The following is a 46,229-nucleotide window of genomic DNA, read 5'->3' on the forward strand; positions in this document are numbered from 1 at the left end:
ATGTTAAGCTGCTACCGTTTTTATGACTTAATTTAGCTGACGGCAAGTCATTTGTTGTTAAGTTGTCAGTTACAGCCGTTTTCTTAATGAGTGTAGGTTTACTTTGCTCTCCATTGACGTTAGCCCATGTTGTCTTTATGATTAAACCATCTTTTTTCCCGATAGTATCTTGAAGCGTCACGCTTGTTTTTTCCTCAGATGTTAAGCTGCTACCGTTTTTATGACTTAATTTAGCTGACGGCAAGTCATTTGTTGTTAAGTTGTCAGTTACAGCCGTTTTCTTAATGAGTGTAGGTTTACTTTGCTCTCCATTGACGTTAGCCCAAGTCGTCTTGATGTTCAAACCGTCTTTCTTCTCGATAGTATCGTAAAGCGTCACGCTTGTTTTTTCTTCTGACGTTAGACCACTACCGTTTTTATGAGTAAGTTTAGCTGACGGCAAGTCATTTGTTGTTAGGTTGTCAGTTACGGCCGTTTTCTTAATGAGTGTAGGTTGACTTTCTCCATTGACGTAAGCCCGTGTTGTCTTTATGATTAAACCATCTTTTTTCTCGATAGTATCTTGAAGCATCACGCTTGGTTTTTCTTCTGACGTTAGGCTGCTACCATTTTGTTTGTGATCGACAGTCTTTGTCACGTAGGCATGGGTAACAACTTGCTGGGTTGCAGGAGTAGTGAGTTCCCACTCTTCCTTATCTGCATTCCAGTTGTAAACGGCCTCTTGTCCTGGGGTTGTGACTGTTTCAGATACCTTGGTGCTTGTTTCTGGGTTAGGCACTGTAGTTTGTTCTTGTCCATCAAGGGTATAGCGTGTTCTTGTGTCGAAGGCTGTGCTTGGTTTTGTCACAGGAGTGTAAGTAACGACAGTTACGGCATCAAGAGGTTGCTCAGTTTGAGTGACTGGTGCGATAGTGACTTGTTTCTTGTCTGCACGGAAGCCTTCTTGTTTCGGAGAAGTGATGGTTTCTCCTTGTGTTTGAGGGGTGTAGGTCTTGTCATGAGTGACAAGGTCAGTATCAACTGTCCAAGTTACTGTAACTACCTCATCTTTGAGAGCTTCAATGCCTTGATAAGTTACAGTATGTGTTGTAGCTACCTCGCTTGTCTCGTGCTTGTGGCGGAGATAGACAGTGATGGTTTGGCTAGGGTTTGTAGCGTCATCTATTCTGTCAAACTGAGTTACCTCAGCACTATTATCCCTAACAATTTCGTAGTTTTCAGGCACACGAGGTGAGAAGGTAACGGTTTGGTCAGAAGTACCCTCAATGGTATAACGATTGACTTCGGCATTATTTTTCTCGCTATCAAGGTAAATAACAGTAATAATTCCAGGGTTTGCAGTGTAGGTTACAGTGAATTTGCTGTCATTCAAGGCAAATTTCCCCGCGTTTGAAGCTTGGACAGCTTCTGCTAGTGTTTGGTGATTATTAACAGTGTAGGTATAGCCATTTCTTGTTAAGTCGCTATCTGATAAGTTAATTGTTTCACCCTCAATACCTTGGGAATGTTTGTCTTCTTTAGCAAGTGCTTCGTCCTTAGTTGTTGGTAACTGTTTATCTGGGTCATTGTTGGAGATGAGATAGGCTACAGTTTCTTTAGCGTAGGTTACGGTGATATCATCATTATTAATTGCTTTTTCAGGAACTTTCACTAAACTGTTGCTATCGTCAGTTGTTTCGACAACACGATAAGTGTTTATCTCTGGGTGTATCACTTCTTTAAAGTTAATCTGATCTTCACGAACCCATGTCACGCTATCTGAATTGATTGGTAACCCAGAATCCGCTAAGCGAATGGATGCATTAGTCTCGATTAGATTACCTTTACCGTCTGTTGCGTAGTAAGTTACTTGGATTGGCGTATTTTCTTTGTTAACATGGTTAAGAATATTTTCGCGATAGCCTAGGACACGCTTGTCAGTTGCCCCGATACCAGAAGTGGTATAAGAGAATTTTTGTTTTGGATCGACTTGCTCGATAATAGCTTTTGTCACTTTTTGAACATGGTCTTTAGCAACGCTTTCCTGCTGTTTATTGATATAGTGGATGGTTTGTGTTACATGTTCTTGGTGAGCGATTCTAACTCTTGGGATATAAAGTACAGTAGCAGATAATTTATCAAGTGTAATGGTGGGTTCGCCATTGATACTGCCAATCTTGTCATAAAGGTTTTTCGAATTACTAGTGACCACAAAAGCATTTGTAAAATCATTGCTATAATTAATGCGACCTCTTGAGATTTCGCTGCCATAGTAGTAGTTGCCAGGACCAAGTGTTAGGCTAGAGTTGTTATCTGATGAGGTGTTGTTGTTAAAGATAACAAGGTATTTATCGTCATTATCTTGTCTTAGCTCAAAGGTGATGATTCCTGAGTTTTCTTGAGCATTGGTGATGGTCATATGAGAGAAAATCTCTTTACCATATTCCGATAAGTGCCATAAAGGTTCATTTTGGCGCAAGCTGATTAAGGATTTGGTAAAGTTGACCGCGTCAGCATTTTCTGAAACAAGATTCCAGTTGATTTTGTTTTTCTCATCACCGGCATTATAGGTATTATGTGAGTTCATCTTGCTTCTTAAGAACTCTTGCCCATGTTGTGAGAAATGAATACCTTGAGAAAGTGCGCTCATTGCTGTTGCGAGTTCGACACGATTCAAATGTTCTTCAGGTGTATCGTTTGGATTGTAGTGTTTGAGAAGGTCGCTTAAAGTCATACCGTCATGTACTTCAACATAGTTTAATTGTTGAGAAGCATTAATCAAACTACGTCCATGCCCACCCATTAGGCTATCAATAAGGGTTTTTAATGCTTCACCGCTCTTATAGCTGCTGTTTCTATTGACAAAGCCTGGAGGGTTTTCATTGTCGTAATGAGAACCTGAGATAGCGTCGCGACCGATGCTATCAAAGAACCCTACTTCGGGTGTTTTTCCAGCGTTAGCAACACTTGATGGATGCTCACCATCTTTGTGTAGGTAATTTCCCATGCTGTTCCAGCCTTCGCCGTATGTTACGATACGTTTGTCAATTTTGTTGATCGCAGCACGGATGGCATTCATCGTATCAGTGTCAAGATCACTCATGGCATCAAAGCGGAAGCCATCCATTCCATATTCAAGAGCCCAGTAAGCAACAGAGTTGACAATATACTGGCGCATCATTTCGGAATTGGTGCGAACAGCGTTACCCACGCCGATATCGTTATTCATTTTACCATCGCCATTTACAGCATAGTAGTATCCTGGCACGGTATATTCAAATGGATTGTTTTGTCCATCATAGAGGTGGTTGTACACAACATCCATGATGATGTTGATTCCAGCGTCATGGAGTTTTTGAACCATTGTTTTGACTTCTTCGATACGATTGGTCGGATTGTCAGGATCAGTGGCATAGGAACCTTCTGGAACATTATAGTTTTTAGGGTCATAGCCCCAGTTTTGTTGATCATCTGCTGAAAATTCAGATGAGATAACATTATTTTTTGGATCTGTTTTTGGTAATTCAGGAACTGTTTGGAAATCGTAGATAGGCATCATTTGAATATACTTAGCCCCAAGGTATTTGAGGTAATCGATGCCTGTTTTTTTGCCGGTTTCAGGGTTGGTTGTCCCTGTTTCAACAAAGCCGAGATAGTTCCCTTTGTTAGTATCACTAACGCCTGAGCTAGGGTCAATTGAGAAATCACGGATATCAACTTCGACGACACTTAGCTCCGTTTTTGAATTGACACGGACATTGTTGGAATTAGTTACTTTACCACCGATTCGGTTAGGATTGACAATGACAGTTCGCTTGCCATTTTTTACTGTCGCTTGAGAATAGGGGTCCTGTATGGTAACAATTTGGTCGTCGCCAGCGTAAAGTTTTGCGATATCTGCGATTGAACTAGTAGAACTGAGTTCCTCTGATTGTCCTTTTGCTGCTGAAGCAGAATTCACGTACTTATCACCTCGTTTTTTCCAAACACCAGGTGATTCTTGGAACCAATCTTCGGTCTTTTGGATGAAGTAAGCTTTAGGGATGGTTAATTTATAATCATAAGCTATAGTTGAAAGATTTAACCCCTCAACTAAATCAGATGTCAATTTAATAGACCATAGTCCAACGGTATTTTTGGTATGATCTGAAGGAGTATAAGACATCCCTCGAGTCATTGCTAAGGTTTTTAAAAGGGGTGCATCTTCAGCTGTAGAGCGATAGATATTGACAGATACTTCCTTTGCAGTAGGGGCCCAAAGGTTAAGTGTTGCTGTTCCATCGTCGTGTAGTGTTGCCCCTAAGTTCCCTGCTGAACCAACGGTTTCAAATTCTCCGCTAGCATTGACGACTTTATCGGTATAGCCGAATTTACGGTCGAATTCATCGGTTTGTACATTTTGGAATTGAGAGTACCAGCCGTTGGCGTTATGGTAAATATCTGTTGCCGTAACGTTGTTAACCCCTGCTGTCATGTTGTCATTGCCGCTAACCTTGTTTGGGTTTTGATCCCAATTGTTACCGTTTGTGATAATGTAATTGAATTTACTGACATCTTTATCAGGGGTTACTGTTAGGGTATGTTTACCATCGTTGCCAGCAACAAGAGGTAAAAAGCGTCCGTTTTCTTTGTAATTGGCGTTATCCCCCCAAACCCAAGCATAGTAATTACTATTATCGCCTTGATTAGGTGTATAGTGGATACGGACATCTTGAGGGGCGTTAACCACTTGGTCAGCACTCAATTTGTCAACCTCTGCGAAGGTAGTATCAGAACTATCAGGACTTATTGTCGTTGTAGAAGGGGTTGCATCAGGTTGCGCATCTTGAGCAAACGTTTGCGATGTCATCATCAATGTGCTCATTGTTAGAACGCTAGCGCCAAATAACCATAGTTTCCCTGATTTCCAGGTTCTAAATCGTGAAACGCGTTGTTCTTTGTCTGGCTTGGGTTTGAACATACTGTTCTCCTTTTTGTTAAAAATATTATATTCATTATGCAACCGTTTTCAAAAAAAGTCAAGTTAAATGATGCGAATTTCTAGATTTTAATTGTCTTTGTTAGGTTAAATCAATTAGTGATTCTATGTTATAATAGCATTAAGTTAGTTGAGGAGGTCAATTGATGCAATTAAGAACATTAGGATTTTGGGGAGCTTATCCTTATAAAGATGCTGGAACAACTAGTTTTTTGTTAACAGGGCAAAATGGCTTTCAGCTATTGATTGATGCTGGTAGTCGTTCGGTTAATGAACTGGAAAAAGTCATATCGCCTTTGGATTTGGATGCTGTTATTATTAGTCATTATCATCCAGACCATGTTGCCGATCTTGGAGTACTCCGTCATTATTTTCAACTCTATCCAAAACACCTCTGGAATCCCAAAGTCTTACCGATTTATGCTCATGATGAAGATTTACTTGCTTTTGAACAGTTATCTATTCCTTCAGTAAGTAAAGGTATCGCCTACCAGACCGACGGTGTTGAAACAATTGGACCATTTGACATTACCTTTATCAAAACAGTTCATCCAGTGCCTTGTTATGCAATGAGAATCCTAGAGCGCGAGACAGGTCAGGTTCTTGTTTTTACGGGAGACACAGGTTACTTTGAAGCCTTTGAAGCATTTACGGAAGGAGCAGACTTGCTTTTGGCAGATGTGTATCTTTTTGAAGGCAATGAGAACCATTTTGCTCATTTAACAAGTAAAGAAGCAGGTATTATTGCCAAAAATGCGGGTGTAAAACGTTTGGTATTGACCCATTTGCCTCAATTTGCTCCTATCGGTTTAGAGACAGACGATCATTTAGAATACCTCAGGAAAGAAGCTGAGAGATATGCAGATAAGGTTCCTGTTGACCTAGCAAGACCTCATAAAAGTTGGGATTTGGGTGATTTATGAACGGTTTGAGTGAAGAAGATAAGTTTTTTTTCATGAGGGAAGCCCTCAAAGAAGCCGAAAAATCGTTGTTGAAAAACGAAATTCCAATTGGTTGCATCATTATAAAAAATGGTAAAATCATTGGTCGTGGTCACAATGCCCGTGAGGAACTTAATAAGGCGATTATGCATGCTGAGATAATGGCGATTGAAGAAGCCAATGCCCATGAAGAACATTGGCGTTTGTTGGACACGACCCTTTTTGTGACCATTGAACCCTGTGTTATGTGTAGTGGTGCCATAGGTTTAGCGCGTATTCCTCATGTGATTTACGGTGCCACCAATCAAAAATTTGGTGCAGCAGGAAGTCTTTATAATGTGTTAACTGATCAGCGTCTTAACCATCGTGTCCAAGTAGAAACCGGTATTTTGGCTGAGGAGTGTGTCACTATTATGCAAGATTTTTTCAGAACGCGCCGTCAACAAGCCAAGCAAAGTCAAGAAGGTGGTGACTAAGACTTGCATATTCTTAAGAATATGTTATAATAATTATCGGAGCAACAGTCTTGCGTGAAGTGGGTCAGGGGAGGAATCCAGCAGCCCTAAGCGAAGTAGCCTGTGTGCTCTTTTTGTTTCGCTAATGTTACCCTCTAGACTTGGGGAGCAGATGATCATAAGAAAATCATTTCAAAACGACTTACTAATGTTTTGTTGGAACCATTGAGGTTGGATTGATGAACCTCGGTGGTTTTTAGATGTTGCTCATTTTTTTACTGTCTAAAACAAGAGATTTGTTCGTCAATTAGTTATAAATAGGTTATAATATTTTAGGATAAGAATTTTGTAAGAGGTACCTAGAATAGATGTTGTTGTTTGCTTTTCCTGGGACAGGAAAAACCACTTTGTCACAAGAATGTGATAAGGTGGTTGATTTAGAGTTGGCAGAAATCAAGTACGATAATACTGGATTGGAGCATCTTAGTAAAGAGGAGCGAAAATCGTTAAAAAGGCCTATTAAGGATCGTCATTATAGAAGAACGTATGTTGAGGCTGCTTTATCTCATCATGATGAAGGCAAGTTAGTTTTAGTAGCCTTAGATTTTATTTTTCTGATTCTAGTGGAACTTTATAAAAGAGGCGATGATTCATTTCATGTCATTATTCCGAAACACCAACTGAGACGAGAATACAAAGAGCGTTATCGTTCCAGAGGTAATAACACGATTTTTATTAGAGAATTGATGTTCATTTGGACTCCAACTATATTGTTTTTTACCTTTTTTTCTTACCTCTTTCCCAGTAAAATCTCGCTTTTGTCCAGTGGTGAGACATTGAGTACATTTTTACATCGGTATTATCCCAATTGGCTAACAGATTAGGAATCGACGACAGCGAGCATATCTATATGTAAGCTAGCCAAAAACAGTTGAAAAAAATGCTATAAAAGAGTATTATGTTAAATGGATTTATTTTTATGGAGGAAAATAAAAAATATGTCACATATTAAGTTTGATTATTCAAAAGTATTAGAAAAGTTTGCTGGTCAGCATGAGCTTGATTACTTACAAGGTCAAGTGACAGAAGCAGACAAATTATTACGTGAAGGGACTGGTCCAGGTTCGGATTTCTTAGGCTGGATGGATCTTCCTGAAAATTATGATAAAGAAGAATTTGCTCGCATTCAAGCGGCAGCTAAGAAGATTCAAGAAACCAGTGAAGTTTTAGTTGTTATCGGTATCGGTGGTTCTTATCTTGGAGCACGTGCAGCTATTGACTTTTTAAGCAATAATTTTGTTAATCTTCTGTCAAAAGAAGATCGTAAAGCCCCACAAATTCTTTATGCAGGAAACTCAATCTCATCTAGCTATTTGGCAGATTTAGTGGATTATGTTGCCGATAAGGACTTCTCAGTGAATGTGATTTCAAAATCAGGAACAACGACTGAGCCAGCTATTGCGTTCCGTGTTTTCAAAGAATTACTTGTTAAGAAATATGGTCAAGAAGAAGCTAATAAACGTATCTATGCGACAACAGACCGTCAAAAAGGTGCTGTTAAGGTAGAAGCTGATGCAAATGGTTGGGAAACGTTTGTTGTGCCAGATGATATTGGTGGACGTTTTTCAGTTTTAACAGCTGTAGGTCTGCTTCCAATAGCGGCTTCTGGTGCAGATATCACAGCTCTTATGGAAGGTGCAGCAGCAGCACGTCAAGAGTATAGCTCAGATAAACTTGCTGAAAATGAAGCTTACCAATACGCAGCTGTACGTAATGTCCTTTACCGTAAAGGTTATACAACAGAAATCCTCGTGAACTACGAGCCATCATTGCAGTATTTCTCAGAATGGTGGAAACAATTGGCAGGTGAATCAGAGGGTAAAGATCAAAAAGGGATTTACCCATCATCAGCGAACTTCTCAGCAGATTTGCACTCACTTGGACAATATATCCAAGAGGGAGCTCGTATCATCTTTGAAACAGCTATTCGTGTTGATAAGCCACGTAAGAATATCATCATTCCAGAATTAGCTGAAGACTTAGATGGCCTTGGTTACTTGCAAGGTAAGGATGTTGACTTTGTTAATAAGAAAGCTACAGATGGTGTCCTTCTTGCTCATACTGATGGAGATGTGCCAAACATGTTTATCACCTTGCCACAACAAGATGAGTTTACACTTGGTTACATTATCTACTTCTTCGAGTTGGCTATTGCTTTATCAGGTTACCTTAACGCCGTTAACCCATTTGATCAGCCAGGTGTTGAAGCTTACAAGAAAAATATGTTTGCACTTCTTGGCAAACCAGGTTTTGAAGAGCTTTCAGCAGAGCTTAATGCTCGTCTATAATTTATCAAATTATCTAGCAGACCTGTCGATAAGGTCTGTTTTTTGCTATAATATCAGGAAATGGAGGAAGGACATGTCTTATTTTGTTGTTGGTGATGTACATGGAAAACATCAGCTTTTATTGGATATTTTAAAGAACTGGGAGAGCAAACAGCAGTTGATTTTTTTAGGGGATTTAATTGATAGAGGTGAAGATTCTAAAAGCTGTCTGGAGACTGTTAAGCAATTAGTAGAAGAAGAAAAGGCTATTTGTTTGACTGGTAATCATGAAAAAATGTTCTTATCCTATCTTGATGATCCAGAAAATCGGTATAACCATTATCATCGTAACGGTGGAGATTCGACCATTAATTCTTTATTAGGACGTTCTTTAGATGAAGCAGTAGATCCGCATGAAGATGCTAAGGCCATTTTAAAAGACCGTTCTGATTTGGTTGCATTTGTGAGAGCCTTACCCTATTATCATGAAACAGAGGATTATATTTTTGTACATGCGGGTATTAATTTAGAATTAGATGATTGGCATGATACGACAGAGCATGATATGGTTTGGATACGTGAGTCTTTTTATAAGGGAGTTAATAAAACGGGGAAAACGATTGTTTTTGGTCATACGCCGACGTATTATTTGTTCGAACAAGATGTACCAACGGCTCAGCTATGGTTTGGCGATGATGGAAAAATTGGTGCAGATGGAGGTGCTGTTTATGGAGGAGTTCTTCATGGTGTAGTTTTGGATGAAACAGGTTTAGTGAACGATTACACGGTTAGAGAAGGATAGTTTCGACTGAGATATTTCAAGTTTTAATAATTGTATCAATACCATTTTGCCGTGATTTAAACAATGTTGCTTATGTATGAGATCCTGATAAGTGATTTTCTCATCTATTTGCCATGTTTGATAATGCTCTTGCTTGTATTTTGAAAAGGCTTTCTGTATACTAGAAAGGGATGAAAAATTAAAAAATTTGGAGGATTTTAATGAAATATATTGTCAATACTAGTAATGATCCTGCTTATAACATTGCTCTTGAAGCTTATGCTTTCAAAGAGTTGACATCTCTTGATGAGATTTTTATTTTATGGATTAATGAACCCGCCATTATCATTGGTAAGCATCAGAATGCTATCCAAGAAATCAACAAGTCATATACTGATGAGCATGGTATCCATGTCGTTCGTCGCTTGTCTGGTGGCGGTGCTGTGTATCATGATTTGAACAACTTGAATTACACGATTATCTCAAACAAGGCTGATGAAGGAGCGTTTGATTTTAAAACCTTCTCAAAACCTGTGATTGATACCCTAGCAAAACTAGGTGTTGAAGCAAGTTTTACAGGGCGTAATGACTTGGAAATTGATGGTAAGAAGATTTGTGGCAACGCGCAAGCCTATTATAAAGGACGCATGATGCACCACGGTTGCCTTCTTTTTGATGTGGATATGACCGTCTTAGGTAGTGCCCTTAAAGTTAGCAAGGACAAAATAGAATCTAAAGGTGTCAAATCAGTTCGTGCTCGTGTGACAAATATCAATGATGAATTACCGCAAAAAATGACTGTCCTTGAGTTTAAAGAAGCGATTTTGAATCAAATGAAAGAAAACTATCCTGATATGGATGAGTATGTCTTGACTGATGCCGATTTGGCAAGGATTGAAGAGCTTCGTGACACGCAATTTGGTACATGGGATTGGACCTTTGGTCAGACACCTGATTACACTGTTGAGCGAAGTGTTCGCTATCCAGCAGGTAAAGTGACTACTTATGTCAAAACAGAAAAATCTGTCATTGAATCCATCAAAATTTACGGTGATTTCTTTGGTATTGGAGACGTATCAGATATTGAAAACTTATTGGTTGGCACACGCTACGAATATGAGGACATCTTGGCGAAATTGATGACCATTGATACTAGCTATTATTTCTCACGCATGACAACTGAAGAAGTGGCTAAGGCTATTGTAGATTAAGTAAAAACGCTGACCTGAATGAACAGGTCAGCATTTTTTGACTTATTGTTTTTGTAATGAGAAGTTAAACTCATGTGGTTGTGAGAAATCATAGTCTTGGTCAGGTGCGGCACTCCAAGTAGTAACCTTTAGGACGTTGTTTTCAATTTTTAGACCTTGAGCAGTTTTAAATCCGGCACCACCCAATCCTGTGATACCTGGCATAATTGCTTCAACATCTCCTTCAAAAGATAAGACATAATAGCTATTACCGAGGTCTTGGATTTGTGTCAGACGTGCGTTACTGAGACGCGGCCCTTCGTTACTATCAAAAGTGGCAGTGGTTGAAACAGTCCCGTCAGCTGATATGGTCATACTGACATCAGTAGCCTGTTGACTGGTTCCGCTCCAAGTCCCAACTAGAACATCTGGAATAGTTGTTGCGGCTTGTGGTTTAGTTACTTGTGATGTCTTATCAGAGCTTATTTGTGGACTTGATTCAGTATTGGCTTGCTCAGTAGAAGCTTCGGTTGTTGTCGATGGGGTATCATCGGTCTTTTGGTTATCAGCTTTTTGGCTGGTTTTTGTCTCTGTCTGAACGGTTTTAGGTTCAGTTTTATTTTGACTTATCTTTTCTTGGGTGCATGCTGTCAATAGAGCGCTGGCAGATAATAGTGCTAAAAATCCTAGTGATAGTTTAGTGTATCTCATAATAGTCAGCTCCTTTATTACAATATTATGTTATGTTTCAATTATATTACAAAAAGATGACTTTTTCAACAAAATATGAAATAAGAGTTTTTTGATGTTCTAAAGAGCAATTGTTTATTTTTAGGCTAATGTTTAACTCTGTGCTATAATGAAGATATGACTAAAAAGAACACATTATTACTAATCGACGGCTCGTCCGTTGCTTTCAGAGCTTTTTTTGCACTTTATAATCAAATCGACCGCTTTAAAAATGCCTCCGGTCTGCATACGAATGCCATTTATGGCTTTCATTTGATGCTAGACCATATGATGAAGCGTGTGAACCCAACTCATGTTTTGGTCGCTTTTGATGCTGGCAAGACAACCTTTAGAACAGAAATGTTCACAGAGTATAAGGCAGGTCGTGCAAAAACACCTGAAGAGTTTAGGGAGCAATTTCCTTATATTCGAGAGATGTTATCAGCGCTAGGCGTCTCCTATTATGACTTGGAACGTTATGAAGCTGATGATATTATCGGTACCTTGGCAAAATTAGCAGAGCAATCTGAACAAGATTTTGATGTGACTATTGTCAGTGGTGACAAGGATTTAATCCAACTGACAGATGAACATACGGTTGTTGAAATCTCTAAAAAAGGTGTGGCTGAGTTTGAAAGATTTACCCCGGTTTATTTGATGGAAAAGATGGGCTTGACACCAAAACAGTTTATTGATTTGAAAGCCTTAATGGGTGATAAGTCTGATAATATTCCAGGTGTTACTAAGATTGGTGAGAAAACAGGTCTTAAGCTCTTGCATGAATTTGGCAGTTTGGAGGGGATTTATGACCATATTGACCAGATGAAAGCCTCTAAGATGAAGGAAAATCTGGTTAATGATAAGGAACAAGCCTTTTTATCTAAAACCTTAGCGACCATTGATACACAGGCACCAATCACCATAGGGCTTGAGGATATTATCTACAATGGTCCAGATGTTGAACTTCTAGCTCCTTTCTACGAAGAAATGGGCTTTAAACAGTTCAAGCAAGCACTTGGTGAGACCCAGCAATCAAGTCCTTTGGAGGTTAGCTATCAGGAAGTTGATGAGCTATCAGAGGAAATGTTTTCAGAGGATGATTTTTTCTATGTTGAAATTCTTAATGACAATTACCATTTAGAAGACATTATTGGTTTTGCGTGGGGACATGGTGAGAAGATTTTTGTAAGTAGGGATGTGACCTTGTTACAGCACCCTCTGATGAAGGCATTCTTATCAAGACCATTGAAAACTTACGATTTCAAGCGTACAAAAGTTTTATTGGCAAAACAAGGTATTGACTTGGTGGAGCCGCGTTTTGATAGTCGATTAGCAAAATACCTACTCTCAACGGTCGAAGACAATAGTCTACCGACTATTGCCCAATTATATACTGACATGAGCCTTTCATTAGATGAGGAAGTGTATGGTAAAGGGGTCAAGCGTGCGGTACCTGACAAAGAAAACTTATACAGCTATCTGGCTCAGAAAATGACGGTCCTTGAAGCATCAGAAGAGCCAATGTTGGCACAGCTAAAAGAGCAAGATCAACTATCCCTTCTTTTTGATATGGAAATACCATTAGCCGATGTGTTGGCTAAGATGGAGATTGCAGGTATCAGAGTTGATCGTCACACCTTACAGGAGATGCAGGTTGATAATGAGGTTGTCATTGATCGCTTGACACAGGAGATTTACGCCTTGGCAGGCGAAGAGTTTAACATCAACTCTCCTAAACAACTGGGTGTTCTTTTGTTTGAAAAGATGGGCTTGCCTTTATCGGCAACTAAGAAGACCAAGACGGGCTATTCAACAGCTGTCGATGTGCTTGAACGTCTGGCGCCTGAAGCTCCCATTGTGGCTAAGATTTTAGATTACCGTCAAATTACGAAACTACAGTCAACCTATGTCATTGGTTTACAAGATTATATCCAAGAAGATGGCAAAATTCATACACGCTATGTTCAAGATTTGACGCAGACAGGTCGTCTGTCTAGTACAGACCCTAATTTGCAAAATATTCCTATTCGTTTGGAACAAGGTCGCTTGATTCGCAAGGCCTTTAGACCATCAGATGACGAGAGTGTTCTCTTGAGTTCAGATTACTCACAGATTGAACTACGTGTCTTGGCACATATTTCTCAAGATGAGCATTTGATTGCGGCTTTTAATGAAGGGGCAGACATCCATACCTCAACAGCTATGAGGGTATTTGGTATTACCGATCCAGATGATGTGACATCTAATGACCGTCGCAATGCTAAGGCAGTTAATTTTGGTATTGTTTATGGGATTTCTGATTTTGGTTTAGCCAATAACTTGGGTATTTCACGCCAACAAGCTAAAACCTATATCGATACTTATTTTGACAGATACCCAGGTATCAAGTCTTATATGGATACCGTTGTCCGCGAGGCTAAGGATAAGGGCTATGTCGAAACTCTCTTTAAACGACGTCGTAGTTTGCCGGATATCAATTCCCGCAACTTCAATGTTAGGAGTTTTGCGGAGCGAACGGCGATTAACTCACCAATTCAGGGTTCTGCCGCAGATATTTTAAAAGTGGCTATGATTAATTTAGACAAGGCACTTGTTGCTGGAGGTTTCAAGGCACGTATGCTCTTGCAAGTTCATGATGAAATCGTCATGGAAGTACCTAAAGATGAGTTGTCAGCGGTCAAACGTCTTGTCAAAGAGACCATGGAGACTGCTTTGGCCTTGAGTGTGCCACTTTTAGCTGATGAAAATGATGGTCAAACGTGGTACGAAGCTAAATAATAATGTTACTAATCCCATAATAATGGAGAAAATAAAAGGAGGTCTTTATGACTTATAGTTTTGCAAATCCAGGTCAGGGTCTGATTGACTACTACCTAACGCACTCAAAAACAATTGCGGTTGTTGGTTTGTCTGATAATCCCGATACGGCAGCTTATGTTGTAGCTTCTGTGCTTCAAGCGCATGGTTTTACGATTATTCCTGTAAATCCTAAATTTGCTGGTCAAACTATTTTGGGCGAAACAGTTTACGCACGCTTGCAAGATGTTCCTGTTCATATTGATATTGTTGATGTCTTCAGACGTAGCGAATTTTTACCAGATGTGGCGCGTGATTTTATTGAAACAGATGCAATGGTTTTCTGGGCACAACTTGGTCTAGAAAATGAGGAAGCTGAGCAAATCTTGCGTGATGCCGGTCGTGAACATATCGTGATGAACAAATGTCTTAAGATTGAATATCTGAAGATGCTGGCAGAGCAAGGAAACTAATTAATTTATGATAAAGATTGAAGAAAATGGCTATCGCGGCCCTCTTCTTCAATCGTTTTTTGATGAAAGCTGGTGTACTATTGATAGGGAGAAGCCCGATAGTAATCCTAAATCGCAAAAAAATGATAAAATATCTTGCCTATAAAATGATTTTTTGTTATTATTTAGTTATCGAAAAACAATAAAATATTTTCGACAAACAAAAAGAGCTCTTTAAAAATCAATCATAACTACTATCAAAAGAGGAAAAAGATATGTTTAAGACTACAGCTTTTTTAAAAATATTCTGTTCTATTATTACCGTTGTCTTGTTTCTGTTTGGTCTAGGGATAGTGCTATCAACGGTTTTATACGTTTTTGGCTTCAAGGCTTTAGAATTTACTGAGGCGACTATTGTACCTTTGAGGACAGATCCGTTTGGTTATTCACCTGTGGTTGTCCTTATTCGCTACCTCAATAATTTTATTTTCTTTTGGATACTATGGTCTATTCGTCAATTTTTGAGTCATCTTATCGCTGATAAAATCTTTATTCCTGCTAATGTGACCTTAGCTAATCGTGTGTCTTTGCTTTTTCTGATTGTGAGTTTAACAACAGATGGGCTTTTACAGTGGTTTCGTTTTTCATTTTTAAATCCGACTTACCTTATAGCAGCGCTTGTGGTATGGACGCTTGCCATGATTTTAGAAAAGGCTAATGTCATTGCTGAGGAAAATGCTTTTACGGTTTAACAAGGGGGTGCTATGATTGTTGTTAATCTAGATGTTGAACTAGCTAAAAAGAAAATGAAATCTGGAGAGTTGGCTGAGCGTATTGGAATTACAGCAGCTAATTTATCTATTTTAAAGACAGGTAAGGCTAAAGCTATTCGTTTTTCAACTCTCGAAGCGATATGTCAGGTATTAGAATGTCAACCTGGAGATATTTTAGAATATGTCCCAGATCAGTGAGTTTACTTTATATTGTCTGGTTGAAAAGAAGTAAGCCTTGCTATAGAAGAAGTCAGAAAAAACCGACTGGTAATTAAGCATCATCAGCTAATTGCCAGTCGGTTTCTTTCAGGTTATTTTTACCCTTGTCTACAGTAACTGAAAGTGGTTGGATTAGAGATTGTTTGAGTGATTATTCTTTGTCTCATTATTTTTGAGTAATTGCAATCTTTGTTGGTAAAAGAAGGCTTTAGCTGTTTGCTGATAAGGAAATAGGTAACTGTTTAAATAGCCTAGCGATAAAAACCCCAACACTTGCCAGCCAAGAAAACTGAGCTCTAGCTTAATGTATTGCCAGATGTAGCCCTTCATCAACCATTGACTAGCTTTTAAAACGTCTAGTGAATTAGGACGTTTGGTGATGGCTAGTTGGTCAAAGAGCAAAAAAAGTGCCATAGTATAAGAAACTTTCTTTTTAATATAGATAGCTGTAACCAGTAAAAGGCTGACAACTCCACCTAGTAGTTCGAGAGATAGCAGGCCTTTTGCTAAAGATTGTGCAATATAGACAATATTAATTTCTAAAAGAAAGAGTAAAGGTAGCAAGAGAAGTTGTTTCAAAAGGCTTAGTTTGATAGTGGGCCAGAGTAAAAATGGCTCAAAAATAAGAGTGCTATCTGAAAAAGAAACGCTTTGGCATTGTTTTCGTACGACAGCTAACATCATTAAGCTGGTTGACGCACTAAACGTAGCGATGAGAAAATTAAGGAGTAGGGGTAGTATCTGTGTTTCAAGTTCCCACTGCTGGAGTAGGGGTAAAATGAGGATACGGTGTAAATTAACCAAGACTAAGAAACTACTGAGTAATGTCGGGGTTAAAAAGAGGAAAAATCTTCCTTTCAGATTCCTAGTGATTTGTTTGGCTTTGCGACGAATATCCGAGTTGGTCATAATAATCCTTTCAAGAATGGTCAGTCTTTTTATTATACCATAATGCTAAAGCAAATGACTTTTAGAGGGAAATTTGATAGAATAAGGGATGTTGTCTGGCATGAGCCAGTCGCTATCAAAAGCCTAGGACTGTATTTCCTAGTAGCAAAGGAGTTTATATGACAGAACATGCTGTTACATATCGTTTAATTAAGAAAGAAAAGCACACGGGTGCTCGTCTAGGTGAGATTATCACACCTCATGGGACATATCCGACACCTATGTTTATGCCAGTTGGAACACAGGCGACGGTCAAAACACAGTCTCCTGAAGAGCTCAAAGAAATGGGCTCAGGCATTATCCTATCAAACACCTATCATCTTTGGTTGCGTCCAGGTGACGAATTGATTGCCAAAGCTGGTGGCTTGCATAAATTCATGAACTGGGACCAAGCGATTTTGACCGATAGTGGTGGTTTTCAGGTCTATTCGTTAGCAGATAGCCGTAATATCACAGAGGAAGGTGTAACTTTTAAAAACCACCTTAATGGGTCAAAAATGTTCCTATCGCCTGAAAAGGCAATTAGCATTCAGAATAATCTGGGGTCTGATATCATGATGAGTTTTGATGAGTGTCCTCAATTTTATCAGCCGTATGACTATGTGAAAAATTCAATTGAACGCACAAGCCGTTGGGCAGAGCGTGGCTTGAAGGCTCATCGTCGTCCACATGACCAAGGTTTGTTTGGGATTGTTCAAGGGGCTGGCTTTGAAGACTTACGTCGCCAATCGGCTCAGGACTTGGTTAGCATGGATTTCCCTGGTTATTCTATCGGTGGTTTGGCAGTAGGTGAGACCCACGACGAGATGAATGCCGTCCTTGATTTTACAACACCCTTGCTTCCAGAGGACAAACCTCGTTACTTGATGGGTGTTGGAGCTCCAGATAGCTTGATTGATGCGGTCATTCGTGGTGTGGACATGTTTGACTGTGTCTTGCCGACACGTATTGCACGAAACGGGACTTGCATGACGAGCCAAGGTCGCCTCGTTGTCAAAAATGCCCAGTTTGCTGAAGATTTTACCCCGCTTGACCATGATTGTGACTGCTACACTTGTCAAAATTACACAAGAGCCTACATTCGTCACTTGCTTAAAGCAGATGAAACCTTCGGTATTCGCTTGACAAGCTACCACAACCTCTACTTCCTTGTGAATTTAATGAAGAAAGTCCGTCAGGCTATTATGGATGATCATTTATTGGAATTCCGTCAAGATTTCATGGAGCGATACGGTTATAATCGCTCAAGCCGTAATTTCTAATGATGACCGTCGAGGATATCATCGATAAGTTGGCAAAAGATGCCAATTTTATTGAAGTTTTGACAGTTATCAGGTCACTAGATGTCAAGGACGCGTGGTTAGCGGCGGGATTGATTAGGAATGCTATCTGGAATATGAATTCTGACAAGGCCTTATTTGACTGGTCAACAGATATAGATGTGGTTTTCCATGATAAGACGATGACAGATGACCAAGTATTAGCTATCCAAGAAAAGCTGGATAGACATTACCCACGTTATCGTTGGGAAGTGACTAATCAGGCAGTCATGCATGTTTATTCACCGCACACATCGCCTTACACTGATACTTGTGACGCCGTGTCTAAATACCCCGAAACGTGTACGGCACTGGCCATGAGACTCACCAGTGATGGTGAACTAGAGGTGTTTGCACCGTATGGTTTTGATGATGTGCTGACTTATCTTGTTCGCCCGACGCCTCATTTCAAATCCTGTCCTGAACGATTAAACCTTTATCGTCAGCGTATAAAAGCTAAAAATTGGTCTGCTAAGTGGCCGGATTTACGCTTTGAAGATAGTGATTAGTGTTATATCAAAAAAACGACCAGAACAGTTCTATTCTTAGAGCTTGTGTCTGGTCGTTTTATGGTTGAGTGATGGATCATCTGATAGTGACTAATCTTTAGGATTGAGGTAGAGTACTTCTGTCTGATAGGTAAAACCTAATCGCTCATATAGTTTTCTGGCACCAATGTTGTCGGTATCGACGGCGATTTGGAAAGCTTTTTGGTTGGATTTAATCAGATCATTGATGATATAAGAAGCAAGTGCTGAACCAAATCCTTGTCCGCGATAGTCTTTGAGAACGGCCAGTCCATAGAGGTAGTTGACGTCACTAGACAAGTCAACAGTACAAGAGCCAATGATATGGTCATTTTTCTCCAAGACAAAGAGTAGGCTATTATCATCCTCGATAGCCTCTCTGGCATAGTGTTCTGTGGTTTTGATATCACTGTCAAAGGCTTCTGCCTGAAGTGTGGCGATGTCTAAGATATCGCTGTGTTGAGCAAGTCGGATGTTGGTTTGAGAGACGGATTTATCAACTATGAGTTCACGTTGTCTACCTAGCCATATCTCGCTATCTTCATCAACTTCTAGTAACCAATGCTCGAGTAGTTCAGGGTTCTTATCCAAAAACACCTTCTCGGTCATAAAGGACCAATTTTCAATCGGATAGGCCTTGGTTTTATCGCGAAACATATTAAGCAATGCTGTGGCATAGCCCTGTCGGCGATAGTCAGGATGGACAGTGATAGTGAGTTCAATCTCTGGTGAGTCAGCATAGACCGTGAGCAAGCCGACTAAGTTGTCTCCTTGATAGGCTAAAAAGAAAGCCGGCATATCTTGGTCAAAATTCAGCATATTAGACAGGTAGGGGGTGCGATAAGTCTTGTCAACACTTTGACAATGTCTAATCAAGGCTTCTGCCTGTTCTAGTTGCTTGTCTTCTAAACGATTGGTAAAAATAATTGTCATAACAACCTCCACATGTATCTTTATCACTTATTGTAGCATAATTTATCTTGAATTGTAGCTTGATTAGAAATGTGTTAAACTATTGATAAGGATAGAGGGAGGAAATGCCTATGTTTGAAAATAAAATGTTCTTAAAAGTCATCAATGTGATATGTATCGGTCTAGGGTCACTTTTATTGTTTTGGTCGTCGGTACAATTTGGTGCATCTAGTAAGGGAGGTTTGGTCAATTTCTTACTGGCTTTATTGGTGTTTTATATCATACTGTATGTCAGTTTATTGTTACATGAATTAGGGCATGTGTTTTTTGGTTGGTTATCAGGTTACCAACTGGTAGCTTTTGGTGTTTTGAAATGGAATCTCGTTTTTACAGGAGAAGGGATACGTCTTGTCAAAAAGCAAAGTTTAATGGGAGTAGGAGCCCAGTACTTTGGTGTGAAGAAAAGTGGCACTGTCAGAGGTGATTTGCTGATGCTTTCAGGTGGCTTGATTGTCCATCTTCTTTTGGGGTTGCTAGGCCTAATCATTGGCTTAGTCACACAAGATTGGGGTGTTCCCCTAGCTAACCTTAGCATGCAAATGGGAATGATTATCCTAAATAGTAATCCAAATGGTATCACAGATGGGGCTAAGATCCTTGAATTATGGCTTTATCCAAGTCATGCTGCCTATATGTACGTTGAACTGGAGAGGTCAGCAGTCTTCTTTAATACACCAGTTCAGGGGAATTTGACAGACTTTGTACAGGATATTCCTTTAGAGTACGGGGGTATAGCTCAGGCATCTTATCTCAATGCTGCGGATGCTAAACTGATAGAGGGGGACTATCAGAAAGCCAGCGAGAAAATGGAAGCGCTCTATACATTTACCGAAAACCCCATTATCAAAATGGCGACCGGAGCTAGTCTGATATTAGCTTACCTTCTGCAAGGAGATACGAGTAGCGCCGAAACGATTTATCAAAACAAAGCGGTTCAAAAAATGTTGCAACAGCCACAGGCACAAATGCAGGTGGTGAAAGCCTATTATACGAAAGAAATTTTGCAAGATGGAGTGGCAGCCGAGAAGCTATTGACTAAAGCAGAGAAAGCGATGGCGACTAGCTATCTGTTATGCGATGAAAAAGCCTTCTATGATCAGCTGATTAGCCGTTTACGTGGTGCCATTAAAGAAGAAAGTATCGTTTAAATGTAGTGTCTAGTTATGATAACTAGAAAAGGCTCACTTTAAATCGATATAATGACGGTTAAAATGACATGGGTTGAACCCAACAAAAAAATCCCGGAAATTCGGGATTTTTTTGTTGAGATTTGGATACCATCTTATAAGAAGGCGGTAATCGGATTCGAACCGACGATCAAGCTTTTGCAGAGCCGTGCCTTACCACTTGGCTATACCGCCGTAACAGTATATATTCTAACTTAAAAAAGATATTTCGTCAAGAAAAATCTTATTGAAGTATGTGAAGGTTATGGCATTCTGTTTTTGTGTTATAATATGATATAGGATGGGTTGAAATTGGAGATAGAGATGGACATAAAAATTGAACTCGGTAAAAAAATCAAAAATCTGCGTCTTAATAGGAAACTCACGCAACTTGATATTTGTGACGATGAATCCGAATTGACGATACGACAGTTAGCTAGGATAGAGAACGGTCAAGCTATGGCAACTATTCCGAAATTGCTTTATATTGCGCAAAAATTGGGCATAAAAATCCAAGATTTAGTAGATCTTGACAATGTCGAATTACCAAAAAGATATTTAGCACTAAAAAATAAACTCATCAGATTTCATACCTACGGAGATGAAGAAAGAATCTCTAAACAGGAAGCTATGTTTGATGAAATATATGAAAGCTTTTATGATAATCTACCTGAGGAAGAACAACTACTAGTGGAAGCTTTACAGGTTCAAGCTAATGTGTTCAGTAGTCGTGATGCAGGTTTTGGTTTAGGTCTATTGGAGGAATATTTTCAGCAAATTCTGAAAAAGAAAACTTATACCCATAACGATTTAATAATTATCAATATCTATCTTCTTTGTTGTATAATGGGGCTTGAAGATAAGACATATTTTGAAGAGATATCTAAGAAGATATTGTTATTTATTGATTATAGTGATTTTGAAAGAATGTATTTATTAGAAAAAATTATAATCTCTATTTTAATTCAAATAGAGCCCGAACATTATCTAATTTATACCAAAGTATTACGAGAAATAATTGAAGAATCTAATAATCTACAACATAAGCCTGCTGTCTATGCTTTTGAAGCACGTTATTATTTAACAGTAGAGAAGAACAGAAAAAAAACAATTGAATCGTATGATAAAGCAATATTATTTGCAAAGTTAACGAATGATGATGTCTTAGTCAAAAATTTAGAAAGAGAACGAGATAATGATTTAGCAACCTGACTTTTAAGTCATGTTGCTTTTTTTATTTCTAAGATATACTTAACCCATAGAAAACGAGGTAAGTAAAAGAAAGGGAGGAAATAAGCATGACTTGGCTTGCAACTCTATTATCGGCTTTTGTGTTTTTAGGAGGATGAAATATAGAATAGAGTCTGAATATGTGGAACATAAAAAAATCTTTATTGAGAATGAGACTGATGCCGGATGTTTGTGTAGAGTCGAGGTCAAGCACAAACTATTCAAGCTTGTTTACCTAGACCCTCATTCCGTAATTGATATGATTTGTGATGTTCAGACTGAAAATATGGAAATTAAGGTTGAAAGACTACTTTGATCAAGGAGGAAGTATGGAAAAGTTAATCGTTGCCAATCGAATTGTAAAAGCATTCGGTGAAAAAGTGGCATTAAATAATATCAGTTTTGATATTTTTGAAGGGCAAATATTTGGATTTTTAGGTCCTTCTGGTTCTGGGAAAACAACAATGATTAATATTCTAACAGGACAAATGCTGGCAGATAGTGGCAATGGAGAGTTACTTGGCAAAGATTCTTCTACCTTAGCCCCTACAGACCTTGAAAACATTGGTATTGTTAGTGATAAGAGCGGATTTTACGAAAAATTGACCTTAGAGAAGAATCTTATGATATATGGAAAACTATATGGGGTTGAACGAGAAGAAATTATAGAGTTATTAAAAAAAGTTGGCTTACATGACTCTAAAGATAGAGTGGCAGAGAAACTTTCAACTGGGATGAAGCAACGGATGCATCTTGCACGTGCACTCATTAATAAACCTAAGATTCTTTTTCTTGATGAGCCAACAAGTGGTTTAGATCCAACGACTTCTATGTCTATTCACGAACTTCTATTAACGTTGAAGCATCAGGGTACAACTATTTTCTTAACAACCCATGACATGAGCGAAGCGACATTGTTGTGTGATAACTTAGCTCTCTTAAATAAAGGGAATCTTATTGAGCAAGGAGCTCCTAAAGATATTATTAAAAGATATCATACTGCTAAAAGGCTTAAAGTGACTTATGAAGATTTCAGTGAAGTTGAAATGTCTTTTTCAGAATTTCAACAGATTGATATTAGTGGTGTTATTTATGTCCATTCAGAAGAACCAACTTTAGAGGATATTTTCATTAAACTAACAGGAGAAAAATTAAATGTTTAAAAGAATTAGTGCTCTTGTTTGGCTTAGAAGTCAAATTTTAATGAGTAATAAAAATTTATTGGCTCAAATGCTATTACCATATATGCTGGTTTTTATCTATAAAAATTTTATGGGAACTGAGACTAATGGGCTTGAAATTATGTTTGTTTGTCTATCTACAGCAATCTCTATGTCTGTCGGTAGTATGATTTCAACAATTATTGCCGAAGAAAAAGAAAAGAACAACTTGCAAACTCTGATGCTTAGCGGAGTTAGACCTTATGAATACATCATTTCAGTGCTTATTCATCCCTTAATTGTTGCTCTTTTTACAATGACAGTATTTCCGATTATTACAGAAGTCGATTTAGAAGGAAAATATTTTGAATATAGCATTATTCTACTTCTAACCTCTTTGGCGGTCATGTTGCTTAATCTATGTATTGGTCTAATTTCTGATACACAAGCTAAAGCTCAAATAAATAGCTTACCTATTTTGTTTGTTGTATCTTTACTACCAATGTTCTCTGGTTTAAAAGAAAGTGTCAAAAATGTCGTTGATTGGACATTTATGGCTGCATATACAGATTTCTTCACTCAGCAAAATTTCCAATTAGAAAATAAATCTTTAAAAATATTGGTCTTATGGAATATAGTTCTCCTTGTAATTACATTTGTAGCTTTGAAAAAAAGCAAAATTGTTACGAGTACAGGTAAAAAGTGAAAAACGATTTTTGGCAAATAACATTAATTCTATCTATCAAATCACTTGAAAAAGATGGGGTTTTATGCTATGATTAGTGAGTTGTCTAAACAACAAATACTCATTTTAGATGAATTGTGGACTTGTTGCTCATTGAGTGGGTCTGCAAGTTGAAGTCTGAAAGAGGGAAAAACATTTTTAAAAGGAGAAATACTCATGGCAGTTATTTCAATGAAACAACTTCTTGAGGCTGGTGTTCACTTTGGTCACCAAACTCGTCGCTGGAACCCTAAGATGGCTAAGTACATCTTCACAGAGCGTAACGGTATCCACGTTATCGACTTACAACAAACTGTAAAATTGGCAGATCAAGCTTACGACTTCATGCGTGATGCTGCAGCTAACGACGCAGTTATCTTGTTTGTAGGTACTAAAAAACAAGCTGCTGAAGCTGTAAAAGAAGAAGCAGTACGTTCTGGTCAATACTTTATCAACCACCGTTGGTTGGGTGGAACATTGACTAACTGGGACACTATCCAAAAACGTATCGCTCGTTTGAAAGAAATCAATAAAATGGAAGAAGAAGGCATCTTTGATGTTCTTCCTAAGAAAGAAGTTGCTCTTCTTAACAAACAACGCGCTCGTCTTGAAAAATTCTTGGGTGGTATTCAAGATATGCCACGTATCCCAGATGTGATGTACGTTGTTGACCCACATAAAGAGCAAATCGCAGTTAAAGAAGCTAAGAAATTAGGAATTCCAGTTGTAGCGATGGTTGACACAAACGCTGATCCAGATGATATCGATGTTATCATCCCAGCAAACGATGACGCTATCCGCGCTGTTAAATTGATCACTGCTAAATTGGCAGATGCCATTATCGAGGGCCGTCAAGGTGAAGATAACGTTGTAGCTGTTGAAGCAGAATTTGCATCATCTGATGTTGCAGCAGATTCAATCGAAGAAATCGTTGAAGTTGTTGAAGGATCAAACTAATTCCTAGACATTGGTAAAGTTCTTAGCATCTGTTGAGAGCTGAACCCATGAGATGAACATCACATTAACGGGGCAGTAGCATACCGCTCTGCTACCGTTTTTTATCAAATTAAAATATTCTTGGAGGAAACTCAAAATGGCAAATATTACAGCCGCTCTTGTTAAAGAATTGCGTGAAAAATCAGGTGCTGGTGTTATGGACGCTAAAAAAGCACTTGTTGAAGTAGAAGGTGATATCGAAAAAGCGATTGAATTGCTTCGTGAAAAAGGTATGGCTAAAGCAGCTAAGAAAGCTGACCGTGTTGCTGCGGAAGGTTTGACTGGTGTTTATGTTGCTGGTAACGTTGCTGCTGTTGTTGAAGTCAATGCTGAAACAGACTTCGTTGCTAAAAATGCTCAATTCGTAGAATTGGTTGAAGCAACTGCTAAAGTTATTGCCGAAGGTAAACCAGCTAACAACGAAGAAGCACTTGCTTTGACAATGCCAACTGGTGAAACATTAGAAGCTGCTTATGTTAACGCAACAGCTACAATCGGTGAGAAAATTTCATTCCGTCGTTTTGCTCTTATCGAGAAAACTGATGAGCAAGCATTTGGTGCTTACCAACACAACGGTGGTCGTATCGGTGTTATCTCTGTTATCGAAGGTGGCGACGAAGCACTTGCAAAACAAGTTTCTATGCATATCGCAGCAATGAAACCAACGGTATTGTCATACACTGAACTTGATGAGCAATTCGTTAAAGATGAGTTAGCACAATTGAACCACAAAATCGAACTTGATAATGAAAGTCGCGCTATGGTTGGTAAACCAGCATTGCCATTCTTGAAGTACGGTTCAAAAGCACAATTGACTGCGGAAGTTATCGCTGAAGCTGAAGAAGCTATCAAAGCAGAGCTTGCTGCAGAAGGCAAACCAGAGAAAATCTGGGACAAAATCCTTCCAGGTAAAATGGATCGTTTCATGCTTGACAATACTCAAGTTGACCAAGCTTACACACTTCTTGCACAAGTTTACATCATGGACGACAGCAAGACTGTTGAAGCTTACCTTGATAGCGTGAATGCTAAAGCAGTTGAATTTGCGCGTTTTGAAGTTGGTGAAGGTATCGAGAAGAAAGCTAACGATTTCGAATCAGAAGTTGCTGCAACAATGGCAGCTGCTCTTGGTAAATAATTCATACTTGTAAGTAACGAGAGATGACAGGTTGTCATCTCTTTTTTACGCATATGGATGCTGTGTATATAACAGAAAAACCTGTTATATGTTATAATGGTAAGGAGCTGTAAAGAGCTTTTGTTTTGAATTGTTGTTAAGAATGATTGACTAGTTAGGTGAGCTGACGATGTATTCATAGAAGGTGGCAGGAGGAGCTAAAATGACGACGAGACTTTATATTGCAAGACATGGAAAAACCATGTTTAATACACTGGGGCGGGCACAAGGGTGGAGCGACACTCCATTGACGCAAGTGGGAGAAGAGGGTATTCGAGAGCTTGGTCAAGGCTTAAAAGCTAAAGGTATTCCATTTAAAGCCGCGTTTTCAAGTGATAGTGGACGTACCCTTCAAACTATGGAGATTATTATGGCAGAAGCTGGTCTTGGAGAGTTACCTTATCAGAGAGATAAACGTATCCGAGAATGGTGTTTTGGAAGTCTTGATGGTGCCTACGATGGTGAATTATTCCAAGGGGTTCTTCCACGAACAGAGGCACTAGCTGGACGTTCTATGGCAGATGTGTCCTACGAAGAAATTGCGACGGCTATTTGCCAAGTGGATACTGCGGGTTGGGCTGAACCATGGCAAGTACTAAAAGAGCGTATTCTTAGTGGGTTTACAGACATGGCCCTCCAAATAGAAGAACAAGGTGGAGGAAATGCCATTATTGTTTGTCATGGGATGACGATTTCAACATTGATGTGGCTGATTGACAATAATCAAGAGAAGACGATGATTGATAATGGTAGTGTCTCTGTGCTTCGTTTTGAAAATGGTCGTTTTGAGATTGAAGCTGTTGGTGATATGTCATATCGTCGTTTAGGAAGAGAAATACTGGATAAGAAACATGAAGAAAAGTAGTTTTTTACAACGTTTGGTAGGTATTTTGGCTCTGCTTATCTTTGTATGGGGGATGCAGACTATCATAGTAGGAAAACCCGTTGATGAGTTAGCTAAAGAGCAAGCCTTATCAAAAGAGCTTAAAGCTAGCGAATCTAAGAAGGGTAATAAGGATAAAAAAGAGAAACCAACTCTACCTGATGTGTCAGTAAATGATTGGGAACTATTGCTAGTTAACAAAGATTACCCAGCGATTGATCAGTCACCAGAATTGGCTGTTGTGGGCAATGTTTATGTTGATGCTCGAATAGCAGATGCAGCTACTGAGTTTTTATTAGCAGCTCAAGAAATTGATATGAGAGAACATTTTGTTGCTGGTTACCAAAGTATCAGTTATCAAACGGAGTTGTACAATTACTATGTTGAACAAGAAATGCTAGCCAATCCTAATTTCACTTTGGAAGAAGCTGAACAAAAAGTACAAACCTATCTTCAGCCACCAAGTTTTAGTGATCATCATACGGGTTTGGCCGTTGATATGAGTACTGTTGATATGATGAACAGTAGCGATCCAGCCACAGTGTCAAAAATTATTGCCATGGCACCACAATATGGTTTTGTTCTTCGTTATCCAAAAGGCAAAGAGGATGTGACGGGATATAGCTACGAAGATTGGCATTTCCGTTATGTAGGTATTGAATCTGCAAAATATATGAAGAAACATAAATTGACTTTAGAGGAGTATCTCCAACAATTAAAGGAAGCTGATAAATGAGAAAAAAACTAAAAATGCCTGTACTTGTCATTATTGGTCTAATGATTAGTTTGTTTATTGTGTTACCAATGCTGGTTCATAGTCAAGGTAGGGACAGAAATACTAAGATTGTGACGCACCACTCAGAAGAGACCTACTTTGAGCGTATCAGCCCACGTGTAAAAGACCTGTCTAAGGCTTATGGTGTTCAGCCGTCGATTGTAATGGGTCAGATGGCTATATCATCTGATTTTAATCAGACCTTATTGAGTCAAGATTATCATAATGTTTTAGCTTTAGACGCTAAAACAGGGCAGGACTTTGTTGATTTACAAACAGATGGTGGCAAAGTTCGCTATGCAGTATATCCTAAGTGGGATGATTCTGTGCTGGATTATTTAGAACGTTTGCGAATCGGAGAGACATGGGGAAAAGACCTTTATGAGATGATGGCAACGACAAAAGATTATAAAAAAGTTGCTAAGGCTATTCAGCAACATCAATTCCCCAAACAGAGTGATTATGCTGATAAATTAATCAAGCTCATTGAAAAATATGATTTAACACGTTATGATAAATAGAGATGGGGTTATAGGTCCTGAGACTGATTTTTGACAGATTGCTAAAACAGAGAAATGAAGAGAAAGCTTGATATTAAAGGGTTTTCTCTTTTTTTAATGTTTAGGATTTAGCACTCACATAAAAAGAGTGCTAAAAAATGGTCGTTTTTTCTTGACAATCGTTTTAAAAGGAGTATAATGGATTTATAAAGTTTAGCAGTCGAAGGTATAGAGTGCTAATTAAAAGGGGGTGAAAGGGTGATTACGCAACGTCAAACAGATATTTTGAATTTGATTGTAGCTTTATTTACCCAGACACATGAGCCAGTCGGCTCAAAAGCCCTCCAAGAAGCGATTTCGTCTAGTTCGGCAACCATTCGTAATGATATGGCTAAACTGGAGCGACTCGGTCTACTTGAAAAGGCTCATACTTCTAGTGGTAGATTACCTAGTCGAGCTGGTTTTCAGTATTTTGTTACCCACTCATTAGACTTGGGGCATATCAATCAAGATGATATTTATCAGGTGGTTAAGGCGTTCGATTTTGAAGCCTTTAAGTTAGAAGATATCTTGGAGAAAGCTAGCCAGATTTTGGCAGATTTGACAGGATACACTGCCTTGATTTTAGATGTCGAGCCCTCTCGTCAAATGTTGACAGCTTTTGATATTGTTTGTCTCAGTAATCATGATGCTTTGGCTATCTTGACGCTTGACCACTCCAAACCAGTTACGGTGCAATTTGCCATTCCTAAAAACCTGATGGCTAAGGATTTACAGCGGTTGAAGCAGTTAGTGGAGGATAGGTTTATTCATCAGAGTGTTCTAGATATTCATTATAAATTAAGGACAGAAGTGCCACAGGTGGTGCAAAAGTATTTTAAAACCACAGACAATGTCTTGGATTTAATTGACTATATCTTTGCCCAATTGTTTGAGGAGACGGTTTTTATTGCTAACAAAGTGGCGTCTCTGACCTACGGTCAGTTAGATACCTATCAGTTTTTAGACCATCCTCAAGCAGTGGCGCTTACGCTAAGGCAGGCTATGTCAGAAGATGAGCAAAATAAAATTTTGGTCGGTGAGTGTTCTGAACCAGCTTTACAAGAGACAGCTATCCTACTCCATCAATTTCCTATTCCCTATCGAGGTATGGCTTTGATGACAGTGCTTGGTCCCATAAATATGGATTATCAGAGGTTGGTTAGTCTGGTCAATGTTGTCAGTCGTGTCCTCTTTATGAAGTTGAGTGACTACTACCGTTACCTGAGTAGCAACCATTACGAAGTGAACTAAACTTATGAAACGTATTTTAGAAAAAATAAGGCCTAAAAGGAGGCAAGAAGTGACAGAAGAAGTAAAACAAGAAGAACTCAATGAAGCACCAGAAACAGTTGTGGATGGTGAAGGTGACAATCAGGAGGAGGTTGTAGAAGAACAAGCTCCGAGTGAGTTGGATTTAGCTCTCGAAAAAGCTGAAGAATTTGAGAATAAATACCTCCGTGCCCATGCAGAAATGCAAAATATTCAGCGCCGTGCTAATGAAGAACGCCAAACTTTACAACGTTATCGCTCGCAAGATTTGGCAAAGAAAATCTTGCCAAGTTTGGATAACCTAGAGCGTGCCTTACAAGTTGACGGCTTGACAGATGATGTCAAGAAAGGACTTGAGATGGTACAAGAAAGCTTATTGCAAGCCTTGAAAGAAGAAGGTGTAGAGGAAGTAGAAACAGAGGCATTTGATCCCAATCTGCACATGGCGGTTCAGACCTTGCCAGCAGATGATGACCATCCAGCTGATAGCATTGCAGAAGTTTTCCAAAAAGGCTATAAACTTCATGAGCGTCTGCTCAGACCTGCCATGGTGGTGGTTTATAGTTAAGGAGGCACAATGAGTAAAAATAAAATGAGTAGACGTAGTAGAGTTTTAAAAGCAGCCTCTTCGGATTGTGCAATTTTCATAGTACTTTTAATTTTGTTTGTAGGAATTATTTTTTGTTATCCTCAAATACAAGGTGGAGATAAGACTCTAGTGGGTACCATGCCTATATACATAGGTCAGAAAATTTTGGAATTAATTATGGGACCAATTCTGATTGGTCAGTTACTTAATTATAGTTGCAAACGATATGACTTTACGATATAAACAAGATTAATTTATAAAAATATTTGTCCGAAATGACAATAAACTATAAAAGAATGTTACTAGCGAGCGAAAGCGAGCTGATGAAGATACTTTTAGACGTAGTGGATGTGCTAATGACGAGTAGGTTGTTGGTAGTTGTGCTATTAAAAAAGTATTTAGAAAAATAAAGTATAAAAAGTAAAAAAAGAGGTAAAAACATGTCTAAAATTATTGGTATTGACTTAGGTACAACAAACTCAGCAGTAGCTGTTCTTGAAGGAACAGAAAGCAAAATCATTGCTAACCCAGAAGGTAACCGCACAACGCCATCTGTGGTATCATTCAAAAATGGTGAAATCATCGTTGGTGACGCGGCTAAGCGTCAGGCGGTGACAAACCCTGAAACCATTATCTCAATCAAGTCTAAGATGGGAACATCTGAAAAAGTTTCAGCAAATGGTAAAGAGTACACACCACAAGAAATCTCAGCGATGATTCTTCAATATTTGAAAGGTTATGCTGAAGACTATCTTGGTGAAAAAGTGACAAAAGCGGTTATCACTGTTCCAGCTTATTTCAATGACGCACAACGTCAAGCAACAAAAGACGCTGGTAAAATTGCTGGTCTTGAAGTAGAACGTATTGTCAACGAACCAACTGCAGCAGCTCTTGCTTACGGTATGGATAAAACAGACAAAGACGAAAAAATCTTGGTGTTTGACCTTGGTGGAGGAACGTTTGACGTCTCTATCCTTGAACTTGGTGACGGTGTCTTTGATGTACTAGCAACTTCAGGTGATAACAAACTTGGTGGTGATGACTTTGACCAGAAGATTATCGACCACTTGGTAGCAGAATTCAAAAAAGAAAATGGTATTGACTTATCAGCAGATAAGATGGCCCTACAACGCTTGAAAGACGCTGCAGAAAAAGCTAAGAAAGACCTTTCAGGTGTGACATCTACACAAATCAGCTTGCCGTTCATCACAGCAGGTCCTGCAGGTCCACTTCACTTGGAAATGACGTTGACACGTGCTAAGTTTGATGAATTAACTTATGACCTTGTGGAACGTACGAAAACTCCAGTTCGTCAAGCTCTTTCAGATGCTGGTTTGTCAGCAAGTGATATTGATGAAGTTATCCTTGTAGGTGGTTCAACGCGTATCCCTGCGGTTGTTGAAGCTGTTCGTAAGGAAACTGGTAAAGAGCCAAACAAATCTGTTAACCCTGACGAAGTTGTTGCTATGGGTGCAGCTATCCAAGGTGGTGTTATCACTGGTGATGTCAAAGACGTTGTCCTACTTGACGTTACTCCGTTGTCACTTGGTATTGAAACAATGGGTGGAGTCTTCACGAAATTGATTGACCGTAACACAACTATCCCAACGTCTAAATCACAAGTCTTCTCAACAGCAGCAGACAACCAACCAGCCGTAGATATCCATGTTCTTCAAGGTGAGCGCCCAATGGCAGCTGATAACAAAACTCTTGGACGTTTCCAATTGACTGATATCCCAGCAGCACCTCGTGGTATCCCACAAATCGAAGTGACATTCGACATTGACAAAAACGGTATCGTATCTGTTAAGGCAAAAGATTTAGGTACACAAAAAGAGCAAACTATCGTTATCCAATCTAACTCAGGCTTGACTGATGAAGAGATTGAAAAAATGATGAAAGATGCTGAAGCAAACGCAGAAGCAGATGCAAAACGTAAAGAAGAAGTTGACCTTCGTAACAATGTTGACCAAACTATCTTTGCTACTGAAAAGACAATCAAAGAAACAGAAGGTAAAGGTTTTGATGCTGAACGTGATGCAGCACAAGCAGCTCTTGATGAGTTGAAAGCAGCTCAAGAAGCTAACAACTTGGACGACATGAAAGCAAAACTTGAAGCATTGAATGAAAAAGCTCAAGCTCTCGCAGTGAAAATGTATGAACAAGCTGCAGCAGCTGCACAAGCAGCCCAAGGTACTGAAGCAGGTGCAACAGATGCTGGTTCAGACGATGTTGTTGATGGCGAGTTTACTGAGAAGTAAGATAATCCTATAGCATGTTTTAGACTGTGAGCTAGAAACAATAAAATAATCTCGTATACCGTTTTGTAAGGCTATTCTTCAGAGGAGGTTTATGTGTTAAGATTGGAAGCAGTTGATGAAGAAAATATCTATCACATTTTAAGTTTAGATGTTTTTGAAGATCAGAAAGATTTTGTTGCTAGTAATGCTGTGAGTCTATCTGAAGCTTATATTGTTCTCAAGGAATACATAGACGCAAAGGTTTTCCCTTTTGGTTTATATGACTCAGGTACATTGATTGGTTTTTTAATGATAGGTTATGGAAAATGTTGGAAGAATGCTCCTAATCTAGCTGATGGAAATTATAATCTTTGGCGTTTGATGATTGATAAAAATTATCAACAGATGGGATATGGAAAGCAAGCTGTTGAATTAGCGATTCAATTTGTAAAAGAACTCCCTTGTGGTGATGCAAACTATTTTTGGTTATCTTATGAAACTGATAATCAACTAGCAAGAGCTTTGTACTCTTCTTGTGGTTTTTATGAAACTGGTGAACTAGTTCATGGTGAATTGATTGCAACACTTGATTTAAAAGGATAGATAAAATCCTATTGCAGAGGTTGTAACCTAACCTCTGTTTTTCGTAAAGAGGCCTTACCAACAGTACTAATGAATAGAAAGGAATTGGACCCAGCCTACTTTCTGAGTTTCGTCTATTTTTTAACGAAAGGAATTGAACCCGCCCTAAAAGCTGTGTGAAAAGGATAAATCGTCTAGAAAATCAGTATTTTCTGCCGATTTCCTATTTTCACTTTGCTTTTTTACGGGCTTGGTATCTTATATGAACAATACAGAATTTTATGAGCGTCTAGGTGTTTCTAAGAATGCATCGCAAGATGAGATTAAGAAAGCCTATCGCAAATTATCTAAAAAATATCACCCTGACATCAATAAAGAAGCTGGTGCTGAACAAAAATACAAAGATGTTCAGGAAGCTTATGAAACTTTGGGAGATGAGCAAAAACGTGCCAGCTATGACCAATTTGGTGCAGCTGGAGCCAATGGAGGCTTTGGTGGCGGTGGCTTCGGTGGTTTTGATGGTGCTGGTTTCGGTGGATTTGAAGATATCTTCTCTAGTTTCTTTGGTGGTGGTGCGTCACGTAACCCGAACGCCCCTCGTCAAGGAGATGATTTACAATACCGTGTCAACTTAACCTTTGAAGAAGCCATTTTTGGAGCTGAAAAAGAGGTTCGTTATAACCGAGAAGCTACTTGTCAGACGTGTACCGGAACAGGAGCTAAGCCTGGAACAAGTCCTGTGACATGTAGTCGATGTCATGGTTCAGGTAGTATGACAGTAGATATGCAAACACCACTTGGGATGATGCGTCGTCAGGTGACATGTGATCTTTGTCACGGACGAGGTCAAGAAATTAAAGAACCTTGTCAAACATGTCGTGGTACAGGGCATACTAATGAAACACATACTGTCTCTGTTAAAATCCCAGCTGGTGTTGAGACAGGTCAACAGATTCGCTTGCAAGGCCAAGGAGAAGCTGGTTTCAATGGTGGACCATATGGAGATCTTTTTGTCATGATCAATGTGATGACTAGTGATAAGTTCAAACGTGATGGGTCAACCATTTATTATAGTTTGAACATTAACTTCGTCCAAGCAGCTTTAGGTGATACTGTTGATGTGCCGACTGTGCACGGTGCCGTCGAAATGGCTATCCCAGCAGGTACGCAAACAGGTAAAACTTTCCGCTTGAAAGGTAAAGGAGCACCTCGCTTGCGTGGTGGAGGTCAGGGTGACCAACACGTTACAGTCAACATTGTCACACCAACCAAGCTAAATGATGCCCAGAAAAAAGCCCTGCAAGATTTTGCAGCAGCAAGTGGTATTGATGATGTCCAACCAAAACGTAAAGGTTTCTTTGATAAAATAAAAGATGCCTTTGAGGAGTAATTCGAACAATAGATAAAAAAGAAACAGTATCAGTGGACCTTAAGTCAGAACTGATACTGTTTTTTGATAGATGTTTTGTTATTTGCGTTGAGATAGGAGAATGATTAATCCGATAATGCCAGCAAATATGAAACCAATTATTATTAAAAAGTATAAAGACACGCCAATCATAGTGCCCTCCTGTCTGACGGTTTGGTATTGGTACGATAGTGACGGACAAGATGATATATGCCGTAGATTAGTAGAGCTATCAAAAAGTAGTACATGCCACTCATCATCAAGACAATAAAAAGTTTCGTTAAGGTCATGAGTATACCTCCTTGCAAGATAATGATAACGCTATCAAGATTGTTTGTCAAATCTTTTCGTGTTATCAACTTGGGAAATATGATAAAATAGCTTCATGGTTAGATATAAGGCAATCATTTCCTATGACGGAACCTTATTTTCTGGTTTTCAGCGTCAGCCTGATGCTAGGACGGTTCAAGAGGAAATAGAAAAAACACTTCAACGTTTGAATAGTGGTCAAGCAGTGACGGTTCATGGCGCAGGTCGGACAGATGCTGGTGTCCATGCTTATGGTCAGGTTATCCACTTTGACTTACCACAGGAGCGTGATGTGGAAAAGCTACGTTTTGGTTTAGACACGCAAGCTCCAGATGATATTGATATTGTGTCAGTGGAGGTGGTCTCTGATGATTTTCATGCTCGATACAATAAACATGTCAAGACCTATGAGTTTTTAGTGGATACGGGCCGTCCGAAAAATCCGATGATGCGTCACTATGCGACGCCTTTTCCGTATACCGTCAATTTAGTAGCCATGCAAGAGGCCATTGTTGAGGTTGTTGGAACTCATGATTTTACAGGATTCACAGCTGCTGGAACTAGTGTTGACAATAAGGTCAGAACGATCAGTGAGGCAAGTGTTGTGCGTGATAAGGACACTACTATGCTCCGTTTTCGTTTTACAGGTAATGGTTTCTTGTATAAGCAGGTTCGTAATATGGTAGGCACCTTGTTGAAGATTGGTAATGGTCGTATGCCTGTTGAACAGATGAAGATGATTTTGGAGACGAAAAATCGTGATTTGGCAGGCCCAACAGCGGGTCCAAATGGTCTGTATTTAAAGGAGATTCGCTATGAAGACTAAGTATATGCTGACGATTGCTGGAAGTGATGTCTTGAGTGGTGGAGGTATGCAGGCGGATTTAGCTACCTTTACGCGACATGGTTTGTTTGGCTTTGTAGCACAAACCTGTATGACAAGTGTTGATGTTAATGGATTTGAGATTATTCCCACTGACAGTAAATTATTCGCGAAACAGTTAAATAGTTTAGCTGATGTTCCGTTTACAGCTATAAAATTAGGGTTATTACCTAACATTGAAATTATAGAACAAGTTAAGCATTTTTTAGGCTCGCATCAAGATTTACCGATTGTGCTAGATCCTGTTTTGGTCTTTAAAGAAAATCACGATCAGACAATTTCTGTCATGCGAGACCAGATGGTGACCTTGTTTCCTTTGGTCACGCTCATTACCCCCAATCTGCGCGAGGCAGAAATCTTATCAGGAATGACTATCACTAATATATCTGAGATGGTATCAGCAGCTAGATGTTTACATGAACTAGGTGCTAAAGCTGTTGTCATAAAAGGTGGAGTTCGTATGGATAAGCATTCAGCTGTGGATGTCTATTTTGATGGTCAGGATGTGACGGTTCTTAGTCAGCCAATTGTACACCAGAATAATAATGGTGCAGGTTGTACCTTTGCTTCTAGTATCGCAAGTCATTTAGCTAAAGCCATCTCACCAGTTCAAGCTGTTGCTCAAGCTAAACAAGATGTTCATGAAGCCATTCAAAACGCCAACGAATATGGGGTACAAGGGCGTAATCACGAATGAAAAAGGAGAAAAAGACATGCTTAAATTGAATAACATGAGCCGGCTTGCTATGATGATAGCTTTAACTATTGTGTTAGGGATATTTGTTCAAATTAAGACAGCTACAGGTTTTTTGACGCTTTTAGATGCGGGAATTTTCTTTGCGGCCTTTTATTTTGGTAAAAAAGAAGGTTTTTTAGTGGGAGCGTTGTCAGGTTTTTTGATTGATTATTTACTAGGTTACCCGCAGTGGATGTTGGTCAGTCTAGTAGCGCATGGTTTGCAAGGCTATTTTGCGGGGTGGCATGGCAATAAGAGATTTTTGGGGTTGATGCTAGCCACAGTAGTGATGGTAGGTAGTTATTTTGTGGCCTCTGTGCTTTTCTATAATCTAGGTGAGGCTATGCTGGGTCTCTATGGTAACATACTGCAAAATACAGTGGGTATCGTCGTTGGTTACCTGATATACCGTTTACTAAAAAAATATTAAACAGATGACAGAAATTGGGTTAAAATCGGACATAGGACAGTGGACGGTTTAAAATCCAATTTCTTTTTTTGAGGTATGGTATAATGAGAGGTAAAGTGAATAGTTAATGGAGAAGAAACGATGGAAATGGATAGATTAGGGTCAGAAGTGAAAGCCCTAGTAGCTGACATTGTTGACCGTAGTGCGCTAAAATCGGGACAATTATTTGTTCTTGGTTTATCCAGCTCAGAAGTGCTTGGTGGGCAGATTGGTAAGGCTTCTAGTCAAGAAGTTGGAGAAGTGGTCGTCAAGGCGGTGCTTGATGTTTTAGTGCCAAAGGGAATTGCTCTTGCTGTTCAAGGATGTGAGCATGTCAATCGTGCTCTAGTCGTTGAAGAGTCTGTCGCAGAACAAAAAGATTATGAGATTGTCAATGTATTGCCAACTTTACATGCAGGAGGTAGCGGTCAATTAGCTGCTTTTAAATACATGTCCCAACCAGTCATGGTTGAGGAGATTACAGCACACGCCGGAATTGATATTGGGGATACTGCCATTGGTATGCACGTCAAACGTGTTCAGGTTCCTTTGGTACCGCTACAACGAGAACTTGGGCAAGCTCATGTTACAGCTCTAGCAAGCCGCCCTAAATTGATTGGTGGAGCAAGGGCTATGTATCAAGCTGATAACATTAGAAAGGATTAGGAGATTGTCATGTATCAAATGATTGCTTTTGATATGGATGGTACGTTGTTGCAAAGTGACCATTCTATTGCTCAGTCAACCTTAGAAGCCATTAGCCGTGCTAATCAAAAGGGTAAGGAAATTGTCTTATCAACGGGTCGTCCCCTGTCAGAATTAGCAGCTTATTTGCCACTTTTAACAGATGTTCGTTATGGTGTTTTGACCAGTGGCGCTTTTGTATATGATTTTACGGATAAACAGATTTTAGATAAAAAGGTATTGAAGGCAGAAGTTGTACAAGAAGTCGTCAATTTAATGGCTAGGCAAGATATGATGTTAGTGATTATGCTTGATGGTCAGGGTTATCTTCAGAAAGATCAGTTTGAGCGTATCTCGGATTATCATTTGGAGAAATTCAAGGACCTTTATCAAGAAACGGCGCTTTTTGTAGATGATATAGCTAGTTTCTTATTGGAGCATCAGACATCATTTGAAAAGATTAATCTATATCATTTAACCCAAGAGGACAGACGAACTTCTTTAGAAATGTTACAACCTTATGCAGTTGCTCTTGTGGAGACAGAAGTCACGGGTCTTGAAATAGCAGCACAGGGTGCCGATAAAGGACAAAGTTTATCTCATCTTTGTGATGTTTTAGGCATATCGATGTCTTCGGTTATTGCTGTTGGAGATGCTGATAACGACATCAGTATGATTCGTATGGCAGGGCTAGGTCTAGCGATGGGGAACGCCAATGCCACTATTAAGCAATTAGCAGATCATGTTTTAGCTGATAATGATAGCGGAGGATGTGCGCAAGCTATTGATGAGTATTTGCTGACATGAAAATGCCTTGCCTAAAAATTTCATATGAACATTTTTAATCAAAAAGCCATTGTTAGAAATGGTTGCAGTGATCTAGATAACACCAACTAATTTAAAGGACTTGGAAATTTTCCGGTCTTTTTTTAAAATTATTGTTCAAATTCATTTTAGATTCATCGTTTTTCTGTAAACTAAATTTATCAGGTGAAGCGAAAACCTGTAATATGTAGAAAAAAGGAAATGATGATGAAACAAATAGTATCCAAAAAATTAACACATTCACTTGTATTAGTAACACTGTCGGTTGCAGTATTTTCACCAGTAGCAACTGTTTCGGCAAATCAAAAGCCTTCTGCTCAAGTTCAAGTCTCAAAAAAGGAAATGAGTTTAGAAGAGGCTAAAAAGCTTGCCTTGCAAGGAACTAAGGGAGGTAAGGTTATTGAGATGTATCTGGATGGGGATGATTTTTCTCCTATGTATGAATTGACGGTTGTTGATGGTACACAGAAAAAGGAAATTGATATTGATGCTTTTTCGGGTAAGATTGTTAAATCTAAAGTAAAAGATGTTTCGACATCTAAGAAATATCAATTGCTAGCTAAAGCGGGCTATAAAGTCACTGTTGATGAAATCGAAAAAATTGTTTTCAAGCGTTACCCTAAAGGTTTATTGAAAGAGATTAGTTTGGAGTCCGAAATGGGCAAAGTCTTATATGAGGTGACGGTATATGAAGGCTTTGAAGAAATCCAGTTAATGATAGATGCCAAAACAGGACAGGTATTATCAGAAGTAAGAGAAATGGACGAGGATTAAGGAGAGTGAAAATGAACAAACATGAATTGAAATCAGTTATTCAAAAAAGTGATGACAAAGGCCTTTACTTTTTTGCTAGAAAATACCGTAAGGGGATAGTGGGAATTATTGCACTGCTTGTTTTAGGAACTATTATGGGCTTGGCTTATGACTTTTACGGTGATTATCAAGAGCATCAACCGTTAGATATGACTCAAATGAGATATGATGAAAACGAAGTTCGTCAGTTAATTTCTGAAAAAATGGCTGATGCTACGATTACTGAATTGGAATTAGACCGTGAAAAAGATCATTTGGTTTATGAAGTGACAGCATTTGTGAATGGTGTAGAAAAAGAATTCAAAGTAGATGCTATGACGGGAGACATCTCTGAGGGCATGTTTGATTTCTAAAATCAGGTCAGATGGGCTAGAATGATTGCGAGATTTCGAAAAATTACTTACAATAGACATAAAACATACATGGTAGGTAAAGTGTGAAAATATTAGTCGTTGAAGATGATAGAGTGCTTAACAAGAGTATTGTCAAACTCTTGAAAACACAGCAGTATAGTGTTGATATGGCTTTTGATGGTGAAGAAGCATTGGATTACATCATGATGGCTCAGTATGATGTTTTGTTGATAGATGTCATGATGCCCAAAATGAATGGCTTTGATTTGGTGAAAGAGCTTCGTCAAAGAGGGGTGAAAACCCCTGTTTTGCTGTTGACGGCACGTGATAGCTTGGAAGATAAAATTCAGGGCTTGGATTTAGGAGCAGATGATTATGTCGTAAAACCGTTCGAATTTGATGAACTCCTTGCGCGGATAAGAGCGCTTCTGAGGCGGGATAACAGACAACATTTAACAAGTACTATAAAGCTTGGCGAACTTGTTGTTGATTTGAACAATAAACAATTATTCAAACAGGGTGTGATGCTTGATTTAACGGCTAAAGAGTATCAAATTTTTGAATACTTGGTTAGGAATTCTGACAGAGTTTTATCTAGAGAACAAATTAGAGAGCATGTTTGGGGGTTTGATTACCTTGGTGAATCTAACATTATCGATGTGTTGGTTAAGAATCTCAGGAAAAAGATAGGAGATTCCACTCTTATTGAAACAAGGAGGGGGGTAGGCTATCTTGTCAAAAGTGAAAAAATTACCTCAACATAAAAGTATCATTACAAGAGTTATGCTGTGGTACACATTTCTTGTTTTCTTGTTAATAAGTCTTGTTATTGTTGGAGCTTTTTGGTTATCGGGGACTTGGTCGGATGTCCAAGCACAGTTAGAGTTACGAGCGGATGTCAATGAAATAGCCAGCGATTTAGAAGAATTTGAATCCTTTGAAGATGGGGTTTACTACAGTCTTTATAATAATGAGGGGCAAATGATACAAGGAGAGGTTCCTACTGGTTTTCATAACCTTAATGCTTCCCTCATGTTCAGAGATGGTTACATATCAGATGTTTTAGATGGCGAAAAAAGTTTTCAGTATCTTGACAAACATTTGTCAATGGATGGGATGTGGCTAAGGGCTGTTAGACAAAAAGAAGCCATTAGTCGTGAATTACAATTATTTTTGTGGAGTCTGATATTGATTTCTCCACTTTTTTTAGGGGTTATGACCTTTGGTGGCTATAACATTTTAAAAAGGTCTATTGGTCCTGTTTCGCTAATGACACAATTAGCTTCTGATATTACAGAGCACCATGATTATTCTCGCAGGTTGGAGGTTCCTAAAGTAGATGATGAGATTAGTCAGCTGGCACGGACTCTAAATCAGATGTTATCGTCTATTGAATCTTCTTTTTGGCGAGAAAAACAATTTACAGATAATGTATCACACGAATTACGGACTCCTATTGCTGTAATCATGGCGGAGAGTGAATTTGGTCGACGCTATTCATCTGATTTAGCAGAGTCTCAAGAATCTCATGATATTATCCATCGTCAGGCAGGTCAGATGAAAGCGATGGTTGAGCAGATGTTAGAGTTAACGAGAACTGAGCAAGCAAATGCAGCTATTTTTACACGTCTTTCCTTGTCTGATTTGGTTACCCAATTTTTAAAGGATAATCAGCGTTTACTTGACGATAAGCAAATCATTTTAGATATAAAGATTACTCCGGATATTGTTATTTTTGGAGATGAACTTCTTTTGAGAAGGTTGTTTGACAATCTATTTAGTAATGCAGTCAAATTTACAAGCGACCGAATTTCTGTCTCTTTAACTAATGATAACCATAAAATAGTACTATCGGTTGCAGATAATGGTTATGGTTTAGCTGAAGAAGATAAAACTAGAGTTTGGGAAAAATTTTATCAGGTTGACGTTGCGAGAACAAACTCTGAAAACAGTGGGATTGGTTTGGGTTTATCGCTTGTTGCAACAATAGCTAAGCGACATCGCGCATCTTATAATCTGATTAGTAATTTGGGTGAAGGAACGACAATTGAAATCATTTTTCCTGAAGTTAAAGATTAACCTAGTGAAATAGTGCTTTTGATGATGACATGATACGTTGTAAATAGCCGGTATAGTTTGTTTTGCCAAAGCTAATTATTCTTGTTAGGCTAGATTTGGTAAGAAAAAAACTCTTAGACTCATAAAAGTTGTCTAAGAGTTTTTTGATGCACGAGTCTCATCAAGTAATCCTGATTGGCGTAAAGCTTCTTGATAAAGCTTGTAAAATTGACTATAAATGTTGAATTGTTGTCCGTTAGTCGTTGTAATATCGATACGGTAAATCACCTGGCCATTAACCAGTGTCCGTGGTCCCTGAATGATAGGGTGGCCAATGATTTCAGGGTGTTTGCTGACGTGTTCGTGGTTGACGTCTTCTATAAGTTGTTGTAGCTTAGTCATATCAATGGCGAATGGAATTGGCAAATCAATTTGTGCCCGCATTTTGCCACGAGATAGATTGCTCACAACGGTAATGTTACGGTTAGGGATATAGTTGTAGGTGCCGTCTAATTGTAGAAGTTGTGTGGTTCTAATGCCAAGATTGGTAACAACCCCAGTGATGTTCTGTATGATAACTGTATCACCAACGTCATACTGTCTCTCAATGAGGATAAATACGCCATTAACAAGATCTGTTAGAAACCCTTGTGCCCCAAGACCTATCGCAAGACCAGCTATACCTGCACCGGCAAGCAGACTGGAGATGGGAACACCGATAATGGCTAAAATAGAGTAGACTAAAATAAAGTAGAGGCTATAATTAAGACTGTTTTGCAAGAGCTTAACAATGGTGTTTTGTCTGCTTTGATCTTGTAGGGTAAATGCCTTCGATTTGAATATTTTCCTTTTGAAGATAAACTTCAGTGTTTTTTTAAAGATAATAAAGCTAAGGATTAACAGTAACAAGGAAGCTATCTTTGATAAAAGTTCTAGTCCGAGTTCTTCGATGTTTATCGTTTTAAAATAAGTATTGATGAGTTTCATGGAAAACCTTTCCTGTTATAAAATAGGTATATATAGTGTATCAAAAAAAGTAAAAATTGACGATTGTTGTTGTGGCATTACTGAAAAATCTATAGCGCTTTGGGAAGGTTTTCATTTGACTAGAAAGTAAAGAAATATTTTGAAAAAACCTTTATAATATGTTAAACTAAACTGTATCATAAATTTTAAGGAGAGATGACGACATGTCAGTATCATTCGAAAACAAAGAGACTAATCGTGGGGTAATTACATTTACGATTGGTCAAGATCAAATTAAACCAGCTCTTGATACGGTTTTTAACCGTGTACGTAAAAATCTTAATGTACCAGGATTCCGCAAAGGACAAGTTCCACGCCCAATCTTTAACCAACGTTTTGGTGAAGAAGCTCTTTACGAAGATGCTTTAAATACTCTATTGCCAGCGGCTTATGAAGCTGCAGTAGCTGAATTGGGTCTCGATGTTGTGGCACAACCAAAAATTGATATCGTATCAATGGAAAAAGGTCAAGACTGGACAATTACTGCTGAAGTGGTGACAAAACCTGAAGTGAAACTTGGTGCTTATAAAGACCTTGAAGTGTCAGTTGAATTGACTAAAGAGGTTACAGATGAAGATGTTGATGCTAAGATTGAACGTGAGCGCAACAATTTAGCTGAACTTGTTGTTAAAGAAGGTGAAGCTGTAGAAGGTGATACAGTTGTTATCGACTTTGTTGGTTCAGTTGATGGTGTTGAGTTTGATGGTGGTAAAGGTGATAACTTCTCACTTGGACTTGGTTCAGGTCAATTTATTCCAGGTTTTGAAGAGCAATTAGTTGGTAGCAAAGCTGGTGATAAAGTAGATGTCAATGTAACATTCCCAGAAAACTATCAAGCAGAAGATTTAGCTGGTAAAGCTGCTGTGTTTGCAGTAACTGTTCATGAAGTTAAGGCTAAAGAAGTACCAGCGCTTGATGACGAGCTTGCTAAAGATATCGACGAAGAAGTTGAGACACTTGATGAGTTGAAAGCAAAATACCGCAAGGAACTTGAAGAGTCTAAAGCAGCATCTTACGATGATGCAGTAGAAGGTGCGGCTATTGAATTGGCTGTTGCAAATGCAGAAATCGTTGATTTACCACATGAAATGGTTCATGCAGAAGCAGATCGTGCTTTAAACGAATACCTTGGTAATATGCAACGTCAAGGGATCTCGCCAGAAATGTACTTCCAATTGACAGGAACAACTCGCGAAGATCTTCATCATCAATTTGAAAGTGATGCAGAAACACGCACTAAGACAAATCTTGTAATCGAAGCGATTGCTAAAGCAGAAGGTTTTGAAGCGTCTGATGATGAAATTGAAGCTGAAATCACAGGTTTAGCTACTGAATATGGTATGGATCCAGAACAAGTACGTAGCCTGTTGTCACCAGAAATGTTGAAACACGATATCACAATGAAAAAAGCTGTTGATGTCATTACTAGTTCAGCAAAAGTAAAATAAGTAAATCATAAGAAGACTGGTTAGTTCTGGTCTTCTTTCTCGTTTTGTCACCACTTTATATAGCTAAATTCCCAAACTAACTTCCACCGTCTGTTAAAGTGTAAGTTAATCTGATAAAACCTCTAACAACCAGTGGAAATCCGTGTCAGGGTAAGTTCCACTGGTTTTTATAATGGTTGATTTTATTGCATTTTTAGGCGAATTTAGGTTAAAAAAAGGGTACACAAAATCCCCTCATCTGAAAGCGTTTCAGATTAAGTTCCGTTATGGTGGAAGTTAGTGTGAGACGTTTGCGTGGCTTATATTAGGTTAGTTTTTAGAATTTATGTTGGAGTAATTTTGGGGACTGACAGACGTCTTCAGCGGGAATTAAGGAAATGCCAAGAAGTTTAGCCAGTTCTTCGTCATAGGTAAAGGTAAAGAGCTCATAAGCTGATTTCCCATTCAAAGCAGCGCGTTTCACGCTATTGACATGAGAACAGACTAGGTTGATATCGTCCTGAGTTAAGTTATCAAAAGAAGTTCCCTTTGGTAGAATATCGCGAATAAGGGAGTGATTTTTCTCAATTCTTCCTTTCTGGTCAGAGCGATTAGGGTCACAAAAGAATAGTTTAATCTCACCTCTGATATCCATCTCGATGTCATCAACTCTGGCAAATTCTCCGCCATTATCTGTAAGAATGATAGGGAAAACGTCGAAGAAATTTCTATCAGCCTCATAAAGTGTGTTCTTGATGACATAGAAGTGTTTAGCGACCTCAAGAGCGGTTTTATTGTCCAGAAGTCTAGCGAAGATAAAGTTACAGAAAGACAAATTGAAGGTGAGTAATACTTTTCCGCCAACCCGTCCAATAACAGTGTCCATTTCAAGCCAAGAGGTCAGCTGTCTATGTGTCAGGTAGTTTTGGAAGTCCTCGTAAGAACGCCCTTTTTTAGCTTCTTTAGGGATAGAAGGCAGGTTAGATTTGCGCCTTTCTTTGAATTTTACAGCTCTAGCCAGATCAATAGGAGCGATAGAAAGGTATCCTTTACGGATGTGTCGATAGACGGTTGAGGAACTGACATCAAGGTTATGCGTTTTAAGGATGTGATAGATGTGTTGTCCCTTTTTCACACCATCAGAAATGACTTTATCCATATCCCAGAAGGTTTGAGAGTTGAGAGGAGTTCCTTCTCGAGCCTCAACGAGGGTTTGTTCGTATTGTTTTTGAGCCTGTTTAGCGAGGTAGAAGATTTTCTTGTAGCCACAATTTTGTCTTCTCTTAGGACATCCGTTACAGACAAATGGAGCTTTATCAAGGAGAGGGCAAGGAAGCCCATCACTGGTAGAGGTTCTGACCTGTCTTTTACGTTTGACCTTTTTGGAAACGGTAGTAGGATCTTTTAGGATAGTTTTTCCAATGGCTTTGAAGGATTCTCCACGTTCTAAGCCAAGTTGGATGTCATTGCGGTCTGAGAGGGTAAGGTGTTTATATTTTGTCATAGTAAGAACTCATTTCTAACACAAACGTCTCAGACTTAATTCCACCATAAAAATCCGTTTTAGACTAACTTCCACTTCGAAAGATAAAGTGGAACTTACGTTGGGAAATTACCACCACTTTATATACAAGGTAAATGTTGATTTTCTTTGACTAATTGATGAAATTAGCGTAAAATAGTGTGGAGACCTTATCGTCTGATTATTCTAATGATCAGTCAGCTATGAGAAAAAGAAAAGAGGAGAACTGTCTTGGAATTAGAAGTATTTGCTGGACAAGAAAAAAGTGAATTATCATTGATTGAAGTAGCGCGAGCGATTTTAGAGGTTCGTGGTCGTGATAATGAAATGTACTTTAGTGACTTGGTTAATGACATTCAAGTTTATTTGGAAAAGTCAGATGAGGAGATTCGTGAAGCTCTTCCTTATTTCTATTCAGATTTGAATACGGATGGTAGTTTTATTCCTTTAGGTGAGAATAAGTGGGGCCTTCGTTCATGGTACGGTATTGATGAAATTGATGAAGAAATCATCACCTTGGAAGATGAAGAAGAAGGAGCTCCAAAACGTAAGAGAAAACGTGTTAACGCCTTTATGGATGGTGATGATGATGCGATTGACTACAACGATGATGATCCAGAAGATGAGGACTATCGTTCATTGGCATCAGATTTGGATTATGGAGATGATAATCCAGATGACGAGAAATCAGAGGTTGATTCGTATGATTCAGAATTAAATGAAATCATTACAGATGATGACTTGGAAGAAGATGTCGAGCTAAATGAAGAAGATGATGACTACTCTGATGATGAGGTCGAGGAAGAAGTGGAGTAACACCAATCAGTGCCTTAAATAAGATAGGAGGGATTAGAGCAAATGCAAACGGCAGTCTGTTCTAGTCTCTTTTTTGGCTCTTTGTCAACTGTAGTGGGTAGATGAAAAGCTAACATCTGGAGAGAATCAGATTGGTTCTCTCCTTTTTGATGTTCAAGGCAATCAAAATCCTTCTTTTAAAGTTGTCAAAGTTTCGGAATCC

The 46,229-nt window shown here is 38.9% G+C and carries 45 protein-coding genes, 1 tRNA gene and 1 other RNA gene; 39 read left to right on the plus strand and 8 right to left on the minus strand.

Annotated features, from left to right (window positions below):
* Window positions 1-4,939 (minus strand): alpha-amylase family glycosyl hydrolase (locus ACVRZH_RS05005; RefSeq protein WP_447454228.1); only part of this gene is annotated, 4,939 nt, incomplete at its 3' end.
* Window positions 4,940-5,103: 164 nt separating this feature from the next.
* Between ACVRZH_RS05005 and ACVRZH_RS05010 the strand changes: the two genes are divergently transcribed.
* From ACVRZH_RS05010 to lplA, 7 genes are all read left to right on the plus strand, one after another.
* Entirely contained in the window at window positions 5,104-5,880 is a 777-nt protein-coding gene (locus tag ACVRZH_RS05010; protein WP_447454229.1) for an MBL fold metallo-hydrolase, read from the plus strand.
* Complete coding sequence (gene tadA / locus ACVRZH_RS05015; RefSeq protein WP_447454230.1) at window positions 5,877-6,374, plus strand: tRNA adenosine(34) deaminase TadA; 498 nt, start codon at window positions 5,877-5,879, stop codon at window positions 6,372-6,374. Before ACVRZH_RS05010 ends, tadA begins: the two co-directional genes overlap by 4 nt.
* Before the next feature lie 28 nt (window positions 6,375-6,402).
* Window positions 6,403-6,499: signal recognition particle sRNA small type (gene ffs / locus ACVRZH_RS05020), an RNA gene on the plus strand.
* A 261-nt stretch (window positions 6,500-6,760) separates the two neighbouring features.
* A complete protein-coding gene (locus ACVRZH_RS05025; protein ID WP_447454231.1) occupies window positions 6,761-7,237 on the plus strand; it encodes a hypothetical protein in 477 nt (158 codons plus the stop codon).
* A gap of 114 nt (window positions 7,238-7,351) precedes the next feature.
* Window positions 7,352-8,701: a glucose-6-phosphate isomerase gene (locus ACVRZH_RS05030; protein ID WP_447454232.1), complete on the plus strand. Its 1,350-nt coding sequence runs from the start codon at window positions 7,352-7,354 to the stop codon at window positions 8,699-8,701.
* Between the two features lie 73 nt (window positions 8,702-8,774).
* Entirely contained in the window at window positions 8,775-9,482 is a 708-nt protein-coding gene (locus ACVRZH_RS05035) for a metallophosphoesterase (protein WP_447454233.1), read from the plus strand.
* A gap of 200 nt (window positions 9,483-9,682) precedes the next feature.
* Window positions 9,683-10,672 carry a lipoate--protein ligase gene (lplA, locus tag ACVRZH_RS05040; RefSeq protein ID WP_447454234.1) on the plus strand — a complete coding sequence of 330 codons (990 nt, stop codon included), beginning with the start codon at window positions 9,683-9,685 and terminating at the stop codon, window positions 10,670-10,672.
* Window positions 10,673-10,714: 42 nt separating this feature from the next.
* On the opposite strand, the gene ACVRZH_RS05045 is transcribed toward lplA, so the two are convergent.
* On the minus strand, window positions 10,715-11,362 hold the full coding sequence (locus ACVRZH_RS05045; protein WP_447454235.1) for a RodZ family helix-turn-helix domain-containing protein: 648 nt from the start codon (window positions 11,360-11,362) through the stop codon (window positions 10,715-10,717).
* 156 nt (window positions 11,363-11,518) lie between these two features.
* Here ACVRZH_RS05045 and polA point away from each other — a divergent pair, with 156 nt between their 5' ends.
* From polA to ACVRZH_RS05065, 4 genes are all read left to right on the plus strand, one after another.
* Window positions 11,519-14,158 carry a DNA polymerase I gene (gene polA, locus ACVRZH_RS05050; RefSeq protein ID WP_447454236.1) on the plus strand — a complete coding sequence of 880 codons (2,640 nt, stop codon included), beginning with the start codon at window positions 11,519-11,521 and terminating at the stop codon, window positions 14,156-14,158.
* Window positions 14,159-14,205: 47 nt separating this feature from the next.
* Window positions 14,206-14,649 (plus strand): CoA-binding protein, encoded by a 444-nt coding sequence (locus ACVRZH_RS05055; protein ID WP_447454237.1) that lies wholly within the window; start codon window positions 14,206-14,208, stop codon window positions 14,647-14,649.
* 254 nt (window positions 14,650-14,903) lie between these two features.
* The gene (locus ACVRZH_RS05060; protein WP_447454238.1) at window positions 14,904-15,380 is read left to right on the plus strand and encodes a hypothetical protein; all 477 of its coding nucleotides are present in this window, start codon (window positions 14,904-14,906) and stop codon (window positions 15,378-15,380) included.
* A gap of 12 nt (window positions 15,381-15,392) precedes the next feature.
* The gene (locus ACVRZH_RS05065) at window positions 15,393-15,599 is read left to right on the plus strand and encodes a helix-turn-helix domain-containing protein (protein ID WP_447454239.1); all 207 of its coding nucleotides are present in this window, start codon (window positions 15,393-15,395) and stop codon (window positions 15,597-15,599) included.
* 153 nt (window positions 15,600-15,752) lie between these two features.
* On the opposite strand, the gene ACVRZH_RS05070 is transcribed toward ACVRZH_RS05065, so the two are convergent.
* Entirely contained in the window at window positions 15,753-16,529 is a 777-nt protein-coding gene (locus ACVRZH_RS05070) for a DUF975 family protein (protein ID WP_447454240.1), read from the minus strand.
* A gap of 158 nt (window positions 16,530-16,687) precedes the next feature.
* Between ACVRZH_RS05070 and tgt the strand changes: the two genes are divergently transcribed.
* Together tgt and ACVRZH_RS05080 are read left to right on the plus strand one after the other, a co-directional pair.
* Window positions 16,688-17,830, plus strand: a complete 1,143-nt coding sequence (gene tgt / locus ACVRZH_RS05075; RefSeq protein ID WP_447454241.1) for a tRNA guanosine(34) transglycosylase Tgt — start codon at window positions 16,688-16,690, stop codon at window positions 17,828-17,830.
* Window positions 17,830-18,396 carry a nucleotidyltransferase family protein gene (locus ACVRZH_RS05080; RefSeq protein ID WP_447454242.1) on the plus strand — a complete coding sequence of 189 codons (567 nt, stop codon included), beginning with the start codon at window positions 17,830-17,832 and terminating at the stop codon, window positions 18,394-18,396. Before tgt ends, ACVRZH_RS05080 begins: the two co-directional genes overlap by 1 nt.
* A gap of 90 nt (window positions 18,397-18,486) precedes the next feature.
* Here ACVRZH_RS05080 and ACVRZH_RS05085 read toward each other — a convergent pair whose 3' ends face one another.
* Complete coding sequence (locus ACVRZH_RS05085) at window positions 18,487-19,347, minus strand: GNAT family N-acetyltransferase (RefSeq protein WP_447454243.1); 861 nt, start codon at window positions 19,345-19,347, stop codon at window positions 18,487-18,489.
* Between the two features lie 110 nt (window positions 19,348-19,457).
* Here ACVRZH_RS05085 and ACVRZH_RS05090 point away from each other — a divergent pair, with 110 nt between their 5' ends.
* Window positions 19,458-20,534 (plus strand): hypothetical protein, encoded by a 1,077-nt coding sequence (locus tag ACVRZH_RS05090; RefSeq protein ID WP_447454244.1) that lies wholly within the window; start codon window positions 19,458-19,460, stop codon window positions 20,532-20,534.
* A gap of 142 nt (window positions 20,535-20,676) precedes the next feature.
* On the opposite strand, the gene ACVRZH_RS05095 is transcribed toward ACVRZH_RS05090, so the two are convergent.
* Window positions 20,677-20,747: transfer RNA gene (locus tag ACVRZH_RS05095), tRNA-Cys, on the minus strand.
* A gap of 129 nt (window positions 20,748-20,876) precedes the next feature.
* On the opposite strand from ACVRZH_RS05095, the gene ACVRZH_RS05100 reads away from it, so the two are divergent.
* The 14 genes from ACVRZH_RS05100 to dnaJ all read left to right on the plus strand — a co-directional run bounded on the left by ACVRZH_RS05100 (window position 20,877) and on the right by dnaJ (window position 34,109).
* Complete coding sequence (locus ACVRZH_RS05100) at window positions 20,877-21,764, plus strand: helix-turn-helix domain-containing protein (protein ID WP_447454245.1); 888 nt, start codon at window positions 20,877-20,879, stop codon at window positions 21,762-21,764.
* A 347-nt stretch (window positions 21,765-22,111) separates the two neighbouring features.
* The gene (locus ACVRZH_RS05105; protein ID WP_447454246.1) at window positions 22,112-22,945 is read left to right on the plus strand and encodes an ABC transporter ATP-binding protein; all 834 of its coding nucleotides are present in this window, start codon (window positions 22,112-22,114) and stop codon (window positions 22,943-22,945) included.
* Window positions 22,938-23,648, plus strand: coding sequence for an ABC transporter permease (locus ACVRZH_RS05110; protein WP_447454247.1), 711 nt, complete (start codon window positions 22,938-22,940; stop codon window positions 23,646-23,648). The genes ACVRZH_RS05105 and ACVRZH_RS05110 overlap by 8 nt, the downstream gene beginning before the upstream one ends.
* A 195-nt stretch (window positions 23,649-23,843) precedes the next feature.
* A complete protein-coding gene (rpsB, locus tag ACVRZH_RS05115) occupies window positions 23,844-24,623 on the plus strand; it encodes a 30S ribosomal protein S2 (protein ID WP_447454248.1) in 780 nt (259 codons plus the stop codon).
* Window positions 24,624-24,759: 136 nt separating this feature from the next.
* The gene (gene tsf, locus ACVRZH_RS05120) at window positions 24,760-25,800 is read left to right on the plus strand and encodes a translation elongation factor Ts (RefSeq protein ID WP_447454249.1); all 1,041 of its coding nucleotides are present in this window, start codon (window positions 24,760-24,762) and stop codon (window positions 25,798-25,800) included.
* Window positions 25,801-26,002: 202 nt separating this feature from the next.
* Window positions 26,003-26,704 carry a histidine phosphatase family protein gene (locus ACVRZH_RS05125; RefSeq protein ID WP_447454250.1) on the plus strand — a complete coding sequence of 234 codons (702 nt, stop codon included), beginning with the start codon at window positions 26,003-26,005 and terminating at the stop codon, window positions 26,702-26,704.
* Entirely contained in the window at window positions 26,691-27,458 is a 768-nt protein-coding gene (locus ACVRZH_RS05130; RefSeq protein WP_447454251.1) for a M15 family metallopeptidase, read from the plus strand. Before ACVRZH_RS05125 ends, ACVRZH_RS05130 begins: the two co-directional genes overlap by 14 nt.
* Complete coding sequence (locus ACVRZH_RS05135) at window positions 27,455-28,018, plus strand: glucosaminidase domain-containing protein (protein ID WP_447454252.1); 564 nt, start codon at window positions 27,455-27,457, stop codon at window positions 28,016-28,018. Before ACVRZH_RS05130 ends, ACVRZH_RS05135 begins: the two co-directional genes overlap by 4 nt.
* A 237-nt stretch (window positions 28,019-28,255) precedes the next feature.
* On the plus strand, window positions 28,256-29,290 hold the full coding sequence (gene hrcA, locus ACVRZH_RS05140) for a heat-inducible transcriptional repressor HrcA (RefSeq protein ID WP_447454253.1): 1,035 nt from the start codon (window positions 28,256-28,258) through the stop codon (window positions 29,288-29,290).
* A gap of 4 nt (window positions 29,291-29,294) precedes the next feature.
* The gene (gene grpE / locus ACVRZH_RS05145) at window positions 29,295-29,876 is read left to right on the plus strand and encodes a nucleotide exchange factor GrpE (protein ID WP_447454254.1); all 582 of its coding nucleotides are present in this window, start codon (window positions 29,295-29,297) and stop codon (window positions 29,874-29,876) included.
* A gap of 9 nt (window positions 29,877-29,885) precedes the next feature.
* Entirely contained in the window at window positions 29,886-30,140 is a 255-nt protein-coding gene (locus tag ACVRZH_RS05150; RefSeq protein WP_447454255.1) for a hypothetical protein, read from the plus strand.
* A gap of 197 nt (window positions 30,141-30,337) precedes the next feature.
* A complete protein-coding gene (gene dnaK / locus ACVRZH_RS05155) occupies window positions 30,338-32,158 on the plus strand; it encodes a molecular chaperone DnaK (protein WP_447454256.1) in 1,821 nt (606 codons plus the stop codon).
* Window positions 32,159-32,251: 93 nt separating this feature from the next.
* Window positions 32,252-32,740, plus strand: coding sequence for a GNAT family N-acetyltransferase (locus tag ACVRZH_RS05160; protein WP_447454257.1), 489 nt, complete (start codon window positions 32,252-32,254; stop codon window positions 32,738-32,740).
* A gap of 241 nt (window positions 32,741-32,981) precedes the next feature.
* Complete coding sequence (gene dnaJ / locus ACVRZH_RS05165; RefSeq protein WP_447454258.1) at window positions 32,982-34,109, plus strand: molecular chaperone DnaJ; 1,128 nt, start codon at window positions 32,982-32,984, stop codon at window positions 34,107-34,109.
* Window positions 34,110-34,276: 167 nt separating this feature from the next.
* Here dnaJ and ACVRZH_RS05170 read toward each other — a convergent pair whose 3' ends face one another.
* Window positions 34,277-34,417 (minus strand): hypothetical protein, encoded by a 141-nt coding sequence (locus tag ACVRZH_RS05170; RefSeq protein WP_447454259.1) that lies wholly within the window; start codon window positions 34,415-34,417, stop codon window positions 34,277-34,279.
* A 95-nt stretch (window positions 34,418-34,512) separates the two neighbouring features.
* On the opposite strand from ACVRZH_RS05170, the gene truA reads away from it, so the two are divergent.
* The 9 genes from truA to ACVRZH_RS05215 all read left to right on the plus strand — a co-directional run bounded on the left by truA (window position 34,513) and on the right by ACVRZH_RS05215 (window position 41,257).
* Window positions 34,513-35,262 carry a tRNA pseudouridine(38-40) synthase TruA gene (gene truA, locus ACVRZH_RS05175; protein WP_447454260.1) on the plus strand — a complete coding sequence of 250 codons (750 nt, stop codon included), beginning with the start codon at window positions 34,513-34,515 and terminating at the stop codon, window positions 35,260-35,262.
* The gene (locus ACVRZH_RS05180; protein WP_447454261.1) at window positions 35,252-36,016 is read left to right on the plus strand and encodes a bifunctional hydroxymethylpyrimidine kinase/phosphomethylpyrimidine kinase; all 765 of its coding nucleotides are present in this window, start codon (window positions 35,252-35,254) and stop codon (window positions 36,014-36,016) included. The genes truA and ACVRZH_RS05180 overlap by 11 nt, the downstream gene beginning before the upstream one ends.
* Window positions 36,017-36,032: 16 nt before the next feature.
* Window positions 36,033-36,485: an ECF transporter S component gene (locus tag ACVRZH_RS05185; RefSeq protein ID WP_447454262.1), complete on the plus strand. Its 453-nt coding sequence runs from the start codon at window positions 36,033-36,035 to the stop codon at window positions 36,483-36,485.
* A 120-nt stretch (window positions 36,486-36,605) separates the two neighbouring features.
* Window positions 36,606-37,169 carry a TIGR01440 family protein gene (locus ACVRZH_RS05190; RefSeq protein ID WP_447454263.1) on the plus strand — a complete coding sequence of 188 codons (564 nt, stop codon included), beginning with the start codon at window positions 36,606-36,608 and terminating at the stop codon, window positions 37,167-37,169.
* A 9-nt stretch (window positions 37,170-37,178) separates the two neighbouring features.
* Window positions 37,179-37,994, plus strand: coding sequence for a Cof-type HAD-IIB family hydrolase (locus tag ACVRZH_RS05195; protein ID WP_447454264.1), 816 nt, complete (start codon window positions 37,179-37,181; stop codon window positions 37,992-37,994).
* Window positions 37,995-38,219: 225 nt separating this feature from the next.
* The gene (locus ACVRZH_RS05200; protein ID WP_447454265.1) at window positions 38,220-38,786 is read left to right on the plus strand and encodes a PepSY domain-containing protein; all 567 of its coding nucleotides are present in this window, start codon (window positions 38,220-38,222) and stop codon (window positions 38,784-38,786) included.
* Between the two features lie 11 nt (window positions 38,787-38,797).
* On the plus strand, window positions 38,798-39,178 hold the full coding sequence (locus tag ACVRZH_RS05205; RefSeq protein ID WP_447454266.1) for a PepSY domain-containing protein: 381 nt from the start codon (window positions 38,798-38,800) through the stop codon (window positions 39,176-39,178).
* A gap of 83 nt (window positions 39,179-39,261) precedes the next feature.
* Window positions 39,262-39,942, plus strand: coding sequence for a response regulator transcription factor (locus ACVRZH_RS05210; RefSeq protein WP_447454267.1), 681 nt, complete (start codon window positions 39,262-39,264; stop codon window positions 39,940-39,942).
* Between the two features lie 19 nt (window positions 39,943-39,961).
* The gene (locus ACVRZH_RS05215) at window positions 39,962-41,257 is read left to right on the plus strand and encodes a sensor histidine kinase (protein ID WP_447454268.1); all 1,296 of its coding nucleotides are present in this window, start codon (window positions 39,962-39,964) and stop codon (window positions 41,255-41,257) included.
* 132 nt (window positions 41,258-41,389) lie between these two features.
* Here ACVRZH_RS05215 and ACVRZH_RS05220 read toward each other — a convergent pair whose 3' ends face one another.
* The gene (locus ACVRZH_RS05220; RefSeq protein ID WP_447454269.1) at window positions 41,390-42,223 is read right to left on the minus strand and encodes a mechanosensitive ion channel family protein; all 834 of its coding nucleotides are present in this window, start codon (window positions 42,221-42,223) and stop codon (window positions 41,390-41,392) included.
* A 203-nt stretch (window positions 42,224-42,426) separates the two neighbouring features.
* Here ACVRZH_RS05220 and tig point away from each other — a divergent pair, with 203 nt between their 5' ends.
* Complete coding sequence (tig, locus tag ACVRZH_RS05225) at window positions 42,427-43,710, plus strand: trigger factor (protein ID WP_447454270.1); 1,284 nt, start codon at window positions 42,427-42,429, stop codon at window positions 43,708-43,710.
* A gap of 316 nt (window positions 43,711-44,026) precedes the next feature.
* On the opposite strand, the gene ACVRZH_RS05230 is transcribed toward tig, so the two are convergent.
* The gene (locus ACVRZH_RS05230) at window positions 44,027-45,193 is read right to left on the minus strand and encodes an IS30 family transposase (protein WP_447454271.1); all 1,167 of its coding nucleotides are present in this window, start codon (window positions 45,191-45,193) and stop codon (window positions 44,027-44,029) included.
* Window positions 45,194-45,442: 249 nt separating this feature from the next.
* On the opposite strand from ACVRZH_RS05230, the gene rpoE reads away from it, so the two are divergent.
* On the plus strand, window positions 45,443-46,027 hold the full coding sequence (rpoE, locus tag ACVRZH_RS05235) for a DNA-directed RNA polymerase subunit delta (RefSeq protein ID WP_447454272.1): 585 nt from the start codon (window positions 45,443-45,445) through the stop codon (window positions 46,025-46,027).
* Window positions 46,028-46,229: the final 202 nt, after the last annotated feature.

Source organism: Streptococcus fryi, assembly GCF_053206505.1.

Excerpts from the sequence above, each read along its gene's own strand:
- tadA (WP_447454230.1), top strand. The coding sequence starts at position 5,877 with ATGAACGGTTTGAGTGAAGAAGATAAGTTTTTTTTCATGAGGGAAGCC.
- tgt (WP_447454241.1), top strand. The coding sequence starts at position 16,688 with ATGACAGAACATGCTGTTACATATCGTTTAATTAAGAAAGAAAAGCAC.
- ACVRZH_RS05220 (WP_447454269.1), bottom strand. The coding sequence starts at position 42,223 with ATGAAACTCATCAATACTTATTTTAAAACGATAAACATCGAAGAACTC.
- lplA (WP_447454234.1), top strand. The coding sequence starts at position 9,683 with ATGAAATATATTGTCAATACTAGTAATGATCCTGCTTATAACATTGCT.
- ACVRZH_RS05200 (WP_447454265.1), top strand. The coding sequence starts at position 38,220 with ATGAAACAAATAGTATCCAAAAAATTAACACATTCACTTGTATTAGTA.
- tsf (WP_447454249.1), top strand. The coding sequence starts at position 24,760 with ATGGCAAATATTACAGCCGCTCTTGTTAAAGAATTGCGTGAAAAATCA.
- ACVRZH_RS05030 (WP_447454232.1), top strand. The coding sequence starts at position 7,352 with ATGTCACATATTAAGTTTGATTATTCAAAAGTATTAGAAAAGTTTGCT.
- ACVRZH_RS05190 (WP_447454263.1), top strand. The coding sequence starts at position 36,606 with ATGGAAATGGATAGATTAGGGTCAGAAGTGAAAGCCCTAGTAGCTGAC.
- ACVRZH_RS05090 (WP_447454244.1), top strand. The coding sequence starts at position 19,458 with ATGTTTGAAAATAAAATGTTCTTAAAAGTCATCAATGTGATATGTATC.
- ACVRZH_RS05230 (WP_447454271.1), bottom strand. The coding sequence starts at position 45,193 with ATGACAAAATATAAACACCTTACCCTCTCAGACCGCAATGACATCCAA.
- rpsB (WP_447454248.1), top strand. The coding sequence starts at position 23,844 with ATGGCAGTTATTTCAATGAAACAACTTCTTGAGGCTGGTGTTCACTTT.
- ACVRZH_RS05065 (WP_447454239.1), top strand. The coding sequence starts at position 15,393 with ATGATTGTTGTTAATCTAGATGTTGAACTAGCTAAAAAGAAAATGAAA.
- ACVRZH_RS05170 (WP_447454259.1), bottom strand. The coding sequence starts at position 34,417 with ATGACCTTAACGAAACTTTTTATTGTCTTGATGATGAGTGGCATGTAC.
- ACVRZH_RS05180 (WP_447454261.1), top strand. The coding sequence starts at position 35,252 with ATGAAGACTAAGTATATGCTGACGATTGCTGGAAGTGATGTCTTGAGT.
- ACVRZH_RS05135 (WP_447454252.1), top strand. The coding sequence starts at position 27,455 with ATGAGAAAAAAACTAAAAATGCCTGTACTTGTCATTATTGGTCTAATG.
- ACVRZH_RS05150 (WP_447454255.1), top strand. The coding sequence starts at position 29,886 with ATGAGTAAAAATAAAATGAGTAGACGTAGTAGAGTTTTAAAAGCAGCC.
- ACVRZH_RS05060 (WP_447454238.1), top strand. The coding sequence starts at position 14,904 with ATGTTTAAGACTACAGCTTTTTTAAAAATATTCTGTTCTATTATTACC.
- polA (WP_447454236.1), top strand. The coding sequence starts at position 11,519 with ATGACTAAAAAGAACACATTATTACTAATCGACGGCTCGTCCGTTGCT.
- dnaK (WP_447454256.1), top strand. The coding sequence starts at position 30,338 with ATGTCTAAAATTATTGGTATTGACTTAGGTACAACAAACTCAGCAGTA.
- ACVRZH_RS05125 (WP_447454250.1), top strand. The coding sequence starts at position 26,003 with ATGACGACGAGACTTTATATTGCAAGACATGGAAAAACCATGTTTAAT.
- grpE (WP_447454254.1), top strand. The coding sequence starts at position 29,295 with ATGAAACGTATTTTAGAAAAAATAAGGCCTAAAAGGAGGCAAGAAGTG.
- ACVRZH_RS05215 (WP_447454268.1), top strand. The coding sequence starts at position 39,962 with ATGCTGTGGTACACATTTCTTGTTTTCTTGTTAATAAGTCTTGTTATT.
- ACVRZH_RS05185 (WP_447454262.1), top strand. The coding sequence starts at position 36,033 with ATGCTTAAATTGAATAACATGAGCCGGCTTGCTATGATGATAGCTTTA.
- ACVRZH_RS05080 (WP_447454242.1), top strand. The coding sequence starts at position 17,830 with ATGATGACCGTCGAGGATATCATCGATAAGTTGGCAAAAGATGCCAAT.
- ACVRZH_RS05105 (WP_447454246.1), top strand. The coding sequence starts at position 22,112 with ATGGAAAAGTTAATCGTTGCCAATCGAATTGTAAAAGCATTCGGTGAA.
- ACVRZH_RS05100 (WP_447454245.1), top strand. The coding sequence starts at position 20,877 with ATGGACATAAAAATTGAACTCGGTAAAAAAATCAAAAATCTGCGTCTT.
- ACVRZH_RS05205 (WP_447454266.1), top strand. The coding sequence starts at position 38,798 with ATGAACAAACATGAATTGAAATCAGTTATTCAAAAAAGTGATGACAAA.
- ACVRZH_RS05045 (WP_447454235.1), bottom strand. The coding sequence starts at position 11,362 with ATGAGATACACTAAACTATCACTAGGATTTTTAGCACTATTATCTGCC.
- ACVRZH_RS05055 (WP_447454237.1), top strand. The coding sequence starts at position 14,206 with ATGACTTATAGTTTTGCAAATCCAGGTCAGGGTCTGATTGACTACTAC.
- ACVRZH_RS05070 (WP_447454240.1), bottom strand. The coding sequence starts at position 16,529 with ATGACCAACTCGGATATTCGTCGCAAAGCCAAACAAATCACTAGGAAT.
- dnaJ (WP_447454258.1), top strand. The coding sequence starts at position 32,982 with ATGAACAATACAGAATTTTATGAGCGTCTAGGTGTTTCTAAGAATGCA.
- ACVRZH_RS05035 (WP_447454233.1), top strand. The coding sequence starts at position 8,775 with ATGTCTTATTTTGTTGTTGGTGATGTACATGGAAAACATCAGCTTTTA.
- ACVRZH_RS05110 (WP_447454247.1), top strand. The coding sequence starts at position 22,938 with ATGTTTAAAAGAATTAGTGCTCTTGTTTGGCTTAGAAGTCAAATTTTA.
- ACVRZH_RS05195 (WP_447454264.1), top strand. The coding sequence starts at position 37,179 with ATGTATCAAATGATTGCTTTTGATATGGATGGTACGTTGTTGCAAAGT.
- ACVRZH_RS05010 (WP_447454229.1), top strand. The coding sequence starts at position 5,104 with ATGCAATTAAGAACATTAGGATTTTGGGGAGCTTATCCTTATAAAGAT.
- tig (WP_447454270.1), top strand. The coding sequence starts at position 42,427 with ATGTCAGTATCATTCGAAAACAAAGAGACTAATCGTGGGGTAATTACA.
- ACVRZH_RS05085 (WP_447454243.1), bottom strand. The coding sequence starts at position 19,347 with ATGACAATTATTTTTACCAATCGTTTAGAAGACAAGCAACTAGAACAG.
- ACVRZH_RS05130 (WP_447454251.1), top strand. The coding sequence starts at position 26,691 with ATGAAGAAAAGTAGTTTTTTACAACGTTTGGTAGGTATTTTGGCTCTG.
- truA (WP_447454260.1), top strand. The coding sequence starts at position 34,513 with ATGGTTAGATATAAGGCAATCATTTCCTATGACGGAACCTTATTTTCT.